The organism is Priestia sp. YIM B13491 (genome assembly GCF_042787605.1).
In the GTDB taxonomy this organism is placed as follows: domain Bacteria; phylum Bacillota; class Bacilli; order Bacillales; family Bacillaceae_H; genus Priestia; species Priestia megaterium_E.
This window is the reverse complement of sequence record NZ_JBHZOR010000004.1, coordinates 1-57,671: the sequence shown is the minus strand read 5'-3', so window position 1 is coordinate 57,671 and position 57,671 is coordinate 1. Positions and strand designations below refer to the sequence as shown.

At 37.3% G+C, this 57,671-nt stretch carries 51 protein-coding genes (1 of these 51 running past the window's edge); 10 read left to right on the top strand and 41 right to left on the bottom strand.

Features of this window, described 5'->3' with window-relative positions; all coding sequences use genetic code 11:
* The 11 genes from ACFX4E_RS15260 to ACFX4E_RS15210 all read right to left on the bottom strand — a co-directional run.
* On the bottom strand, positions 1-187 hold the start of the coding sequence (locus ACFX4E_RS15260; RefSeq protein WP_231504504.1) for a Ger(x)C family spore germination protein. 974 nt of this gene lie to the left of the window's left edge; 187 of the gene's 1,161 nt are visible here — the first part of the coding sequence; its start codon is at positions 185-187; its stop codon lies beyond the left edge, outside the window.
* Positions 187-1,710 (bottom strand): spore germination protein, encoded by a 1,524-nt coding sequence (locus tag ACFX4E_RS15255; RefSeq protein ID WP_098331574.1) that lies wholly within the window; start codon positions 1,708-1,710, stop codon positions 187-189. The genes ACFX4E_RS15260 and ACFX4E_RS15255 overlap by 1 nt, the downstream gene beginning before the upstream one ends.
* Positions 1,697-2,794 (bottom strand): endospore germination permease, encoded by a 1,098-nt coding sequence (locus ACFX4E_RS15250; protein WP_028408867.1) that lies wholly within the window; start codon positions 2,792-2,794, stop codon positions 1,697-1,699. The genes ACFX4E_RS15255 and ACFX4E_RS15250 overlap by 14 nt, the downstream gene beginning before the upstream one ends.
* 156 nt (positions 2,795-2,950) lie before the next feature.
* On the bottom strand, positions 2,951-3,529 hold the full coding sequence (locus ACFX4E_RS15245) for an HTH-type transcriptional regulator Hpr (RefSeq protein ID WP_028408868.1): 579 nt from the start codon (positions 3,527-3,529) through the stop codon (positions 2,951-2,953).
* A gap of 232 nt (positions 3,530-3,761) precedes the next feature.
* The gene (locus ACFX4E_RS15240; protein WP_028408869.1) at positions 3,762-4,976 is read right to left on the bottom strand and encodes a cystathionine gamma-synthase family protein; all 1,215 of its coding nucleotides are present in this window, start codon (positions 4,974-4,976) and stop codon (positions 3,762-3,764) included.
* A 379-nt stretch (positions 4,977-5,355) separates the two neighbouring features.
* On the bottom strand, positions 5,356-6,405 hold the full coding sequence (locus ACFX4E_RS15235) for a 2,3-butanediol dehydrogenase (RefSeq protein WP_377238037.1): 1,050 nt from the start codon (positions 6,403-6,405) through the stop codon (positions 5,356-5,358).
* A 54-nt stretch (positions 6,406-6,459) separates the two neighbouring features.
* Positions 6,460-8,337: a sigma-54-dependent Fis family transcriptional regulator gene (locus tag ACFX4E_RS15230; RefSeq protein ID WP_377238038.1), complete on the bottom strand. Its 1,878-nt coding sequence runs from the start codon at positions 8,335-8,337 to the stop codon at positions 6,460-6,462.
* Positions 8,338-8,600: 263 nt separating this feature from the next.
* On the bottom strand, positions 8,601-9,980 hold the full coding sequence (gene lpdA, locus ACFX4E_RS15225; RefSeq protein ID WP_377238039.1) for a dihydrolipoyl dehydrogenase: 1,380 nt from the start codon (positions 9,978-9,980) through the stop codon (positions 8,601-8,603).
* 15 nt (positions 9,981-9,995) lie between these two features.
* Complete coding sequence (locus ACFX4E_RS15220; protein WP_136789439.1) at positions 9,996-11,225, bottom strand: dihydrolipoamide acetyltransferase family protein; 1,230 nt, start codon at positions 11,223-11,225, stop codon at positions 9,996-9,998.
* A gap of 24 nt (positions 11,226-11,249) precedes the next feature.
* On the bottom strand, positions 11,250-12,284 hold the full coding sequence (locus ACFX4E_RS15215) for an alpha-ketoacid dehydrogenase subunit beta (protein ID WP_028408874.1): 1,035 nt from the start codon (positions 12,282-12,284) through the stop codon (positions 11,250-11,252).
* Between the two features lie 18 nt (positions 12,285-12,302).
* Positions 12,303-13,295: a thiamine pyrophosphate-dependent dehydrogenase E1 component subunit alpha gene (locus tag ACFX4E_RS15210; RefSeq protein ID WP_136789441.1), complete on the bottom strand. Its 993-nt coding sequence runs from the start codon at positions 13,293-13,295 to the stop codon at positions 12,303-12,305.
* A 474-nt stretch (positions 13,296-13,769) separates the two neighbouring features.
* Between ACFX4E_RS15210 and ACFX4E_RS15205 the strand changes: the two genes are divergently transcribed.
* Positions 13,770-15,104: an ArsB/NhaD family transporter gene (locus ACFX4E_RS15205; protein WP_013056582.1), complete on the top strand. Its 1,335-nt coding sequence runs from the start codon at positions 13,770-13,772 to the stop codon at positions 15,102-15,104.
* 81 nt (positions 15,105-15,185) lie between these two features.
* On the opposite strand, the gene ACFX4E_RS15200 is transcribed toward ACFX4E_RS15205, so the two are convergent.
* The 3 genes from ACFX4E_RS15200 to ACFX4E_RS15190 all read right to left on the bottom strand — a co-directional run bounded on the left by ACFX4E_RS15200 (position 15,186) and on the right by ACFX4E_RS15190 (position 18,618).
* The gene (locus ACFX4E_RS15200; RefSeq protein WP_252124495.1) at positions 15,186-16,562 is read right to left on the bottom strand and encodes an NCS2 family permease; all 1,377 of its coding nucleotides are present in this window, start codon (positions 16,560-16,562) and stop codon (positions 15,186-15,188) included.
* 255 nt (positions 16,563-16,817) lie between these two features.
* Positions 16,818-17,144: a Na-translocating system protein MpsC family protein gene (locus ACFX4E_RS15195; protein ID WP_028408878.1), complete on the bottom strand. Its 327-nt coding sequence runs from the start codon at positions 17,142-17,144 to the stop codon at positions 16,818-16,820.
* 37 nt (positions 17,145-17,181) lie between these two features.
* Positions 17,182-18,618 (bottom strand): NAD(P)-binding domain-containing protein, encoded by a 1,437-nt coding sequence (locus ACFX4E_RS15190; protein WP_377258701.1) that lies wholly within the window; start codon positions 18,616-18,618, stop codon positions 17,182-17,184.
* Positions 18,619-19,010: 392 nt separating this feature from the next.
* On the opposite strand from ACFX4E_RS15190, the gene ACFX4E_RS15185 reads away from it, so the two are divergent.
* Positions 19,011-19,913: a COX15/CtaA family protein gene (locus tag ACFX4E_RS15185; protein WP_028408880.1), complete on the top strand. Its 903-nt coding sequence runs from the start codon at positions 19,011-19,013 to the stop codon at positions 19,911-19,913.
* 61 nt (positions 19,914-19,974) lie between these two features.
* Here the strand turns inward: ACFX4E_RS15185 and ACFX4E_RS15180 are convergent, their stop codons facing one another.
* The 9 genes from ACFX4E_RS15180 to xylA form a co-directional block, all read right to left on the bottom strand.
* A complete protein-coding gene (locus ACFX4E_RS15180; RefSeq protein ID WP_013056577.1) occupies positions 19,975-20,859 on the bottom strand; it encodes an SDR family oxidoreductase in 885 nt (294 codons plus the stop codon).
* A 351-nt stretch (positions 20,860-21,210) separates the two neighbouring features.
* Positions 21,211-21,705 carry a universal stress protein gene (locus ACFX4E_RS15175; RefSeq protein ID WP_028408882.1) on the bottom strand — a complete coding sequence of 165 codons (495 nt, stop codon included), beginning with the start codon at positions 21,703-21,705 and terminating at the stop codon, positions 21,211-21,213.
* A gap of 147 nt (positions 21,706-21,852) precedes the next feature.
* A complete protein-coding gene (gene cyoD / locus ACFX4E_RS15170) occupies positions 21,853-22,149 on the bottom strand; it encodes a cytochrome o ubiquinol oxidase subunit IV (protein WP_013056574.1) in 297 nt (98 codons plus the stop codon).
* Positions 22,150-22,749, bottom strand: a complete 600-nt coding sequence (gene cyoC / locus ACFX4E_RS15165; RefSeq protein ID WP_043981922.1) for a cytochrome o ubiquinol oxidase subunit III — start codon at positions 22,747-22,749, stop codon at positions 22,150-22,152.
* Position 22,750: 1 nt separating this feature from the next.
* Positions 22,751-24,718: a cytochrome aa3 quinol oxidase subunit I gene (qoxB, locus tag ACFX4E_RS15160; protein ID WP_263034288.1), complete on the bottom strand. Its 1,968-nt coding sequence runs from the start codon at positions 24,716-24,718 to the stop codon at positions 22,751-22,753.
* 1 nt (position 24,719) lies between these two features.
* Positions 24,720-25,658 (bottom strand): cytochrome c oxidase subunit II, encoded by a 939-nt coding sequence (locus ACFX4E_RS15155; RefSeq protein WP_377258737.1) that lies wholly within the window; start codon positions 25,656-25,658, stop codon positions 24,720-24,722.
* A gap of 746 nt (positions 25,659-26,404) precedes the next feature.
* On the bottom strand, positions 26,405-27,826 hold the full coding sequence (gene xylE / locus ACFX4E_RS15150; RefSeq protein WP_377258705.1) for a D-xylose transporter XylE: 1,422 nt from the start codon (positions 27,824-27,826) through the stop codon (positions 26,405-26,407).
* Positions 27,827-28,127: 301 nt separating this feature from the next.
* On the bottom strand, positions 28,128-29,630 hold the full coding sequence (gene xylB / locus ACFX4E_RS15145; RefSeq protein ID WP_377258708.1) for a xylulokinase: 1,503 nt from the start codon (positions 29,628-29,630) through the stop codon (positions 28,128-28,130).
* A 57-nt stretch (positions 29,631-29,687) separates the two neighbouring features.
* A complete protein-coding gene (xylA, locus tag ACFX4E_RS15140) occupies positions 29,688-31,025 on the bottom strand; it encodes a xylose isomerase (RefSeq protein ID WP_377258711.1) in 1,338 nt (445 codons plus the stop codon).
* Between the two features lie 234 nt (positions 31,026-31,259).
* On the opposite strand from xylA, the gene xylR reads away from it, so the two are divergent.
* Positions 31,260-32,417 carry a transcriptional repressor XylR gene (gene xylR / locus ACFX4E_RS15135; RefSeq protein ID WP_028408895.1) on the top strand — a complete coding sequence of 386 codons (1,158 nt, stop codon included), beginning with the start codon at positions 31,260-31,262 and terminating at the stop codon, positions 32,415-32,417.
* A 264-nt stretch (positions 32,418-32,681) separates the two neighbouring features.
* Here the strand turns inward: xylR and ACFX4E_RS15130 are convergent, their stop codons facing one another.
* Positions 32,682-33,578, bottom strand: a complete 897-nt coding sequence (locus ACFX4E_RS15130; protein WP_263034293.1) for a TetR/AcrR family transcriptional regulator — start codon at positions 33,576-33,578, stop codon at positions 32,682-32,684.
* 269 nt (positions 33,579-33,847) lie between these two features.
* Here ACFX4E_RS15130 and ACFX4E_RS15125 point away from each other — a divergent pair, with 269 nt between their 5' ends.
* On the top strand, positions 33,848-35,080 hold the full coding sequence (locus tag ACFX4E_RS15125) for a cytochrome P450 (protein WP_377258714.1): 1,233 nt from the start codon (positions 33,848-33,850) through the stop codon (positions 35,078-35,080).
* A gap of 168 nt (positions 35,081-35,248) precedes the next feature.
* On the opposite strand, the gene ACFX4E_RS15120 is transcribed toward ACFX4E_RS15125, so the two are convergent.
* Positions 35,249-35,713 (bottom strand): hypothetical protein, encoded by a 465-nt coding sequence (locus tag ACFX4E_RS15120; RefSeq protein ID WP_028408898.1) that lies wholly within the window; start codon positions 35,711-35,713, stop codon positions 35,249-35,251.
* A 216-nt stretch (positions 35,714-35,929) separates the two neighbouring features.
* Here ACFX4E_RS15120 and ACFX4E_RS15115 point away from each other — a divergent pair, with 216 nt between their 5' ends.
* Positions 35,930-36,352: a CBS domain-containing protein gene (locus ACFX4E_RS15115; protein ID WP_013056563.1), complete on the top strand. Its 423-nt coding sequence runs from the start codon at positions 35,930-35,932 to the stop codon at positions 36,350-36,352.
* Between the two features lie 65 nt (positions 36,353-36,417).
* A complete protein-coding gene (locus tag ACFX4E_RS15110; protein ID WP_013056562.1) occupies positions 36,418-36,543 on the top strand; it encodes a hypothetical protein in 126 nt (41 codons plus the stop codon).
* A gap of 68 nt (positions 36,544-36,611) precedes the next feature.
* Here ACFX4E_RS15110 and ACFX4E_RS15105 read toward each other — a convergent pair whose 3' ends face one another.
* Together ACFX4E_RS15105 and ACFX4E_RS15100 are read right to left on the bottom strand one after the other, a co-directional pair.
* Complete coding sequence (locus ACFX4E_RS15105) at positions 36,612-37,667, bottom strand: aldose epimerase family protein (protein WP_377258717.1); 1,056 nt, start codon at positions 37,665-37,667, stop codon at positions 36,612-36,614.
* 189 nt (positions 37,668-37,856) lie between these two features.
* Positions 37,857-38,381, bottom strand: a complete 525-nt coding sequence (locus ACFX4E_RS15100; protein ID WP_377258720.1) for a DinB family protein — start codon at positions 38,379-38,381, stop codon at positions 37,857-37,859.
* Between the two features lie 300 nt (positions 38,382-38,681).
* Between ACFX4E_RS15100 and ACFX4E_RS15095 the strand changes: the two genes are divergently transcribed.
* Positions 38,682-39,575, top strand: a complete 894-nt coding sequence (locus ACFX4E_RS15095; protein ID WP_377258723.1) for a sigma-70 family RNA polymerase sigma factor — start codon at positions 38,682-38,684, stop codon at positions 39,573-39,575.
* A 59-nt stretch (positions 39,576-39,634) separates the two neighbouring features.
* Here ACFX4E_RS15095 and fsa read toward each other — a convergent pair whose 3' ends face one another.
* The 11 genes from fsa to ACFX4E_RS15040 all read right to left on the bottom strand — a co-directional run bounded on the left by fsa (position 39,635) and on the right by ACFX4E_RS15040 (position 52,392).
* A complete protein-coding gene (gene fsa / locus ACFX4E_RS15090) occupies positions 39,635-40,303 on the bottom strand; it encodes a fructose-6-phosphate aldolase (protein WP_013082751.1) in 669 nt (222 codons plus the stop codon).
* 60 nt (positions 40,304-40,363) lie between these two features.
* A complete protein-coding gene (locus tag ACFX4E_RS15085) occupies positions 40,364-40,873 on the bottom strand; it encodes a hypothetical protein (RefSeq protein WP_098791481.1) in 510 nt (169 codons plus the stop codon).
* A 254-nt stretch (positions 40,874-41,127) separates the two neighbouring features.
* Positions 41,128-42,030 carry an AEC family transporter gene (locus ACFX4E_RS15080; RefSeq protein ID WP_272767371.1) on the bottom strand — a complete coding sequence of 301 codons (903 nt, stop codon included), beginning with the start codon at positions 42,028-42,030 and terminating at the stop codon, positions 41,128-41,130.
* A gap of 80 nt (positions 42,031-42,110) precedes the next feature.
* Positions 42,111-42,857, bottom strand: coding sequence for an SDR family NAD(P)-dependent oxidoreductase (locus tag ACFX4E_RS15075; RefSeq protein ID WP_098249951.1), 747 nt, complete (start codon positions 42,855-42,857; stop codon positions 42,111-42,113).
* A gap of 29 nt (positions 42,858-42,886) precedes the next feature.
* Positions 42,887-44,080: a sialidase family protein gene (locus tag ACFX4E_RS15070; RefSeq protein WP_272767372.1), complete on the bottom strand. Its 1,194-nt coding sequence runs from the start codon at positions 44,078-44,080 to the stop codon at positions 42,887-42,889.
* A 45-nt stretch (positions 44,081-44,125) separates the two neighbouring features.
* A complete protein-coding gene (locus ACFX4E_RS15065; RefSeq protein ID WP_102813350.1) occupies positions 44,126-45,550 on the bottom strand; it encodes a sodium:solute symporter family protein in 1,425 nt (474 codons plus the stop codon).
* Between the two features lie 332 nt (positions 45,551-45,882).
* Positions 45,883-46,896 (bottom strand): 4-hydroxythreonine-4-phosphate dehydrogenase PdxA, encoded by a 1,014-nt coding sequence (gene pdxA / locus ACFX4E_RS15060; protein WP_098579509.1) that lies wholly within the window; start codon positions 46,894-46,896, stop codon positions 45,883-45,885.
* A 44-nt stretch (positions 46,897-46,940) separates the two neighbouring features.
* Positions 46,941-48,254 carry a four-carbon acid sugar kinase family protein gene (locus tag ACFX4E_RS15055; RefSeq protein ID WP_377258727.1) on the bottom strand — a complete coding sequence of 438 codons (1,314 nt, stop codon included), beginning with the start codon at positions 48,252-48,254 and terminating at the stop codon, positions 46,941-46,943.
* Between the two features lie 17 nt (positions 48,255-48,271).
* Positions 48,272-49,438, bottom strand: coding sequence for an iron-containing alcohol dehydrogenase (locus ACFX4E_RS15050; RefSeq protein WP_334036292.1), 1,167 nt, complete (start codon positions 49,436-49,438; stop codon positions 48,272-48,274).
* Between the two features lie 34 nt (positions 49,439-49,472).
* Positions 49,473-50,363 (bottom strand): 4-hydroxy-tetrahydrodipicolinate synthase, encoded by an 891-nt coding sequence (gene dapA, locus ACFX4E_RS15045; protein ID WP_377258730.1) that lies wholly within the window; start codon positions 50,361-50,363, stop codon positions 49,473-49,475.
* A 256-nt stretch (positions 50,364-50,619) separates the two neighbouring features.
* The gene (locus ACFX4E_RS15040) at positions 50,620-52,392 is read right to left on the bottom strand and encodes a PrpR N-terminal domain-containing protein (protein ID WP_098658500.1); all 1,773 of its coding nucleotides are present in this window, start codon (positions 52,390-52,392) and stop codon (positions 50,620-50,622) included.
* Between the two features lie 356 nt (positions 52,393-52,748).
* Between ACFX4E_RS15040 and ACFX4E_RS15035 the strand changes: the two genes are divergently transcribed.
* Positions 52,749-53,045 carry a hypothetical protein gene (locus ACFX4E_RS15035; protein ID WP_013082749.1) on the top strand — a complete coding sequence of 99 codons (297 nt, stop codon included), beginning with the start codon at positions 52,749-52,751 and terminating at the stop codon, positions 53,043-53,045.
* Positions 53,046-53,151: 106 nt separating this feature from the next.
* Here ACFX4E_RS15035 and ACFX4E_RS15030 read toward each other — a convergent pair whose 3' ends face one another.
* Positions 53,152-54,603, bottom strand: coding sequence for an NADP-dependent glyceraldehyde-3-phosphate dehydrogenase (locus tag ACFX4E_RS15030; RefSeq protein ID WP_060747485.1), 1,452 nt, complete (start codon positions 54,601-54,603; stop codon positions 53,152-53,154).
* A gap of 512 nt (positions 54,604-55,115) precedes the next feature.
* Between ACFX4E_RS15030 and ACFX4E_RS15025 the strand changes: the two genes are divergently transcribed.
* Positions 55,116-55,256, top strand: coding sequence for a hypothetical protein (locus tag ACFX4E_RS15025; protein WP_169305173.1), 141 nt, complete (start codon positions 55,116-55,118; stop codon positions 55,254-55,256).
* 71 nt (positions 55,257-55,327) lie between these two features.
* Here the strand turns inward: ACFX4E_RS15025 and ACFX4E_RS15020 are convergent, their stop codons facing one another.
* A complete protein-coding gene (locus ACFX4E_RS15020; RefSeq protein WP_098791486.1) occupies positions 55,328-55,774 on the bottom strand; it encodes a hypothetical protein in 447 nt (148 codons plus the stop codon).
* Between the two features lie 326 nt (positions 55,775-56,100).
* Here ACFX4E_RS15020 and ACFX4E_RS15015 point away from each other — a divergent pair, with 326 nt between their 5' ends.
* Positions 56,101-56,256, top strand: a complete 156-nt coding sequence (locus ACFX4E_RS15015; protein ID WP_016763750.1) for an aspartyl-phosphate phosphatase Spo0E family protein — start codon at positions 56,101-56,103, stop codon at positions 56,254-56,256.
* Positions 56,257-56,392: 136 nt separating this feature from the next.
* On the opposite strand, the gene ACFX4E_RS15010 is transcribed toward ACFX4E_RS15015, so the two are convergent.
* Positions 56,393-57,361 carry an extracellular catalytic domain type 1 short-chain-length polyhydroxyalkanoate depolymerase gene (locus ACFX4E_RS15010; protein ID WP_098791488.1) on the bottom strand — a complete coding sequence of 323 codons (969 nt, stop codon included), beginning with the start codon at positions 57,359-57,361 and terminating at the stop codon, positions 56,393-56,395.
* Between the last annotated feature and the right edge of the window lie 310 nt (positions 57,362-57,671).

The following is a 57,671-nucleotide window of genomic DNA, read 5'->3' as shown; positions in this document are numbered from 1 at the left end:
CGGATTTTGCTAATAAACTTAAGTTGATGGTCTGCAGGTAAAGAACGTAACGGTTATCTTTAAAATCTACCCCCATTCCTTGTGCATATACCATTTGTTCCGGTTCATTCGTATCCCAGCACCCCGAAAGAAACAATAAAAAAGAGCTCATAACAAGTATAAGTAAATTCCTTATGTTCCTTTTCACTAACTTTCTCCTTTTTCGCGGGTGGAATCGCTTGGGTTAAGCATACTAGCTCTTGTTGCTTTTTTACTTTCGGGAAGGCGGAAGAGAGATTTTAAAATATTTTTTGCGTCTAACCGGGTTGCTAACTCGAAATATGGCACACCAAACGTTCGAATGTTTGTAATATAGATCATGACTAAAAAGATGGATATAAAAAATCCAAAAAAACCTAGGATGCTGACACAGATAATACAAAAAAAGCGGATTAGTGAAATTGTTCCTATAAGAGACTGATTCGCTAGCGTAAACGTAGCAATTGTAGAACCTGCAATAACAACAAGCATGGCGGGACTGGTTAAACCGGCTCTAATGGCTGCATCACCGATAATAAGCCCTCCGATTACACTGAGCGTCTGCCCGACAGAAGTCGGCAGTCTAAACCCTGCCTCTCGAAACAATTCAAATAAAAGAAGCATCAATATTGCCTCAAGAGAGGTAGGAAACGGGACACCTCTTCTTGCTTCCACAATCGTAGCTAACAGGCTGAGCGGAAGCTGATTTTGATGAAAAGCCGTCATTGCAACCCAGAAACCCGGTAAAAAAGCAGCGATAGAAAGCCCGAAGATTCGAAGAATACGCTCAAAGGAGCTGTATAAATATGTATTCTCTTTATCCTCAGATCCCTTTAACAAGTAAAAAAGGTTAATAGGTGTAACATACGCATATGAAGTTCCATCAATTAATATAATAAACCGGCCATTTAACAGAGATTGAACCGCAAAATCAGGTCTCCCTGTATAAGCGTGGCGAGGAAAAAAGCTATACGGATTTTTATTAATGAGCTCTTCTAGCTGTGTTCCGCTGAAAATACCGTCGATGTCGATATCCCCTAACTTTTCCATAATTTCGTCAAGTATCTTCTTGTCAGCTACATCTTCCATGTATAAAATGCTTACTTTTGTTTTTGTTCGTTTTCCAATCTCTAAAGAGTTTGTTAACAAGGAAACTGATTTAAGACGCTTGCGAATTAAAGCAATATTGACAGGTAAGTCTTCAATAAAATTATCTCTAGGACCCAATATGGTTACTTCATTTTTCGTTTCTTCTGGGCTTCTTTGAGGACGGTCCGAAATATCGATAGACACAACAGATTGTGGTGATCCAAAATCAATAAATAATTTCCCGGAAAAAATTTCTGAAACTGCCTGTTCTTCATCTTGAACGATAGAAACTGAGGGAAGATTTAATAATTTTATGATCTTGTCTCCTTCTACTTCACCCTCTAACTTAGCGCAGCATTCCTCTAATTTTTTAGGAATCATTTCATAGAGCATTTCCGTACTAACTAGACCGGTACAATAAATCATAAGCACTCGTTTGTTATAAAAATAAACGGTCTCAAAGTTAATATCGCTGCATTTTCCAAATAAATCTCTTAATGTACATTCATTGATTATCTGAGCACGAGAAGAACTTCCTTTTAAAAGATTTTCCGTCTCTTGTTTTTTAGAGCTGTCGCCTTCTTTCTTCTTAAAAAATTCCACTCTTACCCCTCCTTGTTTTATGAGAAAATAGAAAGACTATGACTACTAAGAAAAGAGAGAAAGCAACAAATAACCAGAAAGTAGCCGGTATGATTGTAAAAAATAAAAGATTTGAAAAAGCAAAGTCCGTTATAGGAGCCAGCGTACATACAGTGATAACCACTAAAACGAGTAAAAGAAACCTTTTTTGGCCTTTTTGAAACGGAACTAATTCTTTCATAATAAAAAGAAAGGTCGAAATGCGGATAAAGGTACCCGACAACCACTGATAAATAGATAGAAAGTCGATATGTTCTATAAACTTTCCAAGCGATGCAATTCCCCATTCTTCATAGGGAGGGAAACGTTGCTTAGAGGCTTCTACAGGGCCAAATTCAGTAATTGCTCCAATGAGAGGCCCAATCGTAAGGCCTGTTAAGAGAATTGCAGCCACTGCTAAATGCTTATAGCGTATAGGCTGCGGTACTTTGTGCTGTAAAAAGAGCAGCAGCAGCAGCTCTACCATCCCCGATCCTTGAAATACAATACTTTTAATAACAGGAAAATAGCCATTTTCTAAAACTGGCTGCAATAAAGAATAATCTTTAAATTGAAAGTTTGTAAAAGAAACAAAGAAACCTAATATTACAATAAAAAATAAAAGAAATACGTTTACAATGCTAATCGTTCTAATACTCGTAGCGGCAAGTAAGCAACAGGTAAAACCAAATAGTAAAACGAGGATAATTAAAGGTGTTCGCTGAAGAAAAATAATATTAATCCACGTAATTGTCTCTCGTAAAGTGACGACCTCCATAATGGTCAAATAAGCGATTGTAAGAAAAATAACGACATTGGTAAATGACTTATTCATATGTTTTTTCATCCATTGAAAAAGATGTTCGCCTTTTGTTTTTTTATTTACATATACGAGTAAAGGAACCCATATGAGCGTTAAAAGACAAGTAAGAAGAACGGTAATCCAAGCATCTCGTCCTGCCGTTTTAATTAATGGAGATATGAGCATCACATGAGTTTTTAAGCCAATAAACGTCATTGAAAGAAGGATCAATTGAAAAACAGAAATTGAGTCTGACTTATTCATGGTAATCACTCCTTCTCTTCAGAAAATTTACTACTGGTAGCTTATCCTAAATTTCTCATAATATAATGGAGAATCATTATTCCAAAAATAAAAAAGAGCTGTTTTATACGTCGTATTTCTCACGTATAAAACAGCTCCGTCTGTTATTCACTGCATTCAATTACTAGTTAGCTGGACTTCTTTCTTATCTTCATTTTCTTCTCTTCCCGCTTCTTTTATATTCACAAAAGGTTGATCAGCAACGGTCACAAGCTCGCCGCCGCAAACATGGCGAACAACGGTTACTAGCTCTGGAAAAGCGGGGAATTTGCCGTATAACGTTTTTAAAGGAAGTGCGCCTTTACATATCTTACTGTTATGTGGTTCATACCCTTTGAGCGTATCAAGTAATAATTGTTCTCCGCTTTCAGTCAATTTGATGTAGGTGTTTCTTTTATCATTTTCTCTTTTGGACAAATGCAGATATCCTTGATTTTCTAATTTTTTCGAAAAATTAAACGCTGTAGAGATATGCATAGCTCCTAAATTAGCTAACTCTGACATAGAGATTTCTCCTGTGTTACTAGCTAAACATAAAATATGATGCTCATTTACATTCAGACCATAAGGTTTCACCCATTGCTCCCAGTCATCTTCTGCAGCTCTCCAGATGGCTTTACTTACCTGCATTAATTTGAATCCAAACAATGATGCATCTTTTATTGTGTATTCACTTTCTTGTTCTTGTTTCGACATACTATCATTCCTTATTTGTAGGCTGTTGTAAGTTAGTTTATTTTTAAAACGCGTAAAAACATTTTTATTTCATCTAATTTATCAGTATACCTACAAAATCAGACGAAAAAATACACGTACAGTTTAATTTACCAGCTTTATTCCACAAAATTTCTACAATTCTGAAGAAGTGTCTACCAACTAAAAAGAAGTACTTACTTTATTTTTATTAAAAAAAGTAATAAGCGTCTTTTTAATTACTAATAGATGATGCGGATTCTAAGTGAGCAAATGCTTGTTCTAAGTCTGCAATTAAATCTTCCGTATCTTCAATTCCTACAGATATGCGAACCAGTCCTTCGGATATTCCAAGAGCTTTACGTTCTTCAAGCGTACATTCTACGTGACTAGTCGTTCTTGCCGGGCCGTAAATTGTTTCAACCGCTCCTAAATTGCCGGCTTTATTTGCATACGTTAACTTTGGCAGCAAAATTTTAATAGCTTCCATTTCTCCTTTTAAAACAAAGCTTAATATTCCGCCAAAGCCTTTCATTTGTTTTTTGGCAATATGATGATGAGGGTGTGTTTCCAATCCAGGATAATAGACGGCTTCAACCGCTTCTTTCTTTTGAAGAAATTTAGCAATTTCCAAAGCGCTTCGCTCTTGTTGACGTATACGTAATTTTAACGTTTTCATTCCTCTTAAAATAAGATACGCTGACATGGGATCCATGGTCGCGCCATTGATCTCACGGTAGTGATACACTTGCTGCATTAATTCTTTAGAGCCGCATACTGCCCCTCCTAAGGCATCCGCATGTCCGCTTAAAAATTTTGTTGCGCTGTGAATGACAAGATCTACCCCTAATTGAAGAGGGTTTTGATTAATAGGTGTCGCAAACGTATTATCAATAATGACGACTGCCCCTACTGCTTTTCCTGCTTTTGCTATTCTTTCAATATCAATAATTTTCATCGTAGGATTTGTAGGTGACTCTAAATATAGCACTTTACATCCTTTATTTACTTCCGCTTCAATTTCTTCATGATTTCCCGTATTGCATAAGGTTACATCAACTCCGATGTTAGGAAGGAACTCGGTGAAGATTTTATTTGTTCCTCCATATGTATCTTTTACCGATACGACGCGGTCTCCCGGTTTTAAAAACGTGTATAATGTGCTGCTAATAGCCGCCATGCCAGAGGAAAATGCGACCGCTTCTTCTGCTTCTTCAAGTATCCTAACTTTTTCTTCAAAAGCTTTAACCGTAGGATTACTCATGCGATTATACGTATAGCCTGGTTTGTTTCCTAACGCAACTTCTTGCCATTCGTCTACATCATCATAATTGTAAGCTACGCTGAAGACGACAGGAACTTGAGTGGCATTGTAAGCAAGCGATTCTTTTTCTCCTGCCCATACCGCTTTTGTTCCGTCTTGTACATTTCTAAACTGTTTGTCTGTCATTCACTCATCACCTCTGATTTTATTAATTAGATAATGATTAGATTATATATTGTATACAATATACTGTATATAGTACAGAATAATCTGATAATAAAATAACCATACTTACCTTATTCAATTTAAAGAGGTTGAGACATAACAAAATGAATCGAATCTAAAGACGAACAAATAGGATAGAGCTGAACCGCTTGTGACACGGCAGTTAATTTCCGTGCAAGAGTTCGCTTTCCGCAGGCGGCCGCTGTTCCCGCAGGAGTCTTCGTCTTGCCCTCCAATAAACGGCTAGAAGAACTTAAACAAAACGAACCACTAATCAAAAATCTTGATCAATGGTTCATTTTTTACTTCGTCTAGAATACTTTTGTCCCAGCCTCTTTTTTTATTCGGCTTTCACTAAAATTTTCACCTGTTCTTTTTCTTTTAACAATGTCTCAAAACCTTCTTCAATCACATGTTCTAGTTTAATACGTTTTGTCACCAGTTTATCAGCCGAAAAATAACCTTTTGCCATTAAACTAATAACCGCTGGAAATACATCGCGGTAGCCAATAATACCTGTTACTGTACGCTCTTGTAAAACGATTGTTTGGGGATGAATGGAGGCTTCTTTTTCAAATATACTAACAATCATTGTCTCTCCGCCACTTTTAGTAGAGTTAATGGCTTGAGTTAAAACTAAGGGAACACTTGTCACTTCATAGGAAACATCTACACCTCCGCCTGTGCGCTTATGTACTTCTGCTACGGGGTCGTATTTTTGCGGGTTAATGGCAATCGCCCCAAGTTCTTCAGCTTTCTGTCTGCGCTGTTCCGATAGTTCAATCGCATAAATTTCAGATGCACCCGATGCTTTCAATGCTTCAATAACTAACAAACCGATTGGCCCCGTCCCAAATACAGCGGCTTTATCTCCTACCTTTAGTTTGCTTTGGCGCACAGCATGAAGAGCCACAGCTGAAGGCTCTACGAGAGCTCCTTGCTCGCAAGACACCACTTCTGGTATTTTATGAATCATTTCTACTGGTATGGAGGCATACTCAGAAAAACCTCCGCCCCCTCCTGCAAGACCATAAAATCCCATTTTATTACAAAGATTATACTTTCCTTGTTTACAGCCTTCACACTTTCCGCATGCATAGATAGGTTCTACCACTACTCTGTCTCCGACTTCTATATTCGTAATACCTTCTCCGATTTCTACAACTTGTCCAGAAAATTCATGCCCCAGCACAACCGGCGCTTTATCTTTGCTTAATGGATGAGGTTCTTCTGTAGGAATAAAAATGGGTCCTGCCGTGTACTCATGCAAATCACTTCCGCAAATTCCACACCATTCTACTTTAATTTTCACTTTCCCTTGAGAGACGGTAGGTTCTGCAATATGTTCTAACCTTACATCTTTAACGCCATGCCATCTTAATGCTTTCATTCTACTCAGCTCCTATTCTTATTCAAAAATTTAAAACAGCTAAAAACTCTAAGCTTACAAATTGAATTTTTTTAATCTGTTATAAAATGTACTTCTTGGTATATCTAACAGCTTAGCGGCAAGTGACACATTTCCCTGCGTTTTACGTAAAGCATCCATCATTAAGTCTTTTTGAACTTTTTCACGAAATGTTAGTGCGGGTAAGGACGTAAAATCATTTTCTTCTATTTCTTGTGAAGTATCAAAGTGAGAGATGCTCTTCTGACTACCAAGATTTAAAGAACTTAAATAATTCAATACCTTCTCTTTTTCTACTTCCGTGTTTAGTGAGATTTTCAAGCGTTCAAGTACATTAAATAATTCTCGAATATTGCCGGGCCACTGGTAATCTATTAATTTATCCACTAATTCTTTAGGGAAATTCATATTCCAATCATTCGTTTGACAAAAGTACCGCATAAGATGCGGAATATCTTCTTTTCTTTCCCGTAAAGGCGGAACATGCACGGGGTACACGTGAAGCCGGTAGTATAAATCTTCTCGAAACTTCCCTTCATTGACAAGCTGACGAAGATCTCGATGAGTAGCGGTAATAATCCGGATGTCTACCGGAATTTCCTGATTGCTTCCAACAGGCGTTATCTTGCGCTCTTGCAATACTCTTAACAAAGAAACTTGCATAGAATGAGGAAGCTCACCTATTTCATCAAGAAAAATCGTACCATGATTAGCCTGTTCAAACTTCCCTTGATATCCTTGACGCCGCGCTCCTGTAAAGGCTCCTTCCGCATAGCCAAATAATTCACTTTCCATAAGTTCCTTCGGAATGGCACCACAATTAAGAGCAATAAAAGGTCCGTTTTTACGCGAACTGTTTTCATGAATCGTTCTCGCCACTACTTCTTTTCCAGTGCCTGTTTCCCCTAAAATATAGACCGTTGTATCCGTAGGAGCCGCATGCTTTATTTCTTCTAGTGTCCGCTGAAAGGATTGGCTTATGCCTGCTTCTCCTTTAAAACAAAATGATTGAGCAGAGATCTGTTTAGTTGTTTGGGTATGAGTCGTTTCTTCTGATAAGTAAACAATCTTTCCAATAGAATGACCGTGTCTTTTTGAAATTACAGGCACTTCCATCACTATACGAAATCCCTGTTGTACAATCGTATTCAACTGTTGGCCTGACCATTTAGGTATACATTCCCGAACGGTTTTACTTGCTCCTGCAATCATTTCTTTGTAATTGCAAAGCAGCAAGAGCTGCTTGCTATCGACAAAATTCATAGAAGCATGAACCAACTCAATTTCGTCTTTGTGCATTCGAATGCTTAACTCCCGTTCGATTGTATACGCAATGGAAGTAACCATTCCAAGCATATAAGGGTGCGCTCTGTTTACAGGACAAGAAATATTAATAATCCCAATTAAATTTCCGTCGTCATTTCGAACAGGCGCCGCCGAACAGCTCCATTGATGCGAAGCAATTGAATAATGTTCTGTACCTGTTATCATAATGGGTTCTTCCGTTTGCAGAGCCGTACCGATTGCATTTGTTCCTACTTCTTTCTCTGTCCAACAGGCACCTTCCACAAAATTAATTTTTCTTGCTTCATTCAGTGTAAGTCTATTTCCTGTAATAGATAAAATATAGCCTTCTGGGTCAATTAATAGAGCAACCATTCCTAAATCTGCCGCTGATTGTCTTATTCTTTCTAAGTGCGGCAAAGCCGTTTCAAGAAATAAAGAGTTCATTTGTTTTCGAGAATAAAAATCTTCGTTTCTTAAAATCGATCTGCCTTTATCTAGGTAAGGATTAACATCTGCGCTTTTACAACGATGCCATGATTTTACAATAATGTCGTTTAACCTTGACGATTCAAGTGCCCCTTCGTTTACAAAACGTTTCCATGTGTTTAAAGAAAGTGTAGATTCCATTTCTTACCTCTCCCCTATAAACTTGATTGAATATAGTAAATCAAGGCTTGTTACTATTATTATAAATCACAAAGAAAACGTTATCATTATCAAAGATAGATTCTTAAGCTCACGTTATGTAAAAATTAATAGAAAAACTAGACGAGGATGCAGGAAAATCCCTATACCTCTCCCAAGATTCCTTCATCCTCTAGTTTACTTTTTAAATCATTCATTTTTACTTTTCATCCTTAAAGAGCTTAATAACTTGAGCACTTGTATAATTATGAGTGAATGGCCTGACCCGCTGACTGCAAAAGAGCTTCGTGAATGGCTTCAGATAATGTAGGATGGGCAGCGATAAAGTCTTCCATTATATCTGTAGTCAACTCTCCGTGCATCATAATGGTTCCTTGTCCAATTAATTCTGTAGCATGTGAACCTACAATGGAAAGCCCAATAATTTCGTTAAACTGCGGTTCTACGATTACTTTTACTTTTCCAACGGACTCATTGGCAATCATCGCTTTGCCGTTTGCCGTAAACGAGAATTCTCCGACGCGAATATCGCCGTATTCGCTTCGAGCCTGCTTTTCTGTCATACCGACACTTGCAATTTCAGGGTGAGTATAAATGCAGCGGGGTACAGCTCGATAATTTACGCTCTTATCTTTTCCGCATGCGTGCAAAGCAGCAACTGTGCCTTCATGAAAGGCGACATGAGCAAGCTGAATTCCGCCAACTACATCTCCACAAGCATAGATGTTAGGTATATTCGTTTGCATATGCTCATTAACATCAATTCCTTGTTTTGAAAAATGTACGCCAACCTGTTCTAAACCCAAACCTAGCACTCTAGGTTTTCTTCCAATTGAAATTAATGCATACTCAGCCTGCAGTTCATGCAGCTCTTCTTTATGTTTAAATAGAGCTGTTTTATCTTTTGGCTGCATTTCTGTTAGCGAAGCGGATGTATAAATCCTTACGCCTTTTTTCTCTAATTCTTCCTGTAACGTAAATGCGATGTCGGCATCTTCACCAGGAAGCAGCTGGTCTGCCGCTTCCACAATTGTTACTTTTGTTCCCATTTGGCTGTAAATGCTTGCAAATTCACATCCAATTACACCCCCTCCTACTATTAAAAGAGCTGAAGGGACAGCAGGCAGCGACATTGCTTGTTTACTGTGAATGATCCACTTTCCATCAAAAGAAGCAAATGGCAGGCTAGCAGGTTCTGAACCCGCAGCAATAATAAACTGTTCAGCCTCTACCTCTTCTACGTGATTTTCGTTTCGCACGGATAGACGATGATTTGTCAAAAAAGAAGCTTCTCCTTTTATGACTTTAATACTGTTCTTTTTCATCAAATAGCCAATTCCCCTGACCAAGTTTTTTACAATGGCTGTTTTATGATGCTGAACGCCATCCCAGTTAATTTTCACTTGTTCTAAAGGAAGAGTGATACCGAATTGCTCAGCTTTCTTAATTTTCTCATAGGCTTCCGCGCTTGCTAATAGCGACTTTGTTGGCATACAGCCCTCATTTAAACAGGTTCCACCTAAATCTTTTTGTTCGATTAACGTAACTTGTTTTCCTTGCCGGGCGGCAGTGATTGCCGCCACATATCCTGCTGGACCGCCGCCAATGACAACTAAAGGTTTCACGGAATGCACCCCTTTCTATAAGAGTAGTAAAATAGGCTGTTCTAAGTATTGTTTAATGGTTCCAAGGAAATTAGCTGCAGGTGCTCCGTCCAGTACGCGATGATCAAACGTCAGGCTTAAAGGCAGCAAGTTTCTTTTTTGTAATTCGTCTCCTTTATACATCGGTACATCTTCAGTAGCTCCAACACCAAGAATTCCTGTTTCAGGCGGGTTTAATACAGGTGTAAAATACTCTACTCCGTAAGCACCGAGATTAGTAATAGTGAATGTAGAACCTTGCATTCTATCAGTGCTCAGCTGACCTTGCCGAGCATCTGCTGCTCGGGTTTTGATCTCTGCAGCTAATTCCACTAACGGCATCTTTTCAGCATGCTGCATAACTGGAACAACTAACCCATTTTCTAAAGCTACGGCCATTCCAAGATGAACATGGTTATAGAGTTGAATTTCGTTATCAATATAGGCACTGTTCATTTGTTTGTGTTCTTGAAGTGAAAGAACAACAGCGCGAGCAATAAAATCAGTTAGAGAGATTTTCACCTTATGGCGTTGTTGGATTACATCTTTGATTTCTCTCTGAAGAGACAGCAAATCCGTCACGTCAGCTTTCATATTAATCGTTAATTGGGCACTGTTTAATAAACTATTATGCATTCGACTTGCAATGACTTTCCTTATGCCCGCTACGGGAAGCGTTTCTTTGTTTATAGCGGGGTTATCCCTTTCTACCGTTTGGGGACTCGCTTCTGAAGCTCTTTCCGCCAGCACTTTCTCTACATCTGCTTTAGTGATTCTTCCTTTTGGTCCTGTGCCTTGAATCGTTTCAACATTAAGGTTTTCAGATTCTGCTATTTTCCGTGCAATTGGGGAAATGCGCACAGTTTCTTTATTCTTTTTTGATGGAGCTGCGTTTGCTGGTGGCTCTTCTAAAGAGATAGCAGCCGCTACCTCGTTTTTAGGCGCTTGCAGCTCATTTGCTGAACGGTTCTGCTCAGTGACCTGCTCGTTTGGCTTTCCAACATAACAGATAATCGTTCCAGGAGGCACTCCTACATCTTCTTGTACAAGAATATCAAGAATCACACCGTCCTGCGGCGCTTCAATATCCATTTCGATTTTTTCAGAATTAATGCTTGCAATCATATCTCCTTTTGAAACGGAGTCTCCAACTTTTTTGTTCCACGTCGAAACGGTTCCTTCTTTCATTGCCATCCCTAGTTTTGGCATTACAACCTCTGCAGCCATTTGCTTCCTCCTCCTTTTCTTTAATTACACACTTAGAAGCGATTTATCTCCTAGTAACTCCGATACAACTTCAATCACTTTTTGTGGTGTTGGCAGATAAATATCTTCTAATGGAGGTGAAAATGGCACAGGTGTATGTGGTGCTGTAATTCGTTTAATAGGTGCATCAAGCATGTCAAATCCTTTATCAGCAACTAGCGCAGCAATATCTGTTGCGATGCTGCATCTTGGATTGGCTTCGTCAATGACAATTAATCGATTCGTTTTTTCTACAGAAGAAAGAATGGTCTCTTCATCAAAAGGTGATAGACTTCGCGGATCGACTACTTCTACATCAATTCCCTTGTGAGACAATTGATCTGCTGCTGTAAGTGCAGTATTTACTTGTTTTCCAATGGCTACAATGGTTAAATCTGTTCCTTCGCGTTTCACGTCAGCTTTCCCTAGCGGAATTGTATAGTAGCCTTCAGGAACCTCTCCTTTCATGTTGTACAATGTTTTGTCTTCAAAAAAGATAACGGGATCATTGTCTTCAATAGCTGCTAACAATAACCCTTTTGCATCGTAAGGGTTAGAAGGTACGACTACTTTAAGGCCAGGAATGCTAGTAAACAAGGCGTACAAGCTCTGAGAATGCTGAGCTGCAGCCCTAAATCCAGCTCCATGAGTCGTCCGAATCGTGACGGGCACTTCAGCTTTTCCTCCAAACATGTATCTAAATTTCGCCCCTTGATTCAGCACTTGATCTAAACAGCAGCCAATAAAGTCATTAAACATTAATTCTGCAACCGGTCTTAACCCTGTAGCTGCCGCTCCCATTGCCGCTCCTATATAAGCTGCTTCTGAAATAGGCGTATCCAGAATTCGTTCACGTCCAAATTCTTGTACAAGCCCCTTTGTCACTCCAAGGACCCCGCCCCAAGCCTCATCATCTTGCAGGTGGTCAATTTCCGCTCCGCCAGCTACATCTTCTCCCAAAAGAATCACATTCTCATCTTTTCGCATCGCTAGTTTCATAGCTTCATTAATAGCTTCAGACATGCTTAATTTTCTAGTCATTTTCTTTTCCCCCTTTAATTAATAAGATACATAAACATCCGTTAATAGTTCCGAAGCATCAGGATAATCGCTTGTTTCTGCTAACTCAACTGCGCGTTTTACTGCTTTTTCTACATCACCATCAATATCTCTAAGCTCTTTTTCTGTTACTACTTGTTCTGAAAGCAAGTAATTTTCAAAAAGAGCGATCGCATCTTTTTCCTGGAGATGTTCTTTCTTTTCATTTCCTGATTTATACGTTTGTGCGTCGCCTTCAAAATGTCCGTAATTTCGATACGTTACACATTCAATTAATGTCGGCCCTTCCCCTCTGCGGGCTCGTTGAATAGCTTCTGCAGCTGCTTCATAAACCGCCATCACGTCTTTTCCATCCACTCGTACTCCTGGAATGTTATAAGATGCGGCACGATCTGCAATCGCGCTGCAGCTCGAAGCATAAGAAAATGGAGTTGCCTCTCCGTAGCCATTATTTTCAGCAACAAAAACAACCGGCAGTTTCCAAATCGCTGCTAAGTTGATTCCTTCATGAAACGTCCCTTCATTACCCGCTCCGTCTCCAAAAAAGCAAACGCTTACATCTTTTGTCTTTTTATACTTAGCAGTTAAAGCAGAACCGCATGCAAGCGGAAAGCCTCCTCCTACAATTCCATTTGCCCCTAAAATTCCTTTATCTAAATCCGCGATATGCATGGATCCGCCTTTTCCTTTGCCTAACCCGGTTACCTTTCCAAAAAGCTCAGCCATCATTCCATCTAAATCGCCGCCTTTAGCAATACAATGACCGTGTCCGCGATGAGTGCTCGTAATACTGTCACTGTCATTAAGATGAGCGCACATTCCAACCGCTACCGCTTCTTCACCTGCATACAGATGAACAAAACCAGGCAGTACACCTTTTGCAAAAATTTGATGTACTTCATCTTCAAACTTTCGAATTTCTACCATTTTCTGATACATCCAGCTGGCTTTTTCTTTCGTAAGCTTTTCTGTTTTGTTTTGAGCAGTTTTCATTATGGTAAGCCTCCTCATTTGATTATCAAACTTCACTTAACTACTATTGCAAGTACCGTGCCAATAGTAAAATCGCTTTATACTAGCAATCTATTGTTGGATTTGGCCTCATAAAGTTAGACAAAGTTGGACACTGTTCCAACTTTGTCTAACTTTGTCCAATCTTAGGGAAACCAATTATGTAAACTGAATTTAAGGTGCATAATAAGTATGCAGGAGGAAAATTACATTGAATAATCAACAAGAAAGCTTTTATATAAATATGATATAATGCTGAAGGAATCGTCTTCATTTTGAAGAATACTAAAGCTCCTAAAGGAGGTTGGTTAAAGCAAAACGGGCTTTATAGAAGTTTTACCGTAAAGTTGGATGTAAATTAAACGATGAAAGATGAGGTGAAAACCTGGAAAACATCCAAAGTTTTTGTCATCTACACTTCGTGATGTCTAGATGACATATCGCCAGGTTACTGTTATGCACAATGCAATTCAACACATTACAAGTTTTCATGTATACGCAGCCATTATTATATTTATCATTACATATTTTTTGATTATGACCGAAAAGATCAATCGCGCTTCGGCAGCTCTTTTAGGCGCTATATTGATGATTTTGTTAGGTATTGTTGACTTTAATAAGGCCATTATGGAACACATTCAGTGGGAAACGATTGTCCTTCTTATGGGTATGATGATTTTAGTCGGCATTACAAACAAAACGGGCGTGTTTCAATACGCAGCCATCAAGTCTGCTAAAATCGCTAAAGGTGACCCTGTTCGAATTCTAGTTATTTTATCAATCTTAACAGGCGTCGGATCAGCATTTTTAGACAACGTAACAACCGTGTTATTAATTGTTCCCGTTACATTTTCCATCACTACTATTTTGAATATTAATCCTTTTCCATTTCTTATATCAGAAGTGCTGTTTTCAAATATTGGAGGAACGGCAACTTTAATAGGCGACCCGCCTAATATTATGATTGGGGCAGCGAATCCTCACCTTGATTTTAATGCTTTTTTATTAAACTTAGCTCCTGCAGTACTGATTATCGGTGTTGTTACGCTGGGGATTCTTGTTCTTATCTATCGCAAAAAGTTAAAAGTAGAAGATAGTAAAAAGCAAGAGCTAATGAGTTTAAACGAAAAAGATTATATTCAAGATTCCGTTTTAATGAAAAAATCGTTAACTGTATTAGTCTTAACGATTCTAGGTTTTACCCTGCATTCCGTTTTACATATCGATGCCGCTATGGTAGCTATTACAGGTGCAGCTGTATTATTGGTAATTGGATTACGAACTCATGATGAAGTAGAAAGCGCGTTTGATTCTGTTGAATGGACAACCATTATTTTCTTTGCTGGTTTGTTTATTCTTGTCGGGGGATTAATCGATGTAGGCATCATTAAAAAGCTCGCTGCAGGCGCGTTAAACGTTACAGACGGCAATATCGCACTATCAGCCTATCTCATTTTGTGGATTAGCGGAATTGCTTCAGCTGTTATTGATAACATTCCTTTCGTTGCTACAATGATTCCACTTATTCAAGATATGGCTCATGGAATGGGAATGAGCCCTGATTCTGCTCAAATCAGTGTACTATGGTGGTCACTGGCTCTAGGAGCATGTTTGGGAGGGAACGGTACGCTAATTGGAGCGTCTGCCAATGTAATTGTAGCTGGCATGGCTGTAAAAAAAGGACATAAATTTTCGTTTATGGATTTTTTAAAAATTGGAGCTCCAATCACGCTCGTATCTCTTTTAATTTCAACGTTATATATCTTCCTTCGCTATCTTTTATTTCTGTAAGAGAAGAAAAATTAAAATCTACGCGAACAGTAAAAAAGACTTCTCAGCTGAGAAGTCTTTTTTTACTGTAAATACATGCACTCAAGCAGCCCAGACGAAGTTGATAATAAAAGCGGCGCTAATGATATACATAATCCAGTGAATTTCCTTTGCCCTGCCGGCTAACAATTTAACGAATGTATAAGATAAAAACCCTAGCGCTAAGCCTTCGCCGATACTAAACGTTAACGGCATCAAAATAATGGTACAAAAAGCAGGCACAGCATCTGTTATCTCGTCTAAAGGAATGTTTTTAATTTCCGTTAACATGAGAGCTCCAACCATAATTAAAATAGGCGCTGTAGCAAAAGCAGGAATAATGCTAATTAATGGCGTAAATAAAATGCTCACTAAAAACAACATGGCAACGACCAGTGCTTTAAGGCCCGTTTTGCCTCCTTCTGCAATTCCCGCAGCATTTTCTACATACGCGTTCATTGCGGTAGATCCCATAGCAGCACTGGCTACAGTCGCAAGAGAATCTGCCATAAGCGCTTTATCTAACCCTTTAATTTCCCCTTTTTCATCCATTAATCCAGCTTTTTTAGATAATCCAATCATCGATCCTAAATTATCAAATAGCTCCACAAGTGTAAATGAAAAAATAATAGAGAAAAGACCGTAATGAAGAGCAGATTTAATATCCATTTGTAAAAAAGTTTCCGACATGCTCGGCATTGAAAACGACACCACGCTGCTGATGCTTTTAGGTGCTTCTACTATGCCCAGCACCATCCCGGCAATTGATACTAGCAAAATGCTAATCAGGGCAGCTCCTTTAATTTTTCGAGCAGTTAATACAGTTACCGCGATAAAACCTAATAAAGCAAGTAATGGGCCCGGTTTTGTAAGCTGACCAAGGGCTACTAAATTTTCTTTGTTGCTTACAATAATGCCTGCTTGCTTAAAACCGATAAAAGCAATAAATAGACCGATTCCAACAGAAATAGCACTTTTTAAAATAGCGGGTATCCCTTCAATAATCTTCTTGCGTAAGCCCGTTATGGTTAAAATAAAAAATACAACGCCTGAAATAAATACGGCTCCTAAACCTGTTTGCCACGTTAGCCCTTCACCCAATACCACTGTATACGTAAAAAAAGCGTTCAGCCCCATTCCTGGTGCTACTGCAATAGGCATGTTCGCCCATAATGCAAACAAAAGAGTAGCAAAGACAGTGGCAAAAATCGTCGCTGCAATTGCCGCTTCTTTTGGAATGCCTGCATCTGCTAAAATCGTCGGATTAACAAAGATAATATAGCTCATCGTCACAAAAGTAGTAATTCCAGCAAGAATTTCTGTTTTTACATCTGTTTTACGTTCGGTTAAATGAAACAGCTTATCCAACCATGAAGGGTTAGGTGCTGATTTTTTTATTAGTTCCATATGCTGAGCTTCAACTTTTTCATTCATCGCCACTTACTTTTCACTCCTTTAATTTTCGATTCATCTTCTTTTAACTCGCTTTTACAGCTCCTCTATAAAACAGTGTGTTTTTAAGCATTTCCCCTCTCTTTTTTATGAAAATATCTATAAAAAAAGCCGTGAAAACAGAAGGGAATCCTTCTATCTTCACGGCTCTTTGCTTCTGTAAACAGAAGATAAGCATCCGTTTTTTAAGTGTTTTGCACAACAAACGATTTTATCGAACGTTTTGCCATTTATATAGCGAAGTTATTTAAAGCAAATAACCGTACAAGAATTCTCTGTAACAGGATCATAGTCTCTAAATAAAGAAGTGACCTGGATATCAAATAAAAGCTCCACTTTTTGCTTTAGCATTTTTTTATATTTAGTCGACAAAGCGGCATCAAGAGACATCACTAATTCTCTATATTCTTCACTAAGTGCTTCTAATGCCGGCATTCTTTTTGATTGAGCTAGTATAAGAATTTTATTATCAATAATATCTATTTTTTGAGTATTCACGCCTACATTAAAAATTTCTTGGCTAATTTGAGTATACAAAGTAGCTATCTTCTTTTTAGAGATCTGCTCCATATGCTTCACCTTTTTCATTGTTAAAAATGTAGTTTTATTATATTGTTTTCACTTGATTAGCGTCCTTTGACCAGCTGCCGACAAATTCAGGCTCATCATAGTCAAAGAAATTGGTTAAATTCTCATGGCGGTTATCAATAAAAAGCTGATTGGCGACTTCTGAGACGAGCTTTGGTATCGCATATTTTAGCCCTGAAAGAGCGGATGCAGAAATTCCACAGCTAATTAAAGCGGAATAATTAAAAGCAAAAAGGCCATATACCATTTTTTGACCTTCCCTATTACGACTTAAAAAAGCAAAGCCGTTACTAAGGTAAGGATGGGCATCCAATACTGGGTTGGCGATTTCATGCGGTGCTTTGTAATGATCGTTCCAGCGGGCGATGTGTTTTTCAACAAGTTGCAATTCTGGACGCAGAGCCGGATCTGTTAGAAGTCCGGTGCTAATAATTAAATAGTCAAACGTAAACGTTCCCTGAGGAGTGGTTACAACTGCTTTGTCGTGTTTTTCCTCGACGTCGAGCCATGGGGCATGCACGTGCAAATGAAAACCTGGCCATGAGGAAGCGCGTCCAAATGTATCATTCGTAGGCGGCTGATTGTATTCGAAAAAATGAGCCATCACTTCATATTTTTCAGCATCTGACAGAGCATGGAAACGTTCAATCATTCCTGAAGCTTCCATTTGTCTGATTGGATTAATACGGGGAAGTTCTTTTCGTCGAACAAATACATGAGCTTCAGCAACCCCTTCGGAAAGCGCATAGTTGGCGTTATCAAACGCGGATGCTCCTCCTCCTAAAACAGCTACTTTTTTGTTCTTCAACGTAGTAAAATCAATGGTTTGTGAAGTGTGAGAATAAAGATGAGGCGGCAATTTTTCAGAAATCATAGGTGGAACATGCCATTCTCCTCCTCCTTGAATTCCTGTAGCTAGTATAACTTTACGTGCCATCAGTGTAGGACACACGGCTCCATTCCCTTCAATATGCAAGCGATGGATACCTGTTTCTGCAGGCTCAATTAACGTTAATTTTATTTCATTTGCCACAGGAAGGTTAAGAATATTCCGGTACCAGCGCAAATAATTCATCCAGTCTCCTCTTGGGATTTTGTCAAGAGCTTCCCAGCCTTCTGAGCCGAATTGTGCTTCCCACCACGCTTGAAACGTAAGTGAAGGCATGCCTAAATCGACAGACGTTAAGTTTTTGGGCGTTCTTAGCGTAATCATTCGCGCGTACGTTTCCCACGGACCTTCTAAGCCCAAACGATTTTCATCAATAACAAGAATATTCGATACGCGTTCTCGCAGCAAGCCAAAGGCCGTTCCTAAACCGCTTTGACCTCCTCCAATAATGATTACATCGTATACGTGTCCGCTCTTAGGGGTAATTGGCTGTGCTTCTGTTGGTTTCCTGAAGGAAAGGTAAGACAAATCGGTTTCTACTCTTTTATTTAAAGCTTCTAAGCTCATCGTTATCTCTCCTTTCAACAAAGTTTCTTTCCAATAAAAAAGTTTATTTTATATCTTACATAAAATGATAGGTTTTATAACATCATTTGATTTATATCTATATTATCACTTTTGGAATATGATTGTATCTCCATTCTCTCTAAAGTTTTTTTGGCAAATTGTATAAAATCACTAATATAATTTTTTTATATCTTATGTAGGGAACCATATTTACATCGTTTAAAAGGAAAAAACCATTACAAAGTTTAAGGAAGAAAGCTTTTCTGACATCAATTTTAAGGGAAACATGTGCGAGTTTGTGACAGTTATTTGTTAATTACGCTCTACTACTTGACTATCGTATTCATCAAATCTATAGTCATAATTAGTAACTCAACAAAGGGAGTCAACGTATGAGAAATTTATTTAAAATAACAGCTATATTTACAACGATTGTTATGTTTATTTTAATGATTGCCGGCAGTCTGGTCACAACCACAGGATCTGGATTAGGATGCGGAAACGAGTGGCCGCTGTGTAACGGGCAGTTAATACCCGAATACGCGGTAGCAACAATGATTGAATATACGCATCGTTTGATTACCGCATTTGCAGGTCTTCTTGTTTTAGCATTTTCTATTTGGGCTTGGATTCGTTATCGCAGAAACCGTGAAGTGAAAATTTTAGCGATTATGAGTATTGCATTTATCGTTATCGAGTCATTGCTCGGGGCTTCTGCCGTTATCTGGCCTCAGTCAGCTGAGGCGCTAGCCCTGCATTTCGGTCTTTCGCTTATTGCGTTTACCGGTGTATTTTTACTTTCAATATTTGTTATTCAAAAGGACCGTTCGGATCATTTTATTAAAGGAGCCGTTACAGGCAAATTTAAATGGCTCGCATGGTTTACGCTTATATTTACCTATTGCGATATTTATTTAGGTGCATATGTGCGTCACAAAGGTGCAAGCTTAGCGTGTACAAGCTTTCCTGCTTGTTATGGCAATACGCTTATTCCAAAGCTATCAGGAACAACAGGCATTCACTTTGCTCACCGATTTGCTGCTCTTGTGCTGTTTGTTCTTATCATTTGGATTATGGTATCTGCTATCAAACAGTATAAAGAAACCCGCCGTGATATTTACTATGCGTCCATCATTGCAGTTGCTTTAACCGTTGCTCAAATATTCAGCGGTATCTTTGTTGTCGTGTCTCGTTTAAATGTCTTTGCTACACTGTCTCACTCGGCGTTTATTACAGCGTTATTCGCTACGCTTAGCTACATTTGTGTACAGACGTTAAAAGGTAAAAGACGATAAAACAGAAATAACTCTACAAAAAAGCCACTTGCAGTTTGTAACTGCAAGTGGCTTTTTTAAGTTAAGCTAGTTCTATTCCGCCTGTAATCCCGTAAACTTGAGCCGTCACGTAGCTTGCATCCGTTGAAGCTAAAAATACGTATACATTTGCCAACTCTACTGGCTGACCAGCACGCTGCAACGGTGTATCTTGTCCAAAGCCTGGAATAGCGTCGCTTGGCTGCCCTCCAGAAATTTGCAGCGGCGTCCAGATAGGTCCTGGAGCAACGGAGTTGACGCGAATACCTTTTGGAGCTAATTGCTTGGCTAGTCCGCGAGTGAATCCGTTAATGGCAAACTTTGTAGCTGCATAGTCTAATAAATTAGGACTTGGGCTATAGCCTTGTACAGAACTTGTTGTAATAATAGAAGCACCTGCCGGTAAATAAGGCAGCGCTGCTTTTACGGTCCAATATAAAGAGAATACATTTACTTCAAAGGTTTTGCGCAGTTGGTCCGTTTCTAAATCAGCAATATCTTCTACTGCCTGCTGTTTGCCAGCTACGAGCGCTAGAACATCTAGACCATCTAATTCTTTATAAGCTTTTTCTACTAGCTCTTTGCAAAAAGATTCTTCGCCTACATCACCAGGTATGAGAACGGCTTTTCTTCCTTCTGCTTCAATAAGCTTTTGTACTTCTTCTGCATCTGCTTGCTCTTGTGGCAAGTAATTAAGCGCAACGTCTGCACCTTCTCTTGCGTAAGCGATCGCTGCTGCTCGGCCAATACCTGAATCTCCGCCCGTCACAAGAGCTTTTCTGCCTTTTAATTTACCTGCACCTATGTAACTGTTTTCCCCGCAGTCCGGGATGACGTTCATTTCTTTTTGGACACCAGGTGGTTCTTGATACTGTTTTGGATAGTCTTCATGAAAATATTGAGTTAATGGATTATTTAGCTTTGACATATTCGTCACTCCTTTATAAATGAACCTTTAACCAGCTAAGGAAAAGTTTTCTATGTACTTGTTCTTCCCGTCTTCTTCTTTAATAAACATGTTTGATGTGCTCCATTAGCGCCTCGCTTTTCTTTCATTGCCTTTCTCCTTCAATCAACAGCTAGAAACAGCTGCATACATGAAATCTACGTTCACCATCACAATAAAAAAATCCGAACGAGTCGAATTCTTTATTAAGAATCTCGATTCCTCGTTCGGATCTTCTTTCAACTAAAATACATTTATCCCCCCTCTTTAAGTAAATGGTGAGAGTTTTGTATTTTACTATGCACAATAAGCTTTATTTCTCGTCTGTGCCCGCTACTCTGTTAGTTCCACTTGTAAAGGCTTTGTTTCTTCTTCAGCCTCTTTAGGAGTGCGAACGATTAACACATCACATTTGGCATAGCGTAAAATATGCTGAGATACACTTCCGATTAAGATGCGCTCTACGGCGTTTAACCCGGTTGCCCCGCATACAATTAAATCAACGTGCTTGTCTGGTGCGATTTTTTTAGATATTTTTGTTTTAGGAGAGCCGTGTTCAATTAGTGTCTCAACTCTTGTTACTCCCGCTTTGATGGCTAGGTTACGATAATTGCTCAAAAGTTCTTCAGCAAATTTCTCTGCATCTTGAAAGCGTGTATCTGTATAGAATGCATAAGGTGATGGACTTAACGCCTGTATGTCGATAACGTGACAAACTATTAAATGAGCGTTATTTTTTTTCGCACTGTTAACTGCTTTTTTGAATGCCCACTCTGCTTCTACAGAACCGTCTACTGCTACGAGGATGTTACGATAAGCCATATTCATCATAATCTCTCCTTTGTCTTTCGTTTATAAAGAACTTTCCTTGCTACACTTTTATTTTACTTCTTGCGCAAACGAAAGTATGTGATTTTTATCACAATATATAGAAATTAATAAAAATAGAGCCGTGTGGAGTGCACGGCTCCATTTTTATTGAACTTGAGAGTTAAAAGTCATTATCCAAATCGATCCTGCTACAATCGTAATAACAAAGACGATTCCAAGTATTAAAGCCATCACATTATAACGAGGCTTCTCTCCGTCTTTAATATGCATGAAGAAAAACAGTTGAATGAAAAATTGAAGCACGGCCATTCCTAGAATGCTAGCTAGTAATATATTTTTAGCAAATACGTGGTTTAATACCAGCATCAGAGGAATAACGGTTAAAATAATAGAGAAAATAAATCCTATTGTATAAGCTTTTAACGATCCATGGTTCTCCATCTACATCACCCCCATTAAATACACAACCGTGTAAAGGAAGATCCAGACAGCATCAAGAAAATGCCAGTATAAGCTGATAATCGTCACTTTTCGCTTTGTTACAGAGGTAATTCCATATCGTTTTAATTGGATTGTAATTGAAATCATCCAAATGATGCCGACAGAAACGTGCAGCCCGTGCGTACTAACTAGCGTATAGAAAGCTGTAAAAAATGCGCTGGTGGAAATGGTTGCTCCTTCATGAACCATTGTTTGAAATTCATGAATTTCAAGGCCCACAAAGCACATACCTAAAAGCAGAGTTACGATTAGCCAGCCAATTAAAGGTTTTATTTTTCCCTTGTGCATGCTCAGCACAGCTAATCCGCTCGTAAAGCTGCTCGTTAATAAGATAAACGTTTCAGAAACAAATCCTGGAACTTCAAAAAATTCCTTTCCTGTAAGGCCTCCCGCAGTATGATTAACAAGAACGGCATACGTAGCAAATAATGCTCCAAATAGGATGCAGTCCGTTACGAGGAAAAGCCAAAAACCCATAACTTTGATTCCTTCATCATGTTCATCATGATGTTCTTCGTGGTGCGCTGTCGCATAAGCCATGTCAGCCAACCCTCCCTACTGAATCTTCTGTATGCCGAATTTCATCCACCGGAATATAATAGTCCGAGTTGTATTGAAAAGAACGAACTAGTAAACAAGCTCCGACTCCTGCCAAACCGAATATCGCCATCCACACCCAGTGGAACGTTAAGCCAAAACCAGCAATGAACCAGAAAACCGACATGATAAATGGAATACCTGAATTCTTAGGCATATGAATCGGAGAGAAAGCAGCTGTTTCCTTCGCTTTTTTCTTTTTTCTTTCTTCTTTTGTTGTCCACCACGCATCTTGCCCCGCTACTGTTGGAATCACTGCAAAATTGTAGTGCGGCGGCGGTGAAGGGATGGACCATTCTAATGTACGTCCATTCCAAGGATCCCCCGTTACATCTCGTTCTCCGTACTTAATGCCATGAAGAATCTGCCATGCTTGAAAGATAAACCCTATGCCCATAAAGAAAGCTCCGACTGTAGAGATAACGTTCAGCGGTCCCCATCCCATGTCAAAGTTGTACGTATAAATACGGCGCGTCATTCCCATAAACCCTAATGCGTATTGAGGCATGAAGCATACGTAAAAACCAATATTCCATGTCCAAAACGCCCATTTACCAAGACGGTCATTTAATTTAAAGCCAAACATTTTTGGCCACCAATAGTACAAACCTGCAAAAAAGCCGAATACAACGCCTCCAATTAACACTTGGTGAAAGTGTGCAACTAAAAAGTAGCTATTATGATACTGATAGTCTGCGGGAGCTGCTGAAAGCATAACACCCGTTGCTCCTCCCACAACAAAACACGGGATAAAAGCAATTGTCCATAGCATTGGCTGCGTCATTTGAATGCGGCCGCGGAACATCGTAAATAACCAGTTGAACACTTTAACACCCGTTGGAATTCCGATAGCCATCGTCGTAATAGCAAAAAACACATTCACATTAGCACCTGCACCCATCGTAAAGAAATGATGTACCCATGTGAAATACGATAGAACGCTAATAATCATCATTGAAAAAACCATAGACTTATAGCCAAATATCTTCTTTTGAGAAAACGTTGCAACGATTTCAGAAAAAATGCCGAATGCAGGAAGTACAACGATATACACTTCAGGATGTCCCCACATCCAAATTAAGTTAATGTACATCATTGGATTTCCTCCGCCGGTCATAGTAAATAAGTGTCCGTCAAAGAAGCGGTCAATAAACAATAAAGCAAGCGTTACGGTTAATACAGGAAACGCGAAAATGATAATAATACAGCTTGCTAGAACGGACCACGTGAATAGCGGCATATGCATAAGTTTCATGCCCGGTGCACGCATTTTTAAAATAGTCATAATAAAATTAATTCCAGAAGCCAAGCTGCCAATACCTGATATTTGAATACCCCAAATATAAAAATCTTGACCTGGTCCAGGACTGAACTGCATGCCAGAAAGCGGCGGATAACTCAACCATCCTGCATCTGGCGAGCCGCCGATGACAAACGACAAATTAAAAAGCATGGCGCCAAAGAAAAATAGCCAAAAGCTTACCGCGTTTAAAAAAGGATAGGCGACATCTCTTGCTCCAATTTGAAGCGGCACAACAATGTTAAAGAACGCAAACATAAGCGGCATTGCCATAAATAGAATCATAATAGTTCCGTGCGTAGTAAAAATTTCGTTGTAATGATTAGAATCTAGAAAATGCCACTGAGGGAATGCTAGTTGAATACGCATTAATAGTGCATCTACTCCGCCTCGAAACAGCATTAATAATGAAGAAAGCATATACATAATTCCAATTTTTTTATGATCGACCGTTGTAAGCCACTCACGCCATAGCCACTTCCACTTTTTAAGATACGTAAGAACAAAAATAATACCGGCTAGTGTTAACAAAATGGCAACATCTGCTCCATAAATCATCGGTTCTCCTGTCACAAAAAAATGAGATGAAAAATCTTTTAATTTGTCTAACAACTTAGTTTCCTCCTTCCTGGTGCTCGTGCTGTGCATGTACTTGTTCTTCAGAAGCCACATTCATAGTCTTCATGTCTTCATTTTTCATATGGTGATGCTGACTATAATATTGACCACCGTTTTTAATTACAGTTTCTTGAAATAAGCCTTTAGGAATGGTAGAATACGATTTTTCTAGAGAAAGACCTTGTTTGGCAAGACTGTTATAATCAGCTTTTGTTAAAGCTGGTGATGTTTCTTTCACTTGCTTTACCCACTGATTAAATTCTTTTGTCGATGTAGATTTAACTTTAAAATTCATATGAGCGAATCCTTCACCCGTAAAATTCGCACCCGAACCAAAATATTCTCCCTTGTGATCAGCTTGCAGCCAAAGCCCCATTGCCATTCCCGGCATGGTATATAATTGTCCTCCCAGCTCCGGTACCCAAAAAGAATTCATAGGTGCATCTGACGTTAGCACGAATTGAACGGGCACATCTTTTGGAATGTTGACATAGTTCACTGTCGCAATATCTTGATCCGGATATTGAAATAACCATTTCCAGTCAAGAGACGTTACTTCAATCGTTAGCGGCTTTACATCTTTTTGCGGCGGATCTACTAAGTCATACGTTGTTCTGGCCGTAGCGAAACCTAAAATACCAATAATAATAATGGGGATGCCCCACCAAATAAATTCAAGACGCTTGCTATCGTCCCAGTCTGGCCGATACGGAGCCTTGTTTCCAGGCTTATCACGGTAGCGTAAAACGATATACACAAGCAGACCTAAAACAGGAATAACAACAATTGTGCATAAAATTATCGAAAAAATAATTAACTGGTATTCTTTTTGAGCCACCGCCCCCTGCGGGTTTAAAATCAAATAACGACTATCACAGCCTGCTAAAAAAATTGTGATGAATACGGAGAGAATGATTAACTTGCTAATATGCATTGATTTTTGCTTTCTCACCTAAGTTCAGGCTCCCTTCCTCTAAATCTCTGTACATAATAATGGTATATAAACGTTCATATTAGAGAAGCATCTCAACAGATCAAAAGGCTAAAAACCTCCTAACATATTGAAGTTTGTCATGACATATTGCTTACTCCTAAAAAATTATCATGTTGCGTTGTTAAAGGGTGTGATATTTATCACACTTGAAGCGATTTTTATCTAGTTTAAATGGCTTTACCATAATTTCGTCACATATTTGGTTAAATGTGGTGTGAAAGAGGAGGGTCAGCATTGCCTTGTGACTAGCCTAATAAAAGCAAAAAACTCTTCCAGTTTTTATTAACTGGAAGAGTTTTTTCATAAGTATTAGATGAAGTATTGAGCTTTAACACTTACTGATTTGCTTGTTTGACCTGCTGAAACGTCCAATCAATCATTTTCTGATTTTGATAAGTGGGAACCCATGAAGCATGATCTACTTTAATTCTTTAGGATATTCCGTATATAGTGGATGCCCCCAGATTTTTTGTAAATTCATTGCACCGTTATTTATATTTACGATGAAACACTCCTCATAAAGAAAACTATATTTCTATTTTCAAAGAGACTTATCACTATAGCAACATTTTTTAAAAAAGCTATTCACTTTCTTCATAAAGATTACATATTAAAAACACCTAAAGATAGTTTAGGTGTTTTTGAAATTTTTATATTCATCTATTCTCTAAGTAAAAGCTCAATGGTTATATGGCCTTCTTACTCTTTGAAGCCCCTACTTTTTTTCTCCACATATTTTCCATTTGTTCGAGAGTTTTACCTTTTGTTTCAGGAACAAATTTCCAGACAAACAAAGCAGAAAGTATACTCATTAAACCGTAAAAACCATATGTTAATCCTCCGCTATATTCCATCATCACGGGATATGTAGAGGAAATAAAATAGTTAGCCGCCCACTGAGCAGCTACGGCAATAGCTACAGCACGACCTCTAATTTTATTAGGAAAAATCTCTGAAATGAGCACCCAACAAATTGGTCCCCATGACATCATAAAGGAAGCTGTATAAATAATGATAAATACAAGCGTCCCTATACCAATGATGTTTGCAAAAGCCATGCTTGCTACACCGAACATTCCAATGGCCATTCCGATAGATCCTGTTATTAATAAAGGTTTTCTTCCCAAACGATCAACCGTCAAAATTGCAATTACTGTAAAAATAACGTTTACTAATCCCATAATAATGGTTTGCAGCATAGAAGAACCTTTAGCTGCTCCCATGCTTTCAAAAATACGCGGAGCATAATATAGAGCTACATTGATTCCTACAAACTGTTGAAATACAGAAAGCAGTATACCTACAACGATAACTAATTTTCCATATGCCAATAATTTTCCAGACGAAACATTGGTAGAAATTGTTTGTTTAATATCTTCTAAAATTGATTTTGCTTCTGAAGATCCATTAATTTTAGTTAGTATGGCTAAAGCTTTTTGATCTTGATTCTGTATAGCTAAGTAGCGAGGCGTTTCAGGAACTAAAAACAAGAGTGATGCAAAGAGTAAAGCTGGAATAGCTCCTGAAGCAAACATGTATCTCCAACCTACATCATTAATCCATTCTAAGGTTTCCCCATTTGCAATACCCCAATTCACGAAGTAAACGACTAACATTCCAAAAATAATCATAAATTGATTGAATGATACCAATCTGCCGCGAATATCTGCCGGTGCAATTTCTCCTATATAGATGGGACAAATGGCTGATGCTAAGCCAACACCAATCCCACCTATAATGCGGTAGAAGTTAAAAGCTAGTAACAAAGAGAGTGTCGGTTCCCCTTTTGTGAAAAATAAAAACTCAGGGTAAGAAGCGCCCAACGCTGAGACTATAAAAAGAATAGCTGCTAGTATAAGTGATTGTTTGCGTCCTAGTTTCGTCGCAAAATAACCAGATACCAATCCTCCAATAATACATCCTATTAAAGCACTTGATACAGTAACACCGTGTGCTAAAGATCCTAACCCTAAGCTGTCAATAAGATACACCTTTAATGATTCTTCAGCTCCAGATATTACAGCTGTATCATATCCAAACAGTAACCCTCCGATAGCGGCAACTAAAGTAATAGAAAAAATATATAATGAGTTTCGATTTTGTTTCATGCGTTGTTAAAAGCAGTTAGTTAAGAGTAACAGTAGAAGTTCTATTTCTAACTGAGTTCGCATTTATTTGAATGCGTTTTCAAATTTTTGGAACACAAAAGAAATTTTCGTCGTCTATTCGACTAACTGCTCTTATCCTCCCCTCCAATGTACGTATTTTTCTAGTGAATCAAATCTTACTACAGCATTTTCTATACTTCCTTTTGTGTCAGGTATATCGATATACAACCATAATTAATTGATACAAGCTACTTTCATATGAAGCTCCTTTTTAAAGTAAGGTTGCATATTTTGCAACCTATTACTTCCTTTTAAATTCGCCTAGCTTTTTACTTAAGTCGTTTGTTTGAAGGTAGACTTCTTTATATAATTCATAAAGCTGTTTATAGACTTGTACATGTTCTACGTTAGGATAATATGTTTTCGAAGAGGTGATAAATACGTTTGCACACTCTTCCAATGAGTTATACCAGCCACAGCCATAAGCTGCTAGCATGGCTGCTCCTAACGCTGGGCCTTGTTCAGTAGACAACTTTACGATTTTTGCATTAAAAACGTCTGCTTGAATTTGAAGCCAATGATCATTTTTTGCTCCTCCCCCAATTGATACAATAGACGTAATTTCCTTTCCGCTTTCTCGAAAGATTTCAATTGATTCACTTAATGAAAACGTAATACCTTCAATAACTGCTCGCGTAAAGTCTCTCTTTTTATGAGAAGCGTCCATTCCTATAAAACTTCCCCGAATCGTAGCATCTGCATGCGGTGTACGTTCCCCAACTAAGTAAGGGGTAAATAAAAGGCCGTTTGATCCGATTGGTACATTTTTTAGGTCAGCCAACAATTCTTCAAACGTGTCGTTTTCTGCGAAATTTTCCTTAAACCAGCTTAAACTGTGACCCGCAGATAGCGTAACGCCCATCGTATAAAAGGCATTTTCTTTTCCATGATTAAAATAATGGACTTTTCCATTAAAGTCTCTATCGCTTCGTTCCTCATAAGAAAGAACAACACCCGATGTCCCAATGCTACATAGTGTTTCCCCTGGCGATAAAATGCCGGCGCCAATTGCTCCGCAAGCATTATCAGCTCCACCTGCAAATACTTTTGTTGAAGTAGCTAACCCCGTTTTTTGAGAGAATAATTCACTAATATTGCCTATGCATTCACTAGATTCGACTAGTGGCGGACACAGGTTAATATTGACTCCTACTAATTGGCAAAGCTCACTATCCCATTTTTTCTTGCTGATGTTTAATAATAATGTACCGGCAGCATCTGAATATTCACTATGAATAAAGCCAGTCATCTTAAAACGCAAATAGTCTTTGGGCAGCATAAATACAGCTGTTTTTTCAAATATATCCGTTTCATACTCTTTTACCCACAATAACTTAGGAAGAGTAAATCCTTCTAAAGCCTGGTTTTTTGTTATTTCTAAAAGACGTTTTTCTCCAATCACTTTATAGAGGTGATGACATTGTTCTGTTGTTCTTGTGTCATTCCACAAAATAGCGTTACGTAATAGGTTATAGTTTTCATCCAGCAGCACAAGGCCATGCATTTGTCCAGAATAACTAATTCCTTCTATATCTTCGGGTTTTATATTAGCGTTAGCAATTAATTCATTTAAAGCACTAGCCGTCTGCTGCACCCATTCTTCAGGATTCTGTTCGCTATACCCTGTTTTTTCATGAAGGAGGGGATAATTTTTAGAAACCACAGCGCAAATCTCGCCTTTTGTATCAACTAAAACCGTTTTTACCGCACTTGTTCCTAGATCAATTCCAATTACATATTTCATCTTGATACCTCCGCGTTTATAAACGAGAGTAGAATTGTTTCTACTCTCGTTTGTCCTTTAAACTTCCAAAATATATTGATTTAAAATGGCCTTTAATCGTTCTTGTCTTCCTGATTTATTCACAATATTCGGATTTTTAAACGCGTACTGCTCCAGTGTATGGAAGTTCGCTTTTCCTTCCACAATCTCAAGCCCAATTCCCTCTTTAAAGCTGCTGTAGCGCTCGTTGATAACGTTTTCGAAAACACGATCTTCTACTAATTTATGTGCTACTTTCAATCCTCGAGCAAACGCATCCATTCCTGCTACATGAGCATAGAGTAAATCGTCTTGTTCAAAAGAACCTCTGCGTACTTTGGCATCAAAGTTTAATCCTCCGCTTCCCAGCCCTCCATTTTGCAGGATTTCATACATTGCTAGCGTTGTAGAATATAAATCCGTTGGGAATTCATCTGTATCCCAGCCTAAAAGAGGGTCACCTTGGTTTGCATCCACCGATCCTAAGAAGCCTTGTACTCTAGCTACTCGTAATTCGTGTTCAAATGTATGCCCAGCTAACGTTGCGTGGTTAGCTTCTAGATTAAGTTTGAAGTATTTATCTAATCCGTATTGTCTTAAAAATGAAATAGTTGTTGCTGCATCGGTATCATACTGATGTGTCGTAGGCTCTTTAGGTTTAGGTTCAATTAAAAACTGCCCCGTATATCCAATTTCGGTTGCGTAATCTACAGCCATATGCATAAATCTAGCTAAGTTATCTAACTCTAACTGTAAATTCGTGTTAAGCAGTGTTTCATATCCCTCACGGCCGCCCCAGAATACATAATTTTCTGCGCCTAGTTCTTTTGCTGTTTCAAGCCCCTTTTTTACTTGAGCCGCCGCATAAGCAAATACATCTGCATTACAAGAAGTAGCTGCACCATGAACGAACCGGGGATTTGTAAACATATTCGCTGTGTTCCATAATAGCTTTACGTTACTTGTTTGCATATATTCTTTGATCATAGTGACGATAACATCAAGATTTTTATTTGTTTCTTGCAACGTACTGCCCTCAGGAGCAATGTCTCGATCATGAAATGCAAAGAATGGAACATTTAATGTTTCAAAAAGTTGAAAAGCTGCCTCAACTCTAGCTTTTGCTAAATCCATTCCATCATATCTATCCCAAGATCTTTGCATAGTAGCTGCGCCAAAAGGATCCGTACCATCTGCCGTAAACGTGTGCCAGTAAGCAATAGAAAAACGCAGCTGATCTTTCATTGTTTTACCGCCTACTACTTCTTCAGGATTATAGTATTTAAAAGCTAAAGGATTTTTAGAATCTTTACCTTCGTATAAAACTTTGTTTACGCTTTCAAAATAATTAATTTTATTAGTACTAGTTTGGACCATTTGTCATTTCCCCCTTTGATTTAAGTGAACAAGCTTATCCATCCACTATCTTAATTCGGTTAGTTTGTTTACCCAATAAACTAACTTTATTTCATCATATACAAAATAAATGTTTATTTCAATGTTTTTTTTAGAAAATTTAGTTATAATATTAGATATGATACTTTTAAATATCTAATTCAAGCTTCAAAAAACACCAACTTAGTTTGATAGATAAACAAAGGAGTGGTTATTATTCAAATTGCAGATCAAGCTTTAGTAAAAAAAATGAATCAAAAATTAATATTAGATGAAATTTTAAAGAACTCCCCTATCTCCAGGGCAACTCTCTCTGAGATTACAGGATTAAACAAGTCTACTGTCTCCTCTCAAGTAAATACACTGCTTGAAAAAGATTTTATTTTTGAAATTGGGGCAGGGCAATCCAGAGGCGGCAGAAGACCTGTAATGCTTGTTTTTAATAAGAATGCAGGCTACTCGATCGGTATCGATATAGGAGTCGACTATCTTAACGGAATTCTAACCGACTTAGAAGGAAATATTATTCTTGAGAAGACTTCTGACTTGTCTAGTTCTTCTGCTAGTGAAGTAAAAGAGATTTTATTTGCACTTATCCATGGTTTTGTAACCCATATGCCTGAGTCCCCTTATGGTCTAGTGGGAATAGGGATTTGTGTTCCAGGTCTTGTAGATCGTCATCAGCAAATTATTTTTATGCCTAACTTAAATTGGAATATCAAAGATTTGCAGTTTTTAATTGAGAGTGAGTTTAATGTTCCGGTTTTTGTTGAAAATGAAGCTAATGCAGGAGCATACGGTGAAAAAGTATTTGGTATGACAAAAAACTATGAAAACATCGTTTACATCAGTATTAATGTCGGAATTGGAACTGGACTTGTTATTAATAACGAATTGTATAAAGGTGTTCAGGGTTTTTCTGGGGAAATGGGTCATATGACGATAGATTTTAATGGCCCCAAATGTAGCTGTGGAAATCGGGGCTGTTGGGAATTATATGCTTCTGAAAAAGCGTTACTGGCTTCGCTCTCTAAAGAAGAAAAGAATATTTCTCGAAAAGAGATTGTGGAACGTGCAAATAAAAATGATGTAGAAATGTTAAATGCACTTCAAAACTTTGGCTTTTATATCGGAATTGGATTAACCAATATTCTTAATACATTTGATGTAGAAGCTGTTATCTTGAGAAATCATATAATTGAATCTCATCCCATTGTTTTAAATACGATTAAAAACGAAGTTTCTTCTAGAGTCCATTCTCATTTAGACAATAAATGTGAACTATTGCCTTCTTCGTTAGGAAAAAATGCACCTGCTTTAGGAGCGGTTTCTATCGTTATTGATTCTTTTTTAAGTGTTACCCCTATAAGTTAGTTAAGTGAACGCAAAGGTTAGCAAACTATATCACGTTTGATCTTAATAATGAAGCAGCTATTTTCGATTAATTGATTTTCTATAAAAGGGAAAGAATTACCCTCTTCTAATAAGAGTGTTATGTCTGTCTCCGCCACCTTTTCCATCCCATGCAGCCAGTCACCTATCATAACGGCAACTGGCTGTTTATATGTTATTGGCAACCTGCTCTTTTCTAAACTAAGGAGAGTCTTGCCTTTTGGGTTAATTTACCTGCTTTTCAAATTATGAAGCATGTCTTGTCAGAGTAGTTATGACTTCCTTATATTCCTCTAACTCTTTGGTCTGTGCGAGAGTCTTGATTTTCTGTAGCGATAAAAGAGAGCTCTGAATAATAAATGTGCGAGGCTCCGTATCATTTTGCAGTAATTCATCAGATATAAACGTCACAAATTCCAGACTCTTCTTTTGTTCCTCTTCATTTGTTAGTTTATTTTCAATCACCCGTTTTAACTTCGCGGTTACGCGCGTAAGCTCAGTCGAAAAATGACTTTCTGTTTTCTCATTAAATACCGCAGAGTAAACGGAAGGATTAAATAACTGTTCTTTTTGTTCTGCTACTTTGATTACGATTTCCTCTGTACGCTTCATACAATAAGTGACGATTTGTTCGATAGGCAATGGATAGTTTAGTGCTTTATTCATTTTAAATATATTGTTAAGCATTCCTTCTAGCAGCACGGCTCCATCAAATAAATAAGGAGAAGTCTTAGACGGGAAAATCTCCTGAAAGCGTTCATATATCCAGTTGAATGTTGCTGCTTTTAACTCCTCTATATATTGAAATGTTTTGACTTCATTTAAAACGAGTGTACTTTCAATCATTTCAGGAATTTTGTTTTGTTCTGCAAAGTTCAGCATAAAAATTATCTGTTCTTCAAATACCTTCTGATTATCTCCTTTATATTCAATGGCTACTTTTTCTCTTTGTAGAATAAGTGATTCTTGCAAAGACGAAAGTAATGAGAGAAGCAGTTCGCTTTTAGATGAAAAATATTTATAAAATGTTCCTTTTGAAATACCGCTTCTTTCTAATATATCTTGTACCGAAGTGTCTACGTATCCTTTTTCCATAAAAAGCTGGTGCGTATGCCCTAAAATATCGAGCTGTTTTTGATTCATTGCTGCTACTCCTCTGTTTACAATTTACTTTTTATTTAGTATAACTTATCTGCCTTTTCCTACGTGAATTTTATCCTTTTTCCTTGATAAACAACTAAAAATAATTATATACTATTAGTACATTTTTATACATGTAGTATAAAAATGTACTATGTGTATACATTAATTCAACAAAGTAATTATTTATATCTAGTAAGTAACAACTACTAAGCGCTGTGTAGCTAGTAGATTCCAAATTTATACCTATTCTGAAGGAGGAATAAGATCATATGAACAAAGAAGTCATTCCCGTTACAGAAATCCCAAAATTCCAATCACGTGCAGAAGAGTTTTTCCCTATCCAATGGTATAAAGAAATGCTGAACAACTACCCTGTTTATTTTCATGAAGAAACAAACACATGGAATGTATTCCAATACGACCATGTTAAACAAGTCTTGAGCAACTACGAATTTTTTTCAAGTGATGGGCAAAGAACCACTATTTTTGTTGGAGATAATAGTAAGAAAAAAAGCACATCTCCAATTACCAATCTTACAAACTTAGATCCTCCTGACCACCGGAAAGCGCGATCTTTGCTTGCTGCAGCCTTTACTCCTCGCAGTTTAAAGAACTGGGAACCGCGAATCAAACAAATTGCAGCAGACCTTGTAGAAGCGATACAAAAGAATTCAACTATTAATATTGTTGACGATTTATCTTCTCCTTTTCCTAGTTTAGTTATAGCAGATCTATTCGGCGTACCGGTAAAAGACCGATATCAGTTCAAAAAATGGGTAGATATTCTGTTTCAGCCTTATGACCAAGAAAGATTAGAAGAGATTGAACAAGAAAAGCAACGTGCAGGAGCTGAATATTTTCAATACCTCTACCCGATTGTCACTGAAAAGCGCTCCAACCTTTCTGATGATATTATCTCAGACTTAATTCAAGCCGAAGTTGATGGTGAAACATTCACAGATGAAGAAATTGTACACGCTACCATGCTGCTTTTAGGTGCAGGAGTTGAAACCACAAGTCACTCCATTGCAAATATGTTTTATTCTTTTTTATATGACGACGAGTCGTTATACAGCGAGCTGAGAAACAATAGAGAATTAGCTCCAAAAGCAGTAGAAGAAATGCTTCGATATCGGTTTCACATCTCCAGACGAGATCGGACGGTTAAACAAGATAACGAGCTATTAGGTGTTAAGCTAAAAAAAGGAGATGTCGTTATTGCGTGGATGAGCGCATGTAATATGGATGAGAATATGTTTAAAAACCCTTTTTCTGTAGACATTCACCGCCAAACTAATAAAAAACACTTAACGTTTGGGAACGGACCTCATTTTTGTTTGGGCGCCCCTCTTGCCCGACTTGAAATGACAATCATATTAGAAGCCTTTTTAGAGGCCTTTTCTCATATCGAACCATTTGAAGATTTTGAATTAGAATCGAATTTAACAGCTTCAGCTACCGGTCAATCTTTAACGTATTTGCCGATGGCGGTTTACAAATAAAGTCTATGTGCATGACAAAGTAGAGAAACATGAAAGAAGTCTATCTTCTCTCATGTTTCTCTTTTCCTTTATTATCTCGTTTAATTATTTATGTACCAAGTTTAGGAGGCCGTTAATATGATTTAAAGCAGACAGTGCCGAAATTTAAGTGACGATGAGCTGGTTCAACTATTGCCTTCTCTGCCTTAATACATCTTCTATAAAATGCTGATAAAAATAATTAATAAGAGCAGTCGCAATCGAGATGACAAAAAGTTGAAAACGCGTCATGTTGACCATTTTGTATACCTTTAGTTTTTCTGCCAGACTCGTCAAAGGATAAGCAAATAGATAATCAAATAGAACGTTAATCAGCAAATATTTTTTGAAATTTCCATAGGTCAGCTTGAATACCCAAAAATTAGCTATAAAAAAAGGTCCAAAGATAAAAGAAATGTCGCTTGAAAGTTTAGGAAAAAGAGGTTTTCTCACTTTCCACCAAGTAAAGCTTTTAGATAACTCACTTATAAAAGCAATAACTAATGAACTAAATGTTAAAACAGGTAGGTATCTTTTGAAGACAAATTTATCAACTTTTACTATAGACAGCCAAGGCAATAAAAGTACTGCCAAAAGCGTTAACTTTCCTTTCATTATGTACCCAACTCCTGCCGTTACGAAAATGTAAGCTAGATCATATCCTCTTTAGTTTGTGTAATAGGCTCTTTTTTATGTGCTTATTACACTGCGTTAGTTTTTTTATTCCCCTTTTATTACAAGATTCTTTGCTTTCAGGAAATTATTGATTCTCATATTCTGCATGTGCATGGAGAAAATACGGAGGTGAATGTTTAAAAGGAGGAATTAAAAATGACTACAGTACGTGAAGTTATGACTAAAGATGTGAAAGCTTGTGCACCGCACGACCCAGTAACAGCTGCTGCAAAATTAATGCGTGATATTAATTGTGGCTCTGTGCCAGTGTGTCAAGAAAATCGAGTAATGGGAATGATCACAGACCGTGATATCGTGTTAAACTGCGTGGCGGATGGAAAAGATTGCAACACTGTGCATTGCCATGATTGTATGACTAAAGATGTGATTACATGTTCTCCGGATACGGATATTCATGAATGTGCACGTATGATGGCCGATCATCAAATTCGCCGCATTATTGTAGTGGAGAATAATAATATGGTTGGAATCTGTGCAATCGGCGACCTTGCGACCGTGAACGTATATGTTGATGAAGCCGGTGCAGCATTGAGCGAAATTTCTAATCAAGTTCATTAAAATTTTTTAGCATATAAATCCTTAATGTTTGTACAAAATAACCCTGTCTGCAAGGAGGTGCTAATATGCCAAATTTAAACGATAACAAATTTAAAAAGATTCAGTCTGAGAGTCAAAAGCAAGGAAAGTCTCAAGAAGAATATGCAGCTGAGCTTGACGCTAATCGTGCAAAAAGCCAAAAGAAAAAGTAAGAATAAAAAAGGATTACAATCGGCAGAGGCTCGTTTGTAATCCTTTTTGTCTTTGTCATCCCGTTTTGTTACAGGCTGCGATCAGTTATAAATGTATAGTGAGTATGCGCTTCATACTTCTCACCTGGCTTTAATACACAAGAAGGAAAATGCTGATGATGAATAGCGTCTGGTAAACCTTGTGTTTCTAGGCAAACACCGAGGTATTTCTCTGAGTGAACGCCTCTAATTTCAAATTCTTCGTCTAGATGATTTCCAGTATAGAGAACAACTGAAGGCTGATCCGTTTTGACTTCTATTTTGCGGCCGCTTGCAGGATCAAATAATGACATCTGATTTTCAGCTTCTTCTTCTAAAAGAAATGGATGATCGTAGCCTTTACCCACTAATATATTTTGCGGATGTGTAGAGTCCACACCTTCCTTGAGACTATGTCCTTCTCTAAAATCAAATGGGGTATCTGTGACGTTTAACACTTCTCCAGTAGGTAAAAGATCATCATTCAACTCTAAGAATTCGTTACTTTTCAACTTCAAAACATGATCCAAGACCGTTTCTTTTAGATTTCCGCTTAAATTGAAATACGTATGGTTTGTTAGATTGATAAGAGTGTATTGATTTGTTGTTCCTTCATAAGAAATATGGAACTCATTTTTATTCGTTAATGTATACGTAACTTTCACTTCAAGGTTGCCGGGATACCCTTCTTCTCCGTCTTTACTTACATATGTAAATTCAACACCTACATGATCACTTGCTTCAATTATTTTGGCATTCCATATTTTGTGACTAAATCCTTCTGATCCGCCATGCAAGTGGTTGTTTCCTTCATTTTTCTCTAGACGATAGGTTTCATTATTAAGCTCAAAAGCTGCTCCACCTATACGCCCTGCTACGCGTCCGACCACAGCTCCGAAATAAGGAGAATACTTTTGGTATTCTTCTATTGAATCAAATCCTAATACAACACTTTCAATCTTCCCTTCAGAATCCGGCATTTCAATATTTGATATTACACATCCATAGTCAAGGCAGGTGATTTTAAGCCCTTCATCATTTAATAAGGTATAAGCATGTACAGCTTGATTGTTTAGTTCGCCAAATTTCTCTGAGTTCACTTTCACTTTTAATCAGTCCAATCCTCTTTTTATTCGTAAATTGCTTAACGGACCCTACATGTTATAAACATCGGATATGTTGTTATAGTTCCCTCTGCAATCCTTCCTGAATCTTCATTATTCTCATTTTATTGTAATCGTGTACATTTCTTAATTCAAGCTTGAATGATAAAGGCTGGCCACTGTATGTCACTGCTATTTCTTCAGTATTCCTAAGTATTCTTCCCAAGGTCCTACATCTTCTCTATATCGTTCTGCCATTACTCGAACAATTTGCGCAATATGCGTTAAATCATGAGCAACCCAAGTCGAGAGCAGTTCTCTCACTTTTACTTCCCCAAACTCCGGGTGTTCTCCTCTCACTTCCAGATGTTTTTCGTGCTTAACTAGCAGCTTTAGTTGATGTAAATTCTGTATTCTTACCTTTTTGAATTCAAGAAGCTTCTCTTCAATAGAACTAGCAGATTCCTTGTTTAAATGGGCATAGCGGTCAAACGGAGGAAAAGCTCCCTCTTTACCTTTTTGAAGGATAAATTCTAGCCTTGGTATCCAATTGTTTTTTTCTGCTTCTATTAAATGTTCTATGACTTCGGAGGTATTCCACGTTCCTTCTCCTTCATTGCATTGCAGCCACCCTGCAGATAGACCAGACAAAAGTTTTTCGAGCGTTTGTGGTGTATGCCCAAGTATTTCAATCGCTTCTTTTAAATTAAAATTCATATCAATTCCCCTTTCTCGACCTAATGAAGCTGAGCTGTCAGTTATGTAAATCCTTTAGAGATTATAGTCAATTTTACCATAATTCGCTTCTATTAAAGGAGCCAACTATTTTTCTAATTCCTTTTATGATGACTAAAATAAAACGAGAACGTATGTTTTGTTTTTCTCTAGAAATATGATAAAATATATATAGGCTAAAACGCAGTGAGTATCAGTCTGAATAGGCACTGCTCATTCGTAAAATAGATTGCTAGCAACTTTTCATCTTGAGCTTTCCGTGTGAATTGGAGGGAGACAACAGTGAGTAAAAATCAAAAGCGATGGACAAAAGAAGAAGATAGGTTTCTCATCGAACATTACGGCGTGATGACGCTTCGAGAGATGGGTAAGCATTTATATAGAAGCAAGGAATCGGTTAATAAACGACTTACTCGATTAAATCTTCGTGCTTCGGATACAGCTTTACGTAAAAAATGGACGCTTGAACAAGATGCTTTTTTACAGGAGAACATCGATATCATGAATAACCGTGAAATGGCACACTCCTTAAGCAGAAGTCCTTCTTCTATTGCTACGCGCATAAAAGTTTTGGGACTAACACGAAAAACGGCGATGCGAAGATGGACAGTACAAGAAGACGAATATTTGCTAAGGTATTACGGGATAAAACCTCTTTCACACATATCAGCTAAATTACAGCGAAGTGTGCAAGCGTTAGAATCGAGGTTGAACCGTTTAGAAGTGTATGGAGCGAAAGCACACGTAGGACACATTACAGCGTGTGAACTAGCAGCCTGCCTTGAAGTAGATGTTCATACAATTTATAAGTGGGTTCATAAAGAGAAACTACCGTATAAAATGATCATCGCCAAGACCAGAAAATTTATGGGAATTGACATTCAATCTTTTTGGAAGTGGGCTGAACAAAATAAATCGTGCCTTAACTTTTTTAAAATACCTAAAAATACGCTTATTCCAGAACCAGCGTGGGTGAATGAACAAAGAAAACTAGACTATGTAAAACGCCCTAAATACGAGCATAAAAAGTGGACAGCAGAAGAAGATGCGAGATTGTGGCGTATGTTTTATCAGGAAAAGCGCAATCAGCGAGAAATTGGGCAGATGCTCGGGCGTTCGAGAAATAGCGTGCAGCGACGCTTAGAGCGTTTACGTAAAAAGAAACTAGCTAGTTAAACGATAAAAAGCTTGGGACAAGCATTATCCCAAGCTTTTTTCATTAATACGACTTTTTGTTAAGCTTTAACTGCTTTTTCCCAATCTGCTGCAAATTTTTCCATTCCTTGGTCAGTTAACGGATGTTTTGCTAATTGCTCAATAACAGCGTATGGAATTGTGGCAATATGGGCTCCTGCAAGTGCTACACGCGTTACATGATCCGGATGTCTTACAGATGCCGCAATGATTTGAGAGTCGATGTTTTGAACGCGGAATAACTCAGCAATTTTAGATACCAGCTGTACCCCGTCTTCTGAAATATCATCAAGACGTCCTAAAAACGGAGAAACATACGTCGCTCCAGCACGAGCTGCTAAAAGCGCTTGGTTTACTGTAAAGATTAGGGTTACATTTGTTTTTACGCCTTTTTTTGCAAGATAGCGCGTCGCTTCCAAGCCAGCCAATGTCATAGGGAGCTTAATCGTAATATTTTTATCTCCGTCGTTAATTTTAATCAGTTCTTCAGCTTGAGCAATCATGTCTTCAGCAGAAAGTGCGTCAGGCGTTACCTCAGCGGAAACGGATTCAACTTCAGGTACCATTTGAAGGATTTCTTCGATGCGGTCTTCAAATCTTACGCCTTCTTTTGCTACTAAAGATGGATTGGTTGTCACACCAGCTAGAACACCTACTTTGTATGCTTTCTTAATATCCTCAAGGTTTGCTGTATCAATAAAAAATTTCATCTCACTATTCCTCCTTATTGTTGTACATCAATCTGCATTTCAACTTGCTTGAACTATAGCCTAACCAATTTGCTGCAGGGCATATAGATTTTCTATAGAAGCGTTTTCAATCTCTTTTGCAGTTAATACCTTTAATTTTTCTAAAAATTGTATGGCGTCCACTCGGTCTTCAATGTCTTCCTCTGTACGAATATTCTCCGTTTTAATCTGATGGATACATTCGTTGATGACTTCTTTGTACGCATTCGTTTTGATAAACCATTCTGCTAATAGCGTTTTTGTTGCTTCTCTTTCTTCTTCACTTTTAACTGCAAACAAACTCTCTGTTTCCGTTTCACTCAGCATAAGGCTGCTAAAATCGTGATTCATACAAAGCCAAAAATAACCTTTTTGGCTATCGTAATACTTTCCTTCTCTTAAAAGAAAATACTTGATTCCAAATTTAATTTTATGAGATTGGTTCTCTGAACTCGGCATATGAATTTCTTTTATTTCTACGCTTTCTGATACATCCAGATATGTTTCTAAACCGTACTTTGTATTCACTACTTTTGCATCCAATATGTCCATCCTCATTCTCCTTTTCTCAAATTCTATTTATTTTTATAAAAACAGAGGTCTGATTTTATGTAATAACGAATCCCATTTTTGTGGATGTTTTTCTTAACCAACCGACATGTTTTACTGTTTACGCTTTCATTATATATCAGATTATTCGAAAAAACATCAAAAACAATCAAATTCATTCAAAAAAAGTCATAAAAACATAAAAAATAGTCAAAAAAGGTCATATAACATAAAAATTACGTAGTCATAAAAGATTTTCACAATACAATTGTAAAAATTAGGGGTAAAGTAGCTAAACTCAACGATGTACTAATAAGCGTTGCACTTGAAACAAATTCTGGCTCAGTATCAAATTGTAGCGCATACATGGTCGTGTTTGCTGCTGTTGGCATAGCGGCCGTAATAATCATAATCTGTTTAACCATGTCATCAACTGGAAGAAACAAAGTAAGTAAATAAGCAACGGCAGGAGAAATGATCAGTTTAATTATAAGTGATAAAGAAACTTTGCTTTTGGCTAAATTTTTAACTGATATTTTTGCCAGCTGCATGCCGAGTACAATCATAACCGTAGGAATTGCTGCATTTGCTACTAAATCTACCGCTTCGAGAACTGATTTTCCTAAATGAATATTGAAAAATTGTAAAAAAGCTCCCAAAAAGGCGCTATATATAGCAGGCATGCGCTGAACAGCACGAACAGCTGAACGTATACCACTTTCTTCTGCACTTCCTTTGGCGGCGTAGTAAACTCCGATTGTACACATCGCCAGCTGTTGAATAACCATTAAAATGATTGCACAGTCAAGTCCTGAAACTCCAAAGATGAGTAAAATCACAGGGGTACCGTAATTCCCATTGTTCATAAAAGAAGAAGCTAATATCATTCCGCATGTCTCTCGAGTGGAATACTTCTGAATAAACGCCACAATATATACAACTATAATTAAAGTAAAACAAAGGGCAAATGTATAAAAAGCAAGATATAAATAATCGAACTGAAATTTTGTCGTATAAAATGTTCTAAAGACTAATATCGGGGACATCAGATAAAGCGCCATGGTGGATATTGTTTTCGTATCGAACCCTATTTTCTTTTGTCCAATAAAACCTAATGCAAATATGCCGAAAATAGGTAATAAAATTGTTAAAAATTCCATTTTAATCACCTGTTTCTATTCTATTCCTTAGAGGAACAATTGAAAAGCCTAGATAGTCAACTCTCTAGGCTTTTCATTCCCTAATTCATGTATGTTCCGCCATTTACATTAATGGATTCACCCGTTATAAAATCAGACATACTTGAAGCTAAAAATAGAACGCTTTCCCCAACATTTTGAGGAGTTCCTAACTTATTTAACGGAATTCGCTTTGTTACTTCTTTCCTGTATTCATCTGTCCATTGATTGCTCATGTCCGTTTCTACAGGACCTGGACATACAGCATTTACAAAAATATTGTGATGCGCCATTTCTAAAGCTAAATGCATCGTAAGGTAGTTAACTGCAGCTTTTGAAGCTCCGTAAGATGGCGCTGCATTTTTATGCGCTGTTTTGGCTGTTGTAGAACTTACATTGACAATTTTCCCATAATTTCTGTCAATCATATAAGGTAAGACGGCTTTACAGAAATATAAAGTTCCATTCAAATTAACATCTAATACCTTTTTCCAATCATCCAAAGTCATTTCTAATGTTGAGCTGCGCATATTGATACCCGCATTATTTATTAAAATATCAACTTTTCCAAAACGCTCTACAGCAGCTCTTACAACCTCGGTTGCAACATTTGGATCTGCTACGTCCCCAGCTTTTACAATACATTCTCTACCTAAGTCCTCAACCTGTAAAGCTAATTCATTTAATAAAGTCTGATTCGTACCGTGTATAACTAATGAGGCACCATTTTTAGCTAAAGTTAAAGCGATAGCCTTTCCAATACCTCTACTAGCTCCTGTAATAATTGCAATCTTGTTTTCCAACAGCATACTTTATCCCTCCGAAGTATATGAAGCTATTAAGACTTTATGAATTCTTCTGAGACACATACATATTTAATAGCTTGTCTAAAATACGTAAAAACGATATGAATTTTTCCATCAGCGCTTTGTTTAATAGAAGGATATGAGTATTCTCTATTTAATTTTTCTTTTGAGTTATTGGTCATTGCATAGCCATCCCCTATTTCAATATCCTTTTTATATGGCCATGTTTTCCCGCCATCTTCTGAAATCGCAACTGTCATCGGTGCTCTAGGCGCTCCCCAAAATGCTTGTCTGCCTTCATCATCTTTTTCAGGCGTATCTTGATTAGCAGACAGAATATCTGTATCCTCTTCATCTTCAATTTCATCATAAAGCGACAGCCTGCGCTCCGTACAATTATCGGCGTTCATATTGTTAAAAACTAGCGCTAAATGCCCGTTATTTAATTTTGTGAATTGAATAGAAGAATTGTTATTAGGTAACTGCGTTGGAATGGGCTCGCTCCACGTTTTCCCGTAATCAGTTGAACGGCTGCTATAAATATGATCAGCCCAGCGGCTGCGGAATAATGCTAAAAGCGTACCATCATCTAATTTTTCAATATTCATATGAACACACCCTAAGCTATTAGGTACTTCATACTCTTCCCAAGATTCACCTTGATCTTTTGAGATTTTCACCGCGCTTATATCTTTATTTCCTGTCCACTTTTGTCCCGGAGGCGTAATACAATAGAAAACAGGTAAAAGCCAATCACCGTTATCTAATACAACAATAGGCTGTCGAATAAAAGTACCTGGCTGATCAAATAAAGTCTCAATAGGTCCCCACGAATAGCCTTCATCTTCCGAAATACGATATCTTACAATCGCTGTATCTTGATTACCGGATTTTTGTGCCGTGTACAATAACCATAATTTATTGTCTGGCGCACGAAATAAAATTGGGTTTTGCTCAGAACGAGCGGAATCGTCTGAAAGTTTTACAGCTTTACTCCATTCTTTTTGGCCTTTTTTAAGTCTTGATAGATAAATGTGAATGTCGGCTATTCCCTCTTGTGTGCCGCCAAACCAAGTGCATAACAGGTCACCATTGTCTAACACAAGTAAATTAGAAGCGTGATTTTGTATACACTCAGAAGGAATATATGCCTCTACATGTTCCAATCCGTCTGGACACATTTTTAATTTTCCATCTGCTACAATAGTCGTTGATTGATTACTCATTACATATCTCTCCTTTTAACGTATTAACGTAAACTAAGCTATTTTCTACTTTGCATCTATATATTCTACAGTATTAGATTCTGTATTTTCAGACTTTTTAGCTTTTCCACCGATAAATCGATCAATTATCATCACGACAAAGGGTGTAATAACAGCAACATACATATTGTCAATACCAAAAGGGTTTCCTAGCAAATACCATGCAGTTGTGAAAATACCAGACATTGCTAAGCCGATAGTTGCACCTCGGTTTGAACTAAAGAATGGAAGATAAAATCCCATTGCAGCTACCACAGCAATAGATGTTCTCAATGCACGAGTGAAAAAAGATAAAGTTAATAGTTCCGGAGCTAAAACTACACCAAGTAAAGGGATGATACCAACAACCACAGAAATAATTCGAGTCATCTTCATCTGTTTTTCTGCAGATGGTTTAGCTTTTGGAACATAAAAATCGTCAACAATTAATGTTGTTGTAGCTAAAGCCACGGTTGAAACTCCAACGAAAATGGATGCTACTAAGGACGTTGCTACAATTGCTGTTAATACTGGATTCATATGTTCTAAGAATACTGGAAACGCATAGATAGGATCGATATTTGGATACAAATATCGTGCACATACCCCAATCACTCCGATTGCCAATGCAAGCGGCAAGCATAATAGTGCTGCATATAAACTTGATTTTTTAGCTGCTTTTGCACTTTTTGACGACGTAATGGCTTGAATAATAAATTGTGTAGAGAAAATAGCCCCCATATTCCCGATAAGCCATGCAAAAATGGTCCCTCCACCAATCGTTCCATCCCATGTAAAGTAGCTTTTTGGCAGTTCGTGCACGATAGGCTTGAACCCACCGCAAAGGTACAATGCCACTCCTACTGTGATCAAGACACCCGCATATTTCACAAATGAGTGAAGAATGGTTACCCAAGCTACCCCTTTCATTCCCCCAAATGTAAAATAAAATGTACTGACAACGGCTGTAATAATAGCACATGTCATCAATGGTAAACCTAACAAAGAAGCAATGGCCGCAGAACCACTCAGGTAGTTTCCTAGATTCACAAGTAAAAGAGCAGCTATCATAATAATTGATACAACCGTTTTTGTAGATCTTCCAAATTTCTGCTCAATTATACCGGAAATAGTATATTTCCCAGTCCCATAAAATTTATTAACCAAAAAGAATGAAAAGAGGAAAAAAGCAATCGTTACCGTAATAAGTGACCAAGAAGCCGCAATACCACCAGTAAATGATGATTCAGCAGTCCCTACTGTTGATTTAGTGCCAATAAACTCTGACATTAATAAGATTCCAACTACAAGCGCAGGCAATGTTTTGGCTGCGTTATTAAATTCCGCGCTGGATTTACTTCTTAATCTCATTGTTAACCATGTTGTAAATAGAATATATACAACAATTACTGCTAAAACAAAAACCAGGCTTGAAGGATTTAATGCTTTCATTATAGATTTCCTCCTATAATAACAACAGAATTTTGATATATGTCGATAAAACTTTCAATATTTTAGGATTTATTTTTCTCAATGCCTCTACCATTTTTTCTGTTCTAAAAAGATTCATTGGTCAGTAGTCAAACGTTTTATGCAGATATTTATTAAGCGCTTTCATTTGTGTTCTGTGAAGAAGTAATAAAACATTACAAAATATAACTCACTGTCTTCAGAGTTCTTTGATTAAAATTAAAATTAATATTATTACCACTACTATACTCATAGTAAAAGATATTCAAATTCCTCCGAAGACATTTTATAAAAAATTGATAACAACGCCACTTTTAAAACTTATTTAAAACCTTTTTAGGCGACAATTCTGCAGCGGACTGGAGAGCAGCTAACATACTTCTTTCATCAGCAATTCCTTTTCCTGCGATATCAAATGCTGTACCGTGATCGACAGAAGTGCGAATAACGCCGCCGTTTAAACCAACTGTAATGTTGACACCCTCTTCTAACCCTAGGACTTTAATAGGCACATGTCCCTGATCGTGGTAACAAGCGATGACAATATCGAAATCTCCGCGAACTGCACGGAAAAATAGCGTATCTGCAGGGTATGGACCTGTAACATTTATCCCTTCAGAAGCTGCAATTTGGATACCAGGAATTAGTTTTTCTTCCTCTTCCCCTTCTCCAAATAAACCGTTCTCTCCAGCGTGAGGGTTAATTCCGCAAACGGCAATTCGCGGGTTTTTATAACCTGCGCGACTCAATGTTTCATGAGCAAGTTTGATAACGGTGTATGTTCGTTCCGGTGTAATAGCATCTATTGCTTTTTTTAATCCTACATGAGTAGTAAGGTGGATGACTTTTAGCTTTGGTGAAGATAACATCATAGAATAATCCTTTGTATTCGTAAGCTCTGCTAAAATTTCAGTATGGCCAGGGTAAGTGTAGCCTCCTTTATGTAACGCTTCTTTATTTAAAGGTGCCGTACAAATGGCCTGTATCTCTTGCTTTTTTGCTAATTCAATCGCTTTTTTAATAAATTTAAACGCTGCGCTCCCAGCTAATGATGAGATTTCTCCAACTGGAAGATCTTCCGGCACTAAGTCCAAATGAAGACAATCAATTACGCCATGAGTAAATTCTCCTTGATTTACCTCGTTAACGCGATGGACAGTTAACGAGGTTTGTGTCATTTTGATCGCTCTTTCTACTATCTTAGCGTCTCCTACAACAATAGGACAACATGCTTCATAAACCGATGGATCTGCTAGTGCTTTTACAATAACTTCTGGACCTACTCCAGCTGCATCGCCCATTGTAATTCCGATAACAGGTTTCATCATATTCCTCCTTTAAAATTCACTTCCATTTTTATTGTACTGTTTAATTATTTGCTTAATCTTACAGAGGGTTCCCAAACATCTTTTTTCCCCTGCAGCTTCGATTTAGCTTTAAGCATAGCTACATCTGTACCAAAACTTCCTGCTTTCGTTACAGCAAAAATCTCTCTTTTATAATCTAACTTGCCAAGTGGTATACCAGGCTCCACTTCGTCAACCAAATGAAGTCTATGAACCTGTAATTGACTTAACACTTGTTGAGCCGTGTCTCCTCCTGTAAGAAAAAGATTAGTAATATTACATTGATTAATTAGATCTACAGCTACTTCTCCCATGGCCATTGAAATATAGTCACTTATTTCAATAGCGCTATAGCCTTGTTTTTTACCAATCTCTTGTGTTTCTTTTACTTCTTCTGAAGAGAATAAAGCAATACTTTTTCCTGTTTTCAGAAATGTTAAAGCCCTCTCTATTACCTGATCTATTTCTTTTTGTCTGGAAACACCGTCTAAAATGATTTTTGATGGGTTCATTTCTACACTAATGGTGTCAGAGTATAGTAGTAGTTGGTTCAGCTGATTTCTTCCAACTTTACTTACGCTTCCAATAACAAATAGCACAGGTTGATCATTTCTTAGAAAACTGACTTTCTTTGTGGATGGCTGTAGTCCATAAGCTTGAGGTAAATAGTTAATTAACCCGCTTGAACCCGACCATACAACAGAAAATTCTGTCTTTTTTATCGTTTCAACGAGACATTTAAGATCTGATTCATGAATTGAATCTACTGTGATGTATGAAATGTTTTGATTTTTGTATGCTTTAAGCTTTTTGAAGATAAATTCATATCCTGCATGAAGATCTTTGTACGAAAGATGACCCACTTCCTTTTGCGCTTGGTTTTTAACCAGTCGGGCAATTAAAGAATCCTTTACGGGAGTTTTAGGATCGTTCGCTACTTCAGTTTCATCTAAACGTTTTTGATTCAGAAAATGTACGCCGTTAATTACTTGTCTTCCGGCGTGTGGAAAGGCTGGAGCGATAAAAACAAAATCAGGTTGAAATACGTCGTAAACAGCATTAATTTCTTGTCCGATATTGCCTCTCATTGTGGAGTCAATTTTTTTGTAAATAACATCAAATGTTTCACCTTGAATTCTTTCACAAACGTTTTTAACTCTTTCGTAAGCCTCTTTCCCTGAAACAGCGCGGCTATCCGTATTAAATATAAAAGCTTCTTTTTTACTTAAATTACTATTGTCGTCGGTTAAAACGACAGAAACATCTAACCCATAACGAACTAATTGTCCTCCGCAATCACTTGCGCCTGTTAAATCATCAGAAATAACGGATATTTTCATAGAATGTCATCACCTTTTTAAACAAGTAATTTACGGTAAATTCCTTCCATATCTTTCAAACTTACTTCTTTAGGATTATTATTTAATAATCGCGTTACTTTTGAAGCGGAAAGAGCTAGCTCTGGAACATCTTCTTCCTTTACTCCATATTCTTTTAGATTTTGTGGGATTTCTAAAACGTTTGTCCACTCTACAATACGATTTACTACTTTTTGAGCTACTTCCGTCTTTGAAAAACCCTCTATTTTAATTCCCATAGGCTCGGCTACAAGGAACAACCGATCTTCAATGGCATCCATGTTAAACTCCATCACATGAGGTAAAAGCATCGAATTAGCTACACCGTGAGGAATTTTGAATTTTCCGCCTAGCGGATATGCTAATGCATGAACCGCAGCAGTACCTGCACTTGTTAAAGCCATTCCGCCATACATAGAACCTACAAGCATTTTTTCTCTCGCCTCGACCGAATTCCCATTTTGATAAGCTTCTATAATACTAGACGAGATGAGACGAATTGATTCTAATGCAACCATATCGCTTATTAAATTTGATTTATTTGAAATGAATGATTCTAATGAGTGAGTAAATGCATCCATCCCGGTTGCAGCTGTGATAGGTCTTGGCAGACTTAATGTTAGAACTGGATCGAGTACCACTAATTTAGGCAGTAAATACTTACTTACGATTCCAATCTTCAATTCTTCATCGGGCAGTGTAACAATCGCATTAGGCGTTACTTCCGAACCTGTTCCTGAAGTAGTTGGAATTAAGATAGTTGGTGTACCTGGGTTTTTAACTAAATCTGTACCTAATAGTTCACGGATAGATTGGTTATTCGTTTGTAAGACTGAAAGAATTTTTGTTGCATCAAGCACGCTTCCTCCACCAAATCCAATTAATACATCATACTGTTCTTTGCTAATGGCTTGAAAAACTTCTTCAATGTTTTCAACCGTTGGCTCTGGAAGAACATCAATATTCACATAGGCTGATACACCTTTGTCAGATAACTGATGAATAAGCTTCTCGACAAAACCTAACCTTTTCATCGATGGTTGAGTAATAATTAAGGCTGACTTGACTTCTGTACCTAATAGAGAAAGGTGTTCTCCTACTTTTTCAATTGAATTTTGTCCTGCGATAAGATGATTTGCTGTTTGAAATTGATAAAGCTTTTGCATCATTTTAACCTCTTTCCCTTATAGTTAGTTTATTTTAAAGTGCATTCTGTTTTTTATAGCCCGCAACCATTTCTTTTACCTTTTCAAGTCCCTCTCCTGATAGTTCAGAGACTGGCAGTTTAGGAGGGCCTACCGGAATTCCATATAGTTCTACAGCTTTTTTCAAAGCCGATGGAAGCGTACCGTATTGGAATGTGTCTCGAAGAGGCTGTAATTTTTTTTGAGCTTCTTCCGCTTCGTTATTAAATCCCTTTAACCAGCTGGTGTAAATAGATACGACAATATCAGGGACCATATTTGCAGTTGCTGCAACTGCTCCTACTCCTCCTGCTTCTAAGGTCTTTAGTATTAAAGAATCCGTTCCTGCAAACACGGAAAAGTCTTTGTCTTTTGTTACATGAATATAGTTTTTGATATTCTCGAAGCTACCGCTGCTATCTTTAATTCCTACTATATTAGGAACATCTGCTAGCTTGGCGACAGTATGGGGTTCTAAGCTCATTCCCGTTTTTGAAGGGATATTATATAAAAGAACTGGTAAAGATGTTTCTTCTGCTATTCGCTGAAAATGAACGATTACTTCTTCTTGAGTTGGTGTAACAAAGTAAGAAGTAATAACAGAAAGAGCATTTGCTCCAAGGTCTTCCATCTGCTTTGACAATTCAATAACTTCTTCTGTACTGTTCCCTCCCGTACCAATAATTACGGGGATTCTTCCTTTGACCTCATCAATGATCACTTGAGCAATTTTTAATTTCTCTTCTTTTGTGAAGAGATGAAATTCACCATTTGTTCCTAAAGCAAAAATGCCGTGGACACCTGATTCAATAAGATGACTAGTTAATTGACGCAGTACCGGTTCGTTTATTTTCTGCTCTTTTGTTAAAGGCGTTAATAACGCTGGAATAATTCCTTTTAACTCCATATTCCTTCCTCCCTACACTATCTATTTGCATTTAGTTAATTGTTTATTTTTGCAACATTTATATACAATTTACTTTTTTAAAACGTTTACAATTTGAATTATATACATAAATGTTTAATTAATCAACAGTTAAAGGTGATAAAATTTAATCTTTTCTAAATTGTTTAAAAATTCAACAGGAAAAACCACTTTATCTTTACTAACTTATAGATAAAGTGGTTTTAAATTCGACTCAATCGAATATATATAGGAAATTTCATTTTAGTTTCCGCCACAGAGTGGTTCGATTTATACCTAGCCTTTCAGCTGTCTTTGTTTGATTCATACCTTCTTCTAACCATATTCTTTTTATGATTTTTCGTTCGATTTCTTCTAACGTTCCGTTTAAATCAATTTCCTGATTGTCACTTGTAACGCGAATAGTACTTATTACTTTCTTTAGATCATGAAGCTCTAAAAAAGCCCCTTCAGCTAATAGTACACTCTCTTTAATAATCTGTTTTAGCTGCTTTATATTACCAGTCCATTCAAAATTCTTTAAGTTTTCGTTTGCATCGCTACGTATCCCTACGATTTGCTTGCCGAATTTTATATTGTATTCTCCGATAAAGAAAAGAGCTAAGCTTTCGATATCTTCTTTTCTTTCTGTTAATGAAGGAAGGTCCAAGGTTAAACTAGCTAATAAATAATACAACTCTTGATCAAAACGCTGTGTTTCAGTTAAGTATTTGATACTTTTACGCGATAAAGTTATAAAACGGCACGTAGTTGAATTCTTTTTCAAGTAACTTGTTAATTGTTTTTGAGTATCCAATTCTAAAAAATCTATATTGTTTAAAATAACGCTTCCATGTGGATTATGGGCTAATAAATTATCATAAGAACTCTTGTCTAGAAGGCGCGCCCATTGTGCTTTTGAGAGGACTTCACAATCTATAATAAGCAGTGGATATTCACGTCTTTCACTATTAACATGAATAAGCTTTGCTAGTCGTTCTTTTCCAGTTCCTTCTTCACCGCTAATCCATACAGGTTCTTCCGTATTAGCATAAATAGTTGCAGCTTTTAAAACACCTTGCATTCTCTCATTTTTTGTGACGATAGTCGTAAGGTTACTTGCAGAGCTTGCTTCGTTTTGTAAAGACACAATTGAGATTCCATCTATACCTTGATTTTCATTGGACTTATATTGATTAATGCGAAACACAATCAATTTTGAATGTGAGGTTTCCAGAGGATATCCTTTTACTGTCCAAAAGTCATCATCCCTACTAAAGACTGTTTCAAAAGAACCTGTGTTACATACAGTCTTTACAGCCTCTTCTACATTGAGGTTTTGTTTAAAGCTGTCAGTAAAATTCTTATTAAAATAAGGATTAGAAAAAATAGCTTGAGACGTTGAATTGTATACAACAATTCCTTCCATTTCATTTTGAATAATATCATAAGACATCAAGTAGTTTTTTTTGAAAGACGAGAGAAATCCATATATTTTCTTTGCATTTTGAAAAGATTTTAAAACACTTTCTTTTCCAGAAGTCAGCAATATACCATTGAGTCCAAGCTTTTCAGCTATTTTTACCGTAATGGCATCTCCAATAATATTTGTATATCCATCTTGCTGTAATTGAACTAAAATAGGCTCGATTTCTTTCTCGCTTTTGACTTTGTATGCAGACATATTGATATCTAGTATTTCACAAATTGTAGAAGCTCCTTCTGAAATAGGAGAGAACCCAACAATTGCTTTTTTTCCTGGGTAACCTTTAGCAAGCGTCAGCACGCGAAGCATATCGTAACCAGAAACTTCAATTTCAACAACCGGGATAGTCAACTCTCTTTGGATGAGTTCCGCCGTTCCTCCTCGACTGATGATGATATCTATGCCATTATGTATTGCATCTTTGGCAAGAGTCAGGCCTTCTTCTAAATCACCTATCTCTACTTGCAACTCGAATTCTTCTTTTTCTCCTAGGGTAATCATTAGCTCTTTTAAACCGTTATAAGGAGCGATAGCCAGTACTTTCATTCAATCACCTTCTGTTGCATTTTTAAACACATCTATAATATATCAAAAAATTGTTTTGATGCAAAATGAATCAACTTACAAATGTTTTAAAAAAAGCTTTATATCGATTAAATATAGGCAAGGCTTGAAAACACGGACAAAGTTTACCTGCTAAATGACCTCTTCTTTTATTAGTACAAACTTCTCTATATTGAAAATATACCCACTCATTTCACCGTTTTTTCACTTTAACATGATATCCTGTAGTATACTTTTGTTTCACGTGCTAATTCCCATGATTTTTTGCTATTTAAGGTTATTCATTTTTATTAGTGGGAAAGTTACATAAATACAACACGTTATAGGGGGACTTTAACATGGATAAGAGAATTGAAACATTAAAAGAAAAACTGCCTGATAATCATAAGGAGGTTGCTGTTCTGACCTCTCATATTTTTGATGCGCTTGATAAATTAACAACTGAACATCGCAGATATGTTGATATTTCGGCAGCAGCCAAAATAAAGCCGAATCCGGATGAAGAGAAAGCTTTTTTTGATACCATTTATCAAGTGAAAACACTCATTATGTCAGAGCTTGAAAAAACCGTTGAGGATATCGAACATAAAGGTGATAAAAACTGGCATAAGAACTACAAAGATGGAATCGAGTGATAGGTAAATAAAACGTTTAAAAGCCTGTGTTTTTTGGAGCACAGGCTTTTTCCCATGAGATTCTCTACACTCTACTGGCTTGATTTGAAGAGCTCTTGGAATTCAATCATTGAAGATTTAATACCGTTACTTTTTCACGAGTCATGGATTCAATACTTTTACGAATGCCTTGAGCACCCATACCGGATCCTTTTATGCCGATAAAAGGAAAATGATCAGGACCGCGTTCCGTGCGTCCGTTGATTTGAACGGATCCTACTTCAATTTTATTTGCAATTGAGAAGGCTTTATTAATATCTTTTGTAAAAACGCTTGCTTGTAAGCCAAATTCTGATTCGTTTGCTATATCAACGGCTTCTTGATCAGAAGCGACGCGGATAATTGGTAACACAGGACCGAATGGTTCTTCCCATGCCACGCGCATAGTATCATTCACGTCATCTAAAAGCGTAGGATAGATAAGGTTTCCTTCACGCTTGTTTCCAGTCACAACTGTTGCACCTTTTCCTAGTGCATCTGCAATTAAAATCTGAATAAAGTCCGCTGCTTTGCTATCAATTAATGGAACGATCGTACATCCATCTTCAGGAGAACCGACTGATAGTTTATGTACTTCTTCTTTTAAAATATTTACGAGCTCGTTTGCCACTTTTTCATGCACAAGTACACGTTTAATAGCTGTACAGCGCTGACCGGAATAAGAAAATGCTCCGCTTATAATATGTTTTGCTGCTTCTTGTAAATCTGCGTCTTCACATACAATACCCGGGTCTTTTCCTCCAAGTTCTAATACAAGAGGAATCATGCCTGCCTTTTTAGCTAATTGAGTACCTGTATTTGTTCCCCCGGTAAATGAAATCATGTTAATGCCTTTATGTTCAACCAAATAATCCCCAATAACAGATCCGCGGCCCGTTACGACGTTTACAAGACCTTGTGGAATACCTGCTTGATGAAGAGCTTCAATCATCTTAATACCGCTGATCGCTCCTTGCGTTGCGGGTTTGAAGATAACGGCATTTCCTGAAATAAGAGCAGGCGCCAGTTTAGCAGCTGCTAAATTTACCGGATAATTAAAAGGAGGAATTGCGAGTACAACCCCTAAAGGCACGCGTTCAACAATGGCAACTTTAGACTTAGAACCGCCAGGAAAACTATCTCCCTTCATGCTTTCCCCGTTCATATGAAGGGCTTCTTCAACTGTATAGCGAATGAAATCTGCTGTGCGCACTACTTCATTCCTTGCATCTTTTAAGCTTTTTCCAACTTCCTTCATAATAATTTCGGCAATTTCACTCTGCATTCTTACCAGCTCATCCGCCCAGTTGTATAAATACTTGGCACGTTCTTGCAGAGAAATTTCTGCCCACCCTTTCTGAGCTTTTTGCGCGGCATGTACTGCTTCATCGACCTCTTCTTTTGTGATAGCCTGAACTTTTCCAATCACGTCATGACGGTATGGAGAAACAATGTCAATTGTCTGCCCTGATTTGCTTTCTTTCCACTCACCGTTAAGATAAAAAGAATAAGTTGATACATTTAATACCGTTGTTGTCATAAAAAGTCCCCCTTAATAAAAGTGAAATTATTATCAAAATTTTCAGTCTTTTTTACGAATGAAAACTCTGTGAATATCTGAGCAAAAAGCATTCTATGTGCATCCATTTCTATACCTTTTTATATCGCTTGTAACTTCCTTAAACTTGTTGTCTTTAAAACAGCAGCTTTTCTCTTTTCGACTCAAAATCAAAGCATCATATAATTCAATGAATATTTTGTATTTTTAATATATATAAATTTCTTTCATTCGTACAATACAAAAAAGTTATCTCAACGATTAATAATGTTAATGATTTATGTCCCCCATACGAAAAAAATTTATGGCTTCCTACTTTTTTAGGGAAAATGGGAGTTTTAAGCTCCCTTGATTATATTTATTTTGAGGGAGATATTGAGGAGATGCCCTACTCTTTTTGTTCTATGTGTTGAGAAAATAAAATAAGGGTATATAATAAATATAGGAAAATGAAGATAAAAGTAGAATATATATTCTAAAGGGAGGGATTTATTGTGATTGTTACTTTAGGTTTTGCGGCATCAATTATTGCTTTGTTTATGCTTTTTACTAATCGGACGTCCAATATCCCGGAAGAAATAATCCATGACACAACAAATGTTAATAAAGAAGAGCAGTATATGTATTATATATAAAGCGTCTTAATAGACGCTTTTTTGTTGTGCTTTTTACAAAGTCTATAGCGGTTAGAAACGCCCCTCACCTATCATTTATCTTTATTTGTCAGTGCCTGATAGCCATAAATAGTTAAGCAGAAACTAATAAACGAAAAAAAGATATGTTTTGGCTTAAAATTGACTAACTTAAATAAGTCCAATTTTTGATACAAGTAGCTTAGCGGAAAAGCAAATAGTGAATCCATAAGTAAATTAACGAAAAAAAATCTTTTAAAGCTGCCAAACGTAAAATGAAAGATCCACAGTGTCCCTATCAAAAAGGGGCCAAAAATAAAGCTGGTATCGTTTAAAATTTTCCCTTTCCACCCTCCTTTTACACTCCACCACTTGTAAGGAATAGCTAATGAGCACATTCCAATTACTAAAGATGAGGCAAAAAGAGAAGCGGGAAAATAGGTTCTCATTGATTTTTTCGGCATAAAAACAAGGGAAATCCACGGAAGAAACAATTGAAGAATTCTGATGACATTGGGCATATTAGTAAATTCTCCTTTCTTATGTTAACATGCCTAAATGTAATCGGATTATGCCTATATCCCAAAAACCGGATAAGCTCTATTGCTCTGTGAGTTATTTACAACCGGTGGAACAATCACAATTAAGACAGAGCATAGCTTCCAGCAAAACGTTTAAGAGCTAATTCTTTTTAAATGAAAATATCTGAATTCAAAATACGACAGACTTCGACACTATCTATTTGTTACTATATTTTTTAGGTTCTATTTTTAGATTGGAACCATTTTTACATAAATCATTCAACAATTTAAGCCTTTAAAATGACGTGGCAAGTGGAGGAAACTTAATGTGTTTCAAATGTAGACTACTGCTGATAAAGATAGAATTTATACGAAAAATGATGATGATGATTGCCCTAGAAGAAGGGTTTACAAGTAGTAATACGATTAAAATCAGTCAGGATCTCGATGTATTGTTAAATCGGTTTGAAGCTACTTGCTAAAAAATGCTGGTGGATAACAGAAAAAGGATCTTTCGATAAGATCCTTTTTTACTGTTGGTAGACGATTATTTGTTTCAAAAAAATGAAAGGCTAACGTTATTTAGTAGCATATTGTGATCTCTCTTTCGTCCTCTATTTAATCATTGTGGGCTTCAAAAAAATCCCACATCATTTTTGAAGCATTAGGACCTTTTGAATCAGTATCCGATCCATTGTCATTTCCTCCTGACCATGCATGCCCCATATCCTCTACCATAATTTTTTTCATCCAGATTTTATTTTCTGTATCTACGTAGTCATACGTTATGTAACTATAATGATTTTCGTTTTCCCTTGAAGTATAAGAAGCTGCATTTTCATGTAGGTCGATACCGAAATTCTTATATGTATAAATCCACTGCTGAATGAATGTAGACGCATTAATTGGATTGACTGTTGTATCTGATTGACCATGAAACGTAATGATGGGAACAGGCCGTGCATAAGGTCCCATTTTTTTATAAGCTTCATCACCGTCAAGCTCAGGATTTAAAGAGCCGTATAGCATGACTTCTCCAGCTGTGATGAGGTCTACGGCATACGCATTACTGCCTGCTGAATGAATGCCTACTGCTTTGAATACATCAGGATAAGCAATAGCCATCACATTTGCCATAAAGCCTCCAGCTGACATACCAGCAAGGTATATATTAGCAGGATCAACAGCATATTTAGCGGTTATGTGATCAATCATATCTTTTATTATGTCTGGCTCTCCATTACCACGAAACTGGTTATACTCATAAAACCAATTCCAGCACCCGTTGGAATTAGCAAAGTAATTCATTTGAGGATAGAGAACAATAAAGCCTTTTTCTTCCGCTAGCTTATTCATCTCCGTACCCGTCGCAAAATCATCTGCATCTTGTTGGCATCCATGAAGCATAACGATTAATGGTACTTTACTTAACCCAGTATATGTACTTGGAACATACACCTTGTAGGTAAAATAATCATCATAATTATACTCTTTCCAAATAGGTTGAAAGAACACGCTCTGTAATTCTATTAAAAACGTAGAAGCAGTTAAAACTGGGTTCGTAAAAAAGGAATATAAAGTATTCATGAAGTTTACCCTCTCTCTATTTCTGATGTATATACTCTTTATTTCGTTATATCACAAAATAATCCTTTTATTGTGACGCTGATCTTTTATATGCCTCTAATTTTTTTTCTTCATTCTTTAGTCGTACAAATTTATAAGGTAAGTTACGCTCTACGTCGGATAACAACTTTAATTAGTTTTATTAAACTTAATATCACGACTATCCAATCAGGAAAATTTTAAAGGGAGTTTTCGTGCGTGACGTTAATCTGAAATTTCAATAGAAATATTGATTGGGATGATTTAGTAATAAACTGCAATTCTGATAGAG

Bases quoted from the DNA above. Each gene is read 5' to 3' on its own strand.
- ACFX4E_RS15110 (WP_013056562.1), top strand. From the start codon at position 36,418: ATGCCAAATTTAAACGATAACAAATTTAAAAAGATTCAGTCTGAGAGT.
- ACFX4E_RS15230 (WP_377238038.1), bottom strand. From the start codon at position 8,337: ATGGAATCTACACTTTCTTTAAACACATGGAAACGTTTTGTAAACGAA.
- ACFX4E_RS15130 (WP_263034293.1), bottom strand. From the start codon at position 33,578: ATGAATCAAAAACAGCTCGATATTTTAGGGCATACGCACCAGCTTTTT.
- ACFX4E_RS15240 (WP_028408869.1), bottom strand. From the start codon at position 4,976: ATGACAGACAAACAGTTTAGAAATGTACAAGACGGAACAAAAGCGGTA.
- xylA (WP_377258711.1), bottom strand. From the start codon at position 31,025: ATGGTCCAAACTAGTACTAATAAAATTAATTATTTTGAAAGCGTAAAC.
- ACFX4E_RS15175 (WP_028408882.1), bottom strand. From the start codon at position 21,705: ATGAATATGGCTTATCGTAACATCCTCGTAGCAGTAGACGGTTCTGTA.
- ACFX4E_RS15100 (WP_377258720.1), bottom strand. From the start codon at position 38,381: ATGAATTTTAATTTAAAAGAAGCGATTGAAATACTTGGGCATACACCA.
- ACFX4E_RS15040 (WP_098658500.1), bottom strand. From the start codon at position 52,392: ATGAAAGTACTGGCTATCGCTCCTTATAACGGTTTAAAAGAGCTAATG.
- ACFX4E_RS15075 (WP_098249951.1), bottom strand. From the start codon at position 42,857: ATGCTGTTGGAAAACAAGATTGCAATTATTACAGGAGCTAGTAGAGGT.
- pdxA (WP_098579509.1), bottom strand. From the start codon at position 46,896: ATGATGAAACCTGTTATCGGAATTACAATGGGCGATGCAGCTGGAGTA.
- xylE (WP_377258705.1), bottom strand. From the start codon at position 27,826: ATGAAACAAAATCGAAACTCATTATATATTTTTTCTATTACTTTAGTT.
- ACFX4E_RS15250 (WP_028408867.1), bottom strand. From the start codon at position 2,794: ATGAATAAGTCAGACTCAATTTCTGTTTTTCAATTGATCCTTCTTTCA.
- ACFX4E_RS15085 (WP_098791481.1), bottom strand. From the start codon at position 40,873: ATGGACATATTGGATGCAAAAGTAGTGAATACAAAGTACGGTTTAGAA.
- ACFX4E_RS15050 (WP_334036292.1), bottom strand. From the start codon at position 49,438: ATGCAAAAGCTTTATCAATTTCAAACAGCAAATCATCTTATCGCAGGA.
- ACFX4E_RS15125 (WP_377258714.1), top strand. From the start codon at position 33,848: ATGAACAAAGAAGTCATTCCCGTTACAGAAATCCCAAAATTCCAATCA.
- ACFX4E_RS15185 (WP_028408880.1), top strand. From the start codon at position 19,011: ATGAGAAATTTATTTAAAATAACAGCTATATTTACAACGATTGTTATG.
- ACFX4E_RS15030 (WP_060747485.1), bottom strand. From the start codon at position 54,603: ATGACAACAACGGTATTAAATGTATCAACTTATTCTTTTTATCTTAAC.
- xylB (WP_377258708.1), bottom strand. From the start codon at position 29,630: ATGAAATATGTAATTGGAATTGATCTAGGAACAAGTGCGGTAAAAACG.
- ACFX4E_RS15015 (WP_016763750.1), top strand. From the start codon at position 56,101: ATGTGTTTCAAATGTAGACTACTGCTGATAAAGATAGAATTTATACGA.
- dapA (WP_377258730.1), bottom strand. From the start codon at position 50,363: ATGGAGTTAAAAGGAATTATTCCAGCGTTATTAACGCCTTTAACAAAA.
- ACFX4E_RS15155 (WP_377258737.1), bottom strand. From the start codon at position 25,658: ATGCATATTAGCAAGTTAATCATTCTCTCCGTATTCATCACAATTTTT.
- cyoD (WP_013056574.1), bottom strand. From the start codon at position 22,149: ATGGAGAACCATGGATCGTTAAAAGCTTATACAATAGGATTTATTTTC.
- ACFX4E_RS15055 (WP_377258727.1), bottom strand. From the start codon at position 48,254: ATGAAAATATCCGTTATTTCTGATGATTTAACAGGCGCAAGTGATTGC.
- ACFX4E_RS15235 (WP_377238037.1), bottom strand. From the start codon at position 6,405: ATGAAAGCATTAAGATGGCATGGCGTTAAAGATGTAAGGTTAGAACAT.
- ACFX4E_RS15070 (WP_272767372.1), bottom strand. From the start codon at position 44,080: ATGAGTAATCAATCAACGACTATTGTAGCAGATGGAAAATTAAAAATG.
- ACFX4E_RS15020 (WP_098791486.1), bottom strand. From the start codon at position 55,774: ATGCCCAATGTCATCAGAATTCTTCAATTGTTTCTTCCGTGGATTTCC.
- ACFX4E_RS15065 (WP_102813350.1), bottom strand. From the start codon at position 45,550: ATGAAAGCATTAAATCCTTCAAGCCTGGTTTTTGTTTTAGCAGTAATT.
- ACFX4E_RS15245 (WP_028408868.1), bottom strand. From the start codon at position 3,529: ATGTCGAAACAAGAACAAGAAAGTGAATACACAATAAAAGATGCATCA.
- ACFX4E_RS15220 (WP_136789439.1), bottom strand. From the start codon at position 11,225: ATGGCTGCAGAGGTTGTAATGCCAAAACTAGGGATGGCAATGAAAGAA.
- ACFX4E_RS15035 (WP_013082749.1), top strand. From the start codon at position 52,749: ATGGATAAGAGAATTGAAACATTAAAAGAAAAACTGCCTGATAATCAT.
- ACFX4E_RS15215 (WP_028408874.1), bottom strand. From the start codon at position 12,284: ATGACTAGAAAATTAAGCATGTCTGAAGCTATTAATGAAGCTATGAAA.
- ACFX4E_RS15180 (WP_013056577.1), bottom strand. From the start codon at position 20,859: ATGTCAAAGCTAAATAATCCATTAACTCAATATTTTCATGAAGACTAT.
- ACFX4E_RS15010 (WP_098791488.1), bottom strand. From the start codon at position 57,361: ATGAATACTTTATATTCCTTTTTTACGAACCCAGTTTTAACTGCTTCT.
- ACFX4E_RS15120 (WP_028408898.1), bottom strand. From the start codon at position 35,713: ATGAAAGGAAAGTTAACGCTTTTGGCAGTACTTTTATTGCCTTGGCTG.
- cyoC (WP_043981922.1), bottom strand. From the start codon at position 22,749: ATGGCTTATGCGACAGCGCACCACGAAGAACATCATGATGAACATGAT.
- ACFX4E_RS15210 (WP_136789441.1), bottom strand. From the start codon at position 13,295: ATGAAAACTGCTCAAAACAAAACAGAAAAGCTTACGAAAGAAAAAGCC.
- ACFX4E_RS15195 (WP_028408878.1), bottom strand. From the start codon at position 17,144: ATGGAGCAGATCTCTAAAAAGAAGATAGCTACTTTGTATACTCAAATT.
- ACFX4E_RS15080 (WP_272767371.1), bottom strand. From the start codon at position 42,030: ATGGAATTTTTAACAATTTTATTACCTATTTTCGGCATATTTGCATTA.
- ACFX4E_RS15205 (WP_013056582.1), top strand. From the start codon at position 13,770: ATGCACAATGCAATTCAACACATTACAAGTTTTCATGTATACGCAGCC.
- fsa (WP_013082751.1), bottom strand. From the start codon at position 40,303: ATGAAATTTTTTATTGATACAGCAAACCTTGAGGATATTAAGAAAGCA.
- ACFX4E_RS15190 (WP_377258701.1), bottom strand. From the start codon at position 18,618: ATGAGCTTAGAAGCTTTAAATAAAAGAGTAGAAACCGATTTGTCTTAC.
- ACFX4E_RS15115 (WP_013056563.1), top strand. From the start codon at position 35,930: ATGACTACAGTACGTGAAGTTATGACTAAAGATGTGAAAGCTTGTGCA.